Below are 57671 nucleotides of genomic sequence, written 5' to 3'. Positions count from 1 at the left end.
CAACATCCCGATAATCACCGCACCGAATACCACCTGACGGAACGTATCTGCAGGAATATCGACACCGAGCTGGGCGAAGTACCTTTGTGGCTGAACCACTGAAAGCATCGACTGCAAGATGGTGATCAAGATGACCCCTGCGATCGTTCCGACATATTTTCCGCGGCCGCCAAGGACGTTTGTTCCACCAAGAATGATCGCAGCGATGGTTGGCAACAAATAAGGATCACCCATTGCCTGATATGAACGGTTTGCCCATCCTGCCAACAGAACACCCGTCAAAGCCGCGCATGCCCCCGAAAAGATAAAGCAGGCCAGAATAACCTTGCGTGTATCCACCCCGCTCAGAAAGACGGATCTTTCCTGATTACCAACGGCATAGATCCGACGGCCAAGAACGGTCCGATTAAGCATAAACACAATCGCCGAACCCAAAATGATCCAGATAAGAAGTGGGTTGGGAATGCCAGGAATGAGATGGCCGACCGCCAGTTCACGCATGAACTCGGTTGCCCGGTCTTGCGGGGCAAAACCGCCCGTATGATAAACCATAAGGCCCTGTGCGACCGCGTTCATTCCAAGGGTGAATATCATGGCCGGCGCACGCAGATACGCCACACCCAACCCATTCACCGTGCCGATCAATGCACCACAGAAAACCCCGAACGGCACCGCAAGCGTGACACCCCATTCTGGCCCGAGGAATCCGGTTGCACCCGTTGCCATCATGCCGCCAACGCCAATGGTCCACGGGATGGAAAGGTCGATATGCCCCAACAGAATGACAAGCATCACGCCACTGGCAACGACCCCCAGGAAGGATGCGGTGTGGAGCTGCTGTATCAGATATTTTGGTGACAGAAATGCTGGCTCGACCATTGCGCCGATCAGTAGCAGAACAATTACACATGCAAATGCAATAAGGGTCGCCCGATCAAATTGCCTTGCGATTACGCCTGAAACACTCATTTTTCCGCCTTACCGATAAATATCTAGTCTGTTCTTAATTCGCAGAACACGTAATGAACCGAGACTGACCGCAACAAGCAGCACGACGCCGACAAACAGCGGCTGCAAAACAGGGTTGATGTCAAACACGATCAACAGATCCCCAACTGTCCGCATGACGAAGGCTCCGAAAATCGAGCCGACAGCACTTCCGACGCCACCAAACAAAGATGTTCCGCCAATCACCACGGCGCCGATTGAATTCAGCGTATATTCATTGGCAATCGACATCTTCGCCGCGCCGGAATAGGTCAATGCTGTTAAAAGGATACCGCCAATGGACGCCAGTAAACCGCTCAGGGTATATGCCAGCATCTTTGCGCGATTGATCGGAATACCGGACATATAAGCCGCTTGTTCCGATGAACCGATGGCAAATGCAGCTCTTCCCAGAACCGATCGGCGATACGGGATCCAGATGAACACGACCACTGCCAGCAACAGCAATACAGTATGCGGAACCGCAAATGACGAACGGGTCATGAAATCAGCAAGTTCGAAATTCACAGACCCACCTGGTTGGGGACGAATGGCAAGCGCAACACCGAAATAGACGGCACTTGTCGCCAGCGTCGCAATCAGGGGCTGCAGGCGGCCATACACAATTATGACGCCATTTATCGCGCCACAGGCCAGACCAAGCAGTAACACGCCAAAGATCCCGAAAGTTGTTGCGACGGGTCCACCGACAACAATCGAAGATGCAAGGCAGTTCGACAGCACAAATGTCGCACCAACAGAAAGATCAAGACCGCGCGTGATAATCGGCAAAGTCTGTGCCATTGCCACCAGCGCAAGCAACGCACCTTTGTTTGCCGCCGTGTTGATCATGTTCGGAGACAGGCCGACTGCCTGCTTCCAGCCATAGACAAGGAACATTGTCGTAAAGATCAGCATGGCGATCAGAACCCCACGCTGGGCCGCTGACAGACGTCCGATCCACGCGAAATATTTTGGTCGAGAAACCAGATCTGCTGGTTCAGATCCCACACTCATGACGACACTCCCTGTTTCTTATTTTGCTCAGGTTGGGCCGCAACTTGGTCGGGAAGATTAAGCGCAGCTGACACCAGATTTGTTTCGTTAAGATCATCGCCCGCAAGGGTGCGAACGATCCGGCCGTCATACATGACAAGAACGCGATCACAGCAACCGATCAATTCGTCATAGTCGGTTGAATACAAAAGGATTGCGCATCCCTGTGCGGCGAGCTTCTGCAGAAGTTGATAAATTTCCTGCTTGGTACCGACATCGATGCCGCGGGTTGGATCGTTCAATAGGATAATTCGTGGCTTGGTCATCAACCATTTACCAATGACGACTTTTTGCTGGTTGCCGCCAGACAACGCCCCGACCGGCCCGTCAATGCCATCAGCCTTGATCTTGAGAAGCTTGACCATCTCATCAATCGCTTCTTCTTCCGCATGGCTATCGACAACGCCCAGTCGGCTCATTTTTTCGACCGCTGCAAATGACAGGTTTTCACGCACCGTCATTGAAAGCATCAACCCCTCGTATTTGCGGTCCTCTGGCACAAGAGCAATGCCGATATCATCAGACTTGGCCATCTTCGGGCTATTTAACTTAACCGGGGTTCCGTTGACCTTTACCGAACCAGTCGACCCGATCAGGGTGCCAAACAGGCCAAGTTGCAACTGTCGCTGTCCCTGCCCGTCGAGACCACCCAGTCCAACGATTTCACCCGGTCGCATCTCAAGATTGATGTTGTTGAGCTCGTTATTCCACGAAAGGTTCTCGACTTCGAGGATTGGCTCGGATGCCACGGAACTGGTGCTTTTCGCAGGATAAACACTGCTGTATTCGCGACCGATCATCATCTCGACAACAGCACTGTCGGACTTCGTACCATTGGTAAAAGTTTCGACCTTGCTGCCATTGCGATAAACGGTGCATGTATCTGCCAGTTCCGCAATTTCGGGCATCCGGTGCGAAATATAGATGATCGCCATGCCCTCATCGCGAAGCCGGTGAAGCATCGAGAAAACCTTCTCTACGTCGGCCGCCGTCAATGCAGAGGTTGCCTCGTCGAGGATCAGGATTTTTGGATTGCGTGCCAAAGCCTTGGCAATTTCCACCATCTGGCGTCGGGACAGCGAAAGACTACTCACCGTAGCCATCGGATCGATGTTTTCACCTCCAACCCGCGCAAGGGCTTCTTCCGCAATCTGGCGTTGCGCACGATAGTCGATAAGGCCCAGCTTGTTGCGTGGTGGACGGGTGATACCGATATTGTCGGCAACCGTCAGGTCCGGCAACAGGGAGAGTTCCTGAAAAATGCACGAAACGCCCAGATCATTTGCTTCCTGCGGATTTGCGAAATTGACGACATCTCCATCGATCTTGATGGTGCCACTATCAGGCTGCACAACGCCCGACAGAATTTTAATTAATGTCGACTTTCCTGCACCATTCTCACCAAGCAGTGCGTGAATAGATCCACGTTTGGTGTCAAAGCTGACGTCTTCAAGCGCGCGAACCCCGCCATAGCGCTTGGTAATGCCCGACATTGACAGTAAATAAGGAGAGTTGCTCTCTGACACGGCAGTATTCCTAATCAGACTTGAGTACCGCCGACCCAAAAAGGGTCGACGGTATTTGGATGCTTGTTATTATTAGTTATTTTCGCCGGTCTGCGAGGCGATTTCCTCTGCCGTGAAGCCGATATTGCAGGATTCAAAATTGTTGCCCGCAAAGAAGCTACCCGGCAGTTTCGGGAACATCTCGACGCCTTCCTCAAACGGCGCATAAGAAATCGAAGTCGGGAGTGCAATTTCCGACGGAACAACTTCGCCCTTCAACGCCGCAATCGCGGTTTTGATGGTTACAGAGGACTGCGCGGGGCCCGTTCCACCGGACTGACAGCTCAACCCAGCCTTATTGCAAAGCTGTCGGAACGCATTTTCGGTTTCGCCGGAAATCGGGGCCTTGAATACGCCAGCATCCAGCATTGCCGTGGCAACACCTTGCGAGCCACCCTGTACATAAATCCCGTCAAACACACCACCGGCTGCGATGGCATCTGCGGTTACTTTCTGCCCGTCACCCGGGGCCCAGTTTCCGACAACATCGACGACTTCGATATCGCGACCAGATGCCTTGATGACCTCAAGGAAGCCTTCGTTTCGTGCAATATCGACCGGCTGCCCTGCCGGACCACGCACATGGAGGAACTTGGCCGGACCATCACCACTTTCCTTAAGCAGGAATTCCCCGGCTGATTTACCCAGGCCCTTTTGGTCGACATTGATCGCAATTTGGTTGGGATCATCAATAACGTTGTCAAACGACAGAACCACCACATCGGCTTCATTGGCCTTGCGCACCACTGACCCAAATGCCGCCGTGTTGTTGGCGTTGATGATGATGGCGTCAAAGCCCTGGTCGATAAAGTTGTTCGCAGCAGCAATCTGTGCGGCAATGTCTTCGCCCACGGACACAACCTTGAACTCTTCGATGTCGGCTGCGACAGCCGGTTGGGCAGCATACGCTTTCGCAACCGCGATCATTTGAACACGCCAGTCATTGGCAATAAAACCGTTTACCAGTGCGATTTTGTATGGGCCCTCACGCGCAGGCCACTGGAAATAGTTGGTGTTTTCCGATACCGGCGTGAAACAGGACGGATCGGCACCGGGACCAGCAACGGTTTGCGGTCCAGCCATCGCCACATGCGCGGTCATCATCAACGCGACAGTAGCTGTCGTCATAGTCAGTAGTTTTTTCATGGTATTCCTCCCGTTGGATGCATTGTTCTTTATGTCATCCGCTGCAGGTCAGCGCCGCAGCCCGCATTGTGAAATTATCTTGGTCGCCCTTTTGCCAATTGCTTTCATCAACACTTCTGATTGGTGATCAGAAATGGCGGTATCGTCAGTTACCTGTAAGGAAGTTTCGTCATCACGCAGATATTGCGTAACCCGAACATTTCCCCTGATGTCAGCTTGTGACTTATTGTTTTTTTGTTTTGACCCTTGCCGTTGATCGGCAAGATTGGGTTTGCGCCAGCAAAGCCACGCGAAAACCGTTGCGCAACCTTCTTTGCTTTCAATTAAATCGTAAAGAGCAGTTTCCGCACAACGCATACGGTGTTACGCATCCAAGTTGCGGGTTCCCGCAAGACAAGGGAAATGCCTGCGAATATTATTCAAAGGGCGGAGGAAACAACCATGTCGGATCTTGCTCATTACCTTCGAATATCCAATTTGCTTGCAGGCAACCTTGATATTCATTCGGCCCTAAGTTCGGTAAAAACCGAGATCGAAAAGATCATTGAGTTTGATCATCTGGATGTCTGCCTGATTGACACAGACAAAATGTGGGCGACGGCATACGAGGTTGGCGTTGAAACCGCCTGGAGCAAAATGCGCTCGAACGTTCACAAGGCTCCCATCCGCGATATCCTTCTGGGCAACACAGATCATCTTCTGACGGGCAATGCCCTTAAAGACCCTCGTTTCGTTTTCCCCGGCGCGGTAAGTGCGCCGATCATCGATCACGAATTACGCAGCCGTGTCAGCGTCGGAATGAAGGTTCTTGGTGAAGTCGTTGGCTCATTGAATTGCTCTTCAACGAAAGAAGATTTTTATGACCACAGCCACCTTGAGCAAATGCGCATCTTGGCCGATATGCTAGCGCCCTATTTTCACGCCTTGCGGGCCAACGAAAAGGCAAACAAGGAAGCGATTATGCGCGCAGAAATACTTGCGCGCGAAGAAGGATTGCGCCTCGGTGCGCTAAGCCTGACAGACGCGCTTGAGGCAGAACGTCAGCGTATCGGCATGGATTTGCACGATCAAACCCTGGCCGACCTGACCCGCATCGCCAGGGACCTGCGCCCCGGCCTAAGCGAGGCCCAGTATCTGAGATTGCAACGACAAGTCCAAAACATGATTCAGGGGCTTCGGGACATCATCGACACTTCCATCCCCTCAATCCTTGACCTGTTCGGTTTCCACCATGCTGTTCAAACGCACCTTGAACGTGCTGTAAGCTATGACAGCAAGATGCAATTCAAGGTCAATGACGCGACAGATGGCGCCATTGACTTGTTACCTGAAACAACCCGCATCGCGATTTTCCGCATTTGTCAGGAAGCAATCAACAACGCCGTGCTGCACTCGAATGCTTCGCTTGTGTCTGTGCAGGTTACGGCGTCCCCGGATAATGTCTTGACCATCCAGATTTCAGACAATGGAAAATTCCGACCGCAACCCATGAAACCCTCTAGTGGGCTTGAACATATGAAAACGCGCGCCAGACTGATTGGGGCGCATTACGATCTTGCCACGTCGGACGGAACAACTGTGACAATCAAGTTGCATCAAAAAACCAGACAACAAGGAGAAAACGTCAATGAAAATATTGCTGGTTGAAGATGACAACATGCATGCCGATTTTCTGCTGGAAATCGTCGAGCAAACATTGCCGGAATTTGATGAAATTCTCGTCGCCAATAACGGCAAGGAAGCCGAAACCCTTGCGCATCGGCATCAAATCACTGCGATCGTGATGGATCTTCGGATGAAAGAACATAACGGGATTGAGGCAGCCAGAACAATCTGGGCGGGTCGACCCAATACAAGGATCCTGTTTTGGTCGAACTATTCAGATGAGGCCTATTTGCGCGGAATCACGCGCATTGTGCCCGACCAGGCGGCATATGGTTACGTTCTCAAAACAGCGACACAGGATAAAATGCGGCTGGCACTGCGCGCTGTTCTGATCGAAGCCCAGATCGTGGTTGATCGTGAAGTCCATCAAATCCAGGCTCAGCAGATGCGTTCACGCAGTGCGCTCACGGAATTCGAATATCTGATCTTGCTTGATCTGGCGCTGGGCCTTCCCGACAAGGCAATCGCAATGCGACGAAAGCTGTCATTACGCACCGTACAAAACCGGTTGTTGTCGCTCTATGACAAACTTGATGTCGAAGCACATGATCAAAATGAAATGGGCGTCGTCCTTAACAAGCGCACGCGTGCGGTATCCAGCGCCATTGCCCGCAAGATCATTAACCGGGAAGGTTTGATTACGGCAAACAAAGAACTAAGCGTCTGGCTTGAGCGCTCCTCTGTTTCTCAGGATTAGAGATCCTTCTAAGACAACTTCCATGCTCTCTGAACGTCCTGATCGCGAGCATCGAACCTTGGCGCCTTTCAACCTTTGGGCCGACGCATTTGCGGTGCGGCTCCGTGGTTGTTGCCGCTAGTCACGTTTTTCAACAATAACGTTGTGATCAAGAACCGGCGCGACATCGATGTCGCTGGCGTCCATCATGCCTGAAACACGTTGAAGGGCTGCGATCAGAAAAGTCTGTTCCCATTCTTCAAGACTGTTGAAATTATCAGAAAACCGGTCGTGAAGTGCCATCGGTGCGCGATCAAGGATTGCCCTGCCCTGGTCGGTCAGCCGGACAAACACCTTGCGCTTGTCGGTATCGCCACGCTCGCGGGTAACAAGCTGCATTGCCTGCAATTTGTCGACCAGAGCTGTGGTCGACGCTTGGGCCAAATTGACTTTGGCCGCAATCTGGCCAACCGTCATCTCGCCGAATTCCTCAAGAGACTGCAGAACAAGAAGCTGTGACGTTTTAAGCCCGGTTACCTTACCAAGCCTTTTTGCGTGGATATCACTCGCGCGCAGGATACGGCGGATGGAGATCAACGCTTCATGCAATTTATCCATTGTTATTTTCCGGGCATCTTCGGTTTTCTGTAGAAGACGCTGTTTTAGCCCTACAGCCGCAATTCCGCAATGGTTTAAGACATTTTTGCATCGAATTTCGATCATTTTTTACATCGAAACCCGCTCTTTTCATGAAATAATATTTCATCGAAAGAATATAATCACTATCGGACGTCGATACATTTATATTTCATTGATTTTCAATGACTTATGCATTTTCACAGGAAAGTCACAACAATAGGGTTGATCAATTTGCATCGCTATTCTATATATCTCTCGCGGCATAAATGATCGCATATCGAAATAACAGAGCAGGCAGACCGATGAAAATTGCCAACACAAACGGCAATACCGGCCAGAAAGCCAACCTGATTATCCGTAAACCCAAAGCCACAGACGGCTCTGCGGTGAACAACCTGATCGCCGACTGCAAGCCGTTGGATGAAAACTCGGTGTACTGCAATCTGCTGCAGTGTTCGCACTTTGCTGACACATGCGCGATTGCCGAACTGAATGGCGAAGCCGTAGGCTTCGTTTCGGGCTACATTGTCCCGGATACACCTGAACAGCTTTTCATCTGGCAGGTCGCCGTTTCCCCGAAGGCCCGTGGCCTGCGTTTGGCGAAACGCCTGATCCTTGACATCCTGGACCGTCCGTCCTGCCACGGTGTCTCGCAGCTGAACACGACGATCACGTCAACCAACGCTCCTTCGCAGGGTGTTTTCCGCTCCGTTGCACGCGAACTGGGCGCCGAGGTCAAACGCAAGGTTCAGTTTGAACGTGAAACGCACTTTGAAGGTGCCGCTGCCAGCGAAATCTTGTGGCAGATCGGACCGTTCGAGCGCGAAGACGTCGAACGCGTCGCTGCCTAATTCGGCAGACCAATTTTTCCCCACCTTTCATGCACGAAATGGCTCGATCATTTCTGGAACATCCGGCAAGCCGGAACGTTTGGCATGACAGGTGGACTTGATTTTTCCCAATCTGAAAGAGGGAACTATGACTGTATTTGATCGCCTTGAATCGGAAGTTCAGAGCTACGCACGCTCCTTCCCCGTAACCTTTGAATCGGCAGAAGGCGCATGGCTGACCGACGAAAATGGCAACCGCTACCTTGATTTCCTTGCCGGTGCAGGCAGCCTTAACTATGGCCACAACCATCCTGTTCTTCAGGAAAAGCTGATTGATTATATCAAATCAAACGGTGTGACCCATGGTCTGGACATGCACACCAAGGCCAAAGCCGCTTTCCTCGAAGCCCTTGAAGAGAAGATCTTCAAGCCGCGCGACATGGAATACAAGGTTCAGTTTACCGGCCCGACCGGCACCAACGCCGTCGAAGCTGCCCTGAAACTGGCGCGCCGCGTCAAAGGCCGCGAAACCGTGATTTCATTCACCAATGGCTTCCACGGTTGTACCTTGGGTTCGCTTGCCATCACCGGTAACGAACATCACCGTGGCGCTGCCGGCGTATCGCTTGATAACGCTGTTGCTGTTCCGTTTGACGGTTACATGGGTGACGGCGCGGACACCACCGAATATCTGGACCGTGTCCTGTCGGACAACTCCAGTGGTATCGCCCTGCCCGCAGCCGTTATCGTTGAAACGCTTCAGGGTGAAGGCGGTCTGAATGCAGCTGACTTCGGCTGGCTCAAGAACCTGGAGAAAGTTTGCCGCAAGCATGACATCCTTCTGATTGTCGATGACATTCAGGCAGGTTGTGGCCGTACCGGCACGTTCTTTAGCTTCGAACCTGCGGGTATCAAGCCGGACATGATCACCCTGTCGAAGTCGCTTTCGGCTTATGGTCTTCCGCTTGCTGTGCTGCTGATGAAACCGGAATTTGATGTCTGGCATCCGGGCGAGCACAACGGTACCTTCCGTGGTAACAACCACGCGTTTGTGACCGCTGCTGCTGCACTCGAGCACTTCTGGTCTAACGACCAGTTCGCCGCTGACGTTCGCGACAAGGCTGCGTTTCTTGAAACGCGCCTGACCGAGATCGCTGATCGTTATGGTGATGGCAAAATTTATCGCAAGGGCCGTGGCCTGATGCAGGGTATCTGCTTTGAAAGCGGTGAGCTCGCATCACAGGTGACCAAGGAATGTTTCAAACATAACCTTGTAATTGAAACCAGTGGCCCGGAAGATGAAGTTGTCAAATGCCTTGTGCCTTTGATCATCTCCAAGCAGGATTTGGCACATGGTCTGGAAATCCTTGAACTGGCAACTGCCAAAGCCATGGGCAAGGACGTCACCCCGGCCAAAGCTGCCGCTGAGTAAAAAAAAGTTGGGGCGACGCCTTGATGCGTCGCCCTGCCCCACAACTTAATTATATCAAAGAGTTAAAAATGATTGTTCGTACTCTGAAAGAATGTGAAGCATCCGGTCGCCGCGTGGTTTCAGACAATTGGGAAAGCACCCGTCTGTCACTCGCTGAAGATGGCATGGGCTTCTCGTTCCACATCACCACCATCTATGCCGGTACTGAAACCGAAATCTGCTACGCCAACCACTTCGAGACTGTTTATTGCATCTCGGGTAATGGCGAAGTGGAAACCATTGCTGACGGCAAGAAATACAAAATCGAGCCGGGCACTGTTTACATCCTCGACAAACATGACCGCCACTATCTGCGCGGTGGCACCGAAGACATGGTTGTGGCTTGTGCCTTCAACCCGCCGCTCAATGGTCGTGAAGTTCATGACGAGAACGGTGTCTACCCGCTCGATGGCGAAGCCCTCGCCAGCTAAAAGCTTTTGCGCGGGGCAGCGACAATCTGCCCCGTGCGCTCTTGAGCATATTTTTTTAAGGATACGCCCCCAAAGGAGGCAACATGCTTTCAGCCCAGAAAAACAAGGACGCTGGGCATAGCGTTCACAAGATCGGTGGTACGTCGATGACCCAGGTTGATGCGGTCATGGACAACATTCTGGTCGGCAATCGTAGCGAAGACGAACTTTACAATCGTGTCTTTGTCGTTTCGGCATATGGCGGCTTTACCGACCTTCTGCTCGAAAACAAAAAGACGGGCGAAGCAGGCGTCTATCAGCTTTACGCCGGTTCGGAGACCGATTGGGCCTGGGGCGATGCCTTGACCAAGGTTTCCGAAAAAATGTGCGCCATCAACGAGGAAATCTTTGGCGACGCTCCGGAACTGAAGCTGGCCAATGCCTTTGTGCAGGAACGCATCGAAGGCACGCGCAGCTGCCTGATGGATCTTCATCGCCTGTGCAGCTTCGGTCATTTCAAGCTTGAAAAGCATCTTCTGACCGTGCGTGAAATGCTTTCTGCGATTGGCGAGGCACACAGTGCGCACAACACCATGTTGCTCCTGCGCGCCAAGGGCGTTAATGCCGTGTTCGCCGACCTTTCGGGCTGGCGCGAACCAGAGGCATCCACCCTTGATGGCCGCATAAACAAGGTATTTGAAGACATTGATCTGTCAAACCAGCTTGCGATCGCCACAGGTTACGCTCAGTGCAGCGAAGGCCTGATGAGCATCTATGGCCGTGGCTACAGTGAAGTGACCTTCTCGCGCATTGCCTGCCTGACTCAGGCCCGTGAAGCGATCATTCACAAGGAATTCCATCTCTCGAGCGCTGACCCGCGCATCGTTGGTGAAGATGCCGTACGCCCGATTGGCCGGACCAGCTATGACGTGGCCGATCAACTGTCGAACATGGGCATGGAAGCCATCCACCCACGTGCCGCCAAGGGCCTGCGTCAGAATGACATTCCGCTGCGGATCGCCAATACCTTTGAACCGGAACATCCGGGCACGGTTATTGATGATCATTGGGAACCGGAAAATAGCCGCGTTGAAATCGTGACCGGCGTTCCGACCGCGTTCGAAATTGAAGTCTTCAATCAGGACATGGTTGGTGTTCCGGGTGGCGAAGAGTCCATTCTGAACGTTCTGAAACGTTACAAGGTGCCGACTGTCACCAAGAACCTGAATGCCAACACGATTACGCATTATGTCTCAGCACCGCTGAAACAAATCCGTCGCTGTGTTGACGAGATCGAGGCAAACCAGCCCGAAGCAACCGTTCAAACCCGCAAGGTTGCGATTGTTTCGGTCATCGGCGCCAATATCGAACAGCCGGGTCTGTTTGCCCGTGCGGTTACGATACTGGATGAAGCCGGTGTTGAACTGGTGGCCTCCCACTATCCGAGCCGCCGCGTTGATCTGCAGTTTGTTGTTGCAGAAGGTGACTTTAACAAGGCTATCGTCGCCCTGCATCGCGGTCTGGTCGAAGGTAAAAAAGAAGAAAGTGCATCATCCACGCAATCCAAGGATGACAGCACCGAAAAACAGGAAAAGCTCAAGGCTGCATAAGCCAAAAGGGCATCCAAACATCACAGCAAAACCCGCAAGTGCCAGACCGGCCTTGCGGGTTTTGTTTTGCTCTCATCATCTACTTGTCAGTTCTGGTGCGGCGCGATAGGACTTAACAATCATACGGGGCACACCGGCAAAGCAAACAGGACATTCACCATGACCACGCATAATAGCAAAGCCATAAACGACCTTCTTGACGTCATGGCAAAGCTGCGCAACCCGGATGACGGTTGCCCGTGGGACCTGGAACAGGATTTCTCGACCATTGCCCCCTACACCATCGAAGAGGCCTACGAAGTCGCTGACGCGATTGCCGACAACGACATGCCCGAACTGTGCAACGAGTTGGGTGATCTGCTTTTGCAAGTTGTCTTCCATGCCCAGATGGCAAAGGAAGCTGGTCATTTCGAGTTCGAAGACGTCGCCAACAGCATCGTTTCAAAAATGATCAGCCGTCACCCGCATGTCTTTGGCGACGGGGATGCCACAACAACCGATGGCGTTAATCAGACCTGGGAAAAGATCAAGGCGGCCGAACGCGCTCAAAAGGCTGAAGTCAAAGGACATGAACGCCACAGCGCCCTTGATGGGGTGGCAAGTGCCCTGCCCGCATTGATGCGCGCTGAAAAACTGACCAAGCGTGCCGCCCGCGTTGGCTTTGACTGGCCCAGCACCGATGAAGTCTTTGACAAACTTCACGAGGAAATTGACGAACTTAAAGCCGAAATGACCGAAAACCCCGACCAGGCGCGATTGCAGGACGAGTTAGGGGATATGCTGTTTGTCATGGCCAATTTGGCACGAAAGATCGGGGTGGATCCGGAAGTCGCACTCCGCGGTGCCAATCACAAATTCACCAAACGCTTCCATTTCATTGAAGACGAGCTCGCCCGTGACGGACGAACCGCAGCAGATTCCGACCTGACTGAAATGGATGGGCTATGGAACCTCGCAAAGAAGGTAGAGCGAGGCGAAGTTTAACACTGCGCATGCACAACCCCCGAAGACATCTTCAAATGGGGCGCTGACTACCCGGAATTTTTGCGGTGGTTTGGATACTCCTGTCATGGAAACTGATCAATCAGAGTTCCGGTCTTCTGCCTCGGTTTTTCTTGACCCCCTCCTCAGCCCCACACAGCCACCCGTTAGGCGTGAACAAAACATGCTTGTCAGTATTTGTAAGAGTATTAGGTCACCATCCAAAATACAATTTCCACGGAATATAGAACTCACAACCGCGATATCTGACTTTAAATAACAACAACTAAATGACTGCTATATTTTCATGGCGCATGATTAAACCAAATTCTACAGTTTATCTTCGTATTTCTCGATTTTATTTCACGTATTTCTGTCTAAATATCACATTATAGGGCCACTCTGGCCTGAATTAATGCATCTTATTTAGTTATATATTAGTCTCTGATTTTGCTGAAATTCGACATTGCAGCTTAAATGCGTTATGGTTCGCCCCATGCTGACAAACATAACCACGTCGTTCATGCACATCTTGCGCGCACATGCCGCATCCGAAGCTGATGAATCAAGCAGGGGAAAATCACCCCGTTCAGCACATCAAGCCAATATGACCGTAGCCTCCTAAACCGTTGTTGAACAACGGTCGTGGTTTCAGTACGCGTGGCGTGCTGATCCGGTTTTCGGCCGTGTTCATCAAAGCCGTCATATTTCATACCGCGACCAAGACATAACCGTCGAAGGGAACGAATAACTATGACTACTGAGCTAGCATCAAACCAAGAGAACCCCAAAGACCCTAACAAGGGCTACATCGCCATTATTGGCTGGAGCCTCAAGGCCATTGACGCCATTGACCGCTTCGACCGACGTTACATCGTGGTTGCCCCGGATTGGGCTGAGCCGTACGCCAAGGAACACGGTATTCCATTCCTCAAATGGAATTTTGACCGCTTGAACGAGCGATCGTACGAACTCGCCCAGACGCTTCAAGAAATGGGCGTCGACGTTGCGATCCCGTTGTTCGAAGAAGTTGTGGAATGGGCCGGTGCCATCAACGCGGTCCTGTTGGACAATCCCCGTCTGCTCAACCAGTCAATGCTGTTTCGTGACAAATCGTTGATGAAGCGCCGTGCACAGCTTGGCGGTATCCGCGTGGGTATTTTTGAAGAAGCCCGCGAGAGGAGCGACGTTATTCATTTCCTCAAACGCGTCAATCAAGCCTTGATGAAGCTCGACGGTGACCCCAACGATCCCATTCATCTCAAGGCTTTTGACATGGCAGGATGCTTGGGCCACCGGGTGGTACATACGCCGGACGACGTGGAAAACATCCCCGATGATGAGTTTCCGTGCTTGATGGAAAGTCACCTCGATGGCTTTGAGTTTGCCTGCGAGGCGTTTATTTGGAACCGCAAAATCCAGTTTCTCAACATTTCCGAATACGTCACCTTAGGCTATTCGGTGTTCGTCCCGGCGTCACCCGAAATGGAAAAATGGCGTCCACAAGTAGAAGACGAAATCAACAAACTGATCGAGACCTTCAACATTGATTTCGGTTTCATCCACCCTGAATACTTTGTCACGTCCGACGGCAAGATGCACTTCGGCGAAGTTGCATACCGCCCGCCTGGCTTCAATGTATTTGAACTGATGGAACGTACTTATGGTTTCAACGCCTATCACGGGCTGGTATTAATGTTCGATCCAAAATCGACAGCCGAAGAGGTCGAGGCTTTCTTCCCTCGCGAAGTCGTGGACGCAACAGGTTATGCCGGGTGTTTTGGTGTCTATCCGCGCCGCCGGGTGGTCAGCGAACTGCAAATCCCAGAAGAGACGGAAAACCATGAATATTTCGAGTTTCACGAGCTGTCCTCGCCGGCAGAAGCCAAGGTCCCGAAGCGCACAGCTTTTGGCACACACTGGGGGCTGGCATACTTCTTCGGCGACAATGCAGAACGCATGCGTGAGCTGCTCAATCGCCAAGAAGAACTCGATTACTACGTCTGACGTCCATCCGACGCACATAGCGCTACACTGGAGTGCAAATGGCCTTGAATTCTGATTACACGCCCGACACCTCCGGCTTGGAGCACCGGCACAAGCTGGAGGGTTTGCTTGATGCTGCCATCGAGCGACTGGAGCGTGCTCGCCACTTCGCCAAGGCGAGCCATCAGACGGCTGCATTGGACATTACACGTCGCCTGGGCGCTCAGCCCGGTGGCGTGGAGGCCATCTATGCCCGCATCGGCCGGCTCGACACTGCTGGCATCTTCCATGGCGGCGACTGGGAGCATCCCAAGTCGCTACAGCCGGGCCTTGCTGCCAACACCCTCTGGCAAGGTGACAAAATAACTGCGACGCTGGAATACCTCAATGAACTGCGCTTCCTCGCGGTGACCAACGGGGATTTGATACGCGACGACCTGACCGACGAACAGGCGCGCCATTTTCTGTCGCAAGTTCTGGCTCTCAACCTCAACATCTTGTTCGAAGGTTCGAGCGAGGCCGAGCGTGCACAGGAATCGGTGCTCGGGACATCGGTGCGCACGCTGTATGAATTTCTGGCCGAGCGCATTGGCCTTGAAGGTATCCTCGACGAATTGATTGCTGAAATTTGGCGTATTCTGGCGCAGAGACCAATCCAGGTCGACAGCGTCAAGGCCATGATCAGTCAAATTGCCGCGTGTATTTACAGTGAAACCGCAGAGTTGAGCGGCAAGAGCATCGGCAATGCCGGCATGGGGGCGGACCGCCTGATCAGCGCCCTGTTCGGCCCCACCCAGGGGTGTCGCGAAGATCCCGGTCTTGATGCCTATTACGAGCGTCTTTCCACCATGGACGCCAATGCCCTTGCACAAGAAGCAAGCGGTTTTGCGCGCGCCATGCACGACACAGGACTGGTCTCTCCCTATCATCCGGTGTTTTTGCGCTTTATCGCGCAAGACAATATGGATCTGATGCCCCATGCTCTTGGCCTGAGCTCCACCGGGCAAGACGCTCTGAACTGCTACCGCGATTTGGTGAAAAACCTTGTCTTGGAGGCGATCTACCCCGAAACCAGTCAAGCAGCCTACGGGCTGGCGCTATTGCTGGAGCGTGGCATTTTGTTCATGCCGCCGATTGCGCCCGGGTTCTGGCACTTTATCAGCATCCCACTGGCACCCAGCGTAGAGGAATTGGTCTCATCCGTTTACGGTACTGCACGTCCGGCCCAGGTTTTTCTGTTGGCTGGATTGCTAAACGTTATCGGCCAACCGTTCGGCGTGGGTCAAGGCAACAACCCGACCTGCCAAGCCGCGCGAGCGCTATCGATGTGGGCGCAAGACGAACCTGCGTATTTGATGCAAACGGTTGTTTGGGCCGCACGTGACGACGAAGTCGTTGTGCACTTTGAAGGGCAAGCCATATCATCGCAGAATGTGCAGGCGTTGCCCCCGCACTTGCCCCCGCGAGATGTTGACCCGGTATCGCTGATTGTCGTGCCGCATCTGGACCGGATTTATTGTGAAATGGGACGCATGTGCGCAGATCGGCCCGGTGACCCGCACCAATGGATCAACCGCGAGTTCCACGGCTGGTGGGTTGGACGCGGTTGCCGTCTCGCCGTTGACGTTCCGACCGGAAAGCTGTTTGACTACGAGGGATTCGTTCGTGACTTCGTCGCAATTTACCACCCGACCTACAACCGTAACCGCCCCCTGATCCATCCCCAACCCGCTGGCATTGCCGTAACGGACGTACGCGGTCGTTTTGTTGGCTGGCATGCGATCACAATCACTCGTGTGACGCTGGACCTGGAGCATGTCATGCGCGTCTATTTTTTCAATCCCAACAACGATAGCGGCCAAAACTGGGGCCATGACACGGTGGTGTCGACGCAAGGCAACGGCGAGCAATACGGTGAGGCATCCCTCCCTCTCGAGCAGTTTGCCTCTCGACTATATCTGTTTCACTTCGATCCCCAGGATCAATGGACACCCCAAGCGGTTAGCTCTGAACTGGTTGATGAAATAACCCGGCGCGCCCGCGAAAGCTGGGCTGAGCATCGCTGAATTTCGTGGCGTTCCTGCAATCAGAAGTGTCTTGGATGTGGAAAGCGCAAGCAACGACAATCCGCACGACATCGCCCTGGATGGCCTCGCAGAAACTCTGCCTTCCCGGAAGCTGGCGGAAAGCTATTTTGAGCTCCGATCCGCGGACCTGCCCCTAGCTAAAAAGAGGCATCAGGATTGCGTTGATTTCGGCCCAAAGTTCCTCTGAACTTGCACAAAGAAGGCCGGGTGCAGTCGCATTGGCATTGTATTCGTTATCGGCATCTGCGGTGATATAGCGCGCATACCCGCCCGCTTCACGCACCAATAGCGTGCCCGGCGCGTGGTCCCAGGGCTTGAGGATGCGATACGCACAGAAATCAAACGCCCCACGCGCCATTTCTTCATACTCAGCACCGCAGCACGAGTAATGCGCGACATCAGCAAAGAAATCGAGATGGCCGTAATGCTTGCGGATACGATCCCGCGCATAGGAAATCAAAAAACCCCTGGCATCAGATGCGTTGGTAATGTTGGAACGCACCGAAACCGGCTGATCCTTATAGCGCGTACCTGACCCCAGCTCCGCGACAGTTGCTGCCCCTTCAATCGGGTCGACAATCCATGCCGCAACGGTTTCCCCGCCCGAATAGAGGCCGACCATACAGCGAAATGGCTGTCTGTGATGGGCGAAGTTTTTGGTGCCATCAACCGGATCAATGATCCAGAAAGGATCAGCGGCCGCAAACATACGATCCTGTAAGGTCGGATCCGCATGGGCCGCTTCTTCGCCCAAGGCCCGGCTTCCCGGCAACAGGTCGGTTAGACGCCGGGTCAGAACCCGCTCGGCTTCCGTATCGGCGATGGTGACAAGATCCATTGCATGGCTCTTGGTATCGATATCTGCGTCCTCAAGCTGGCCGAAACGCGGGGCAATCTCAACAGCCGACACTTCCCGAATGATCTCGGTCACCTTGTCCATATCGACTTTGATCGCCACGCGCTTACTCCCTATCACACCAGATGAATATCAAGCCCAACCTTGGCACACCAATCCTCGAACCGGCCAACACGGGTTGTATCGACACGTACCTGAACAGAAATGCCATCCGCGCCTTCACTGCGCTTCAGTACCTCACCCTGTTCGTAAAGTCGGGCGAGTGACTTTCCGTCCGCATACGGCACGCAAAGCTCAAAAATCGGCATATCTTCGGTCAGGCGATCTTCGATCAGATCAAGCAACGAACCACAATTCGTGCCCTTATAGGCCGATATCGCGATCGTATTGTCATGGCGCGTCGCATATTCCAAGACAGCCTGCAGGTCATCGCCTTCCAGCTGATCAATCTTGTTAAGTGCCTCGACCAGTTCTTCACCGTCAATCGCCTTCTGAAGCCCAAGCTCCTTAAGGACTTCAAGTACATCCAGCTTTTGCTCTTCGGTTTCAGGCGAAGAGGCATCGCGTACATGCACAATCAGGTCGGCTTCCAGCACTTCTTCAAGCGTTGCACGGAAAGCCGCGACAAGATCATGCGGCAGATCAGACACAAACCCCACGGTATCGGACAGGATCACCTTGCGACCACTTGGCAGGATCAGCCCCCGCATGGTCGGATCAAGCGTCGCGAACAGCATGTCTTCGGCAAACACCTCGGACACGGTCAACTGGTTAAACAGCGTCGATTTTCCGGCGTTGGTGTAACCGACAAGCGCGACAATCGGATAAGGCACCCGACGGCGGGCTTCACGATGAAGCTCACGCGTACGTTTGACTTCCTCAAGCTCACGACGGAGCTTGGCCAGCTTGTCACCGATAAGACGCCGGTCAATCTCGATTTGGCGTTCACCAGGACCGGCAAGGAAGCCTCGACCACCACGCTGACGCTCAAGGTGCGTCCACGTCCGTACAAGGCGGGATCGCTGATAGCTCAGCAGTGCCAGTTGCACCTGCAAGCGGCCTTCACGGGTCCGAGCACGATCGGCAAAGATTTCAAGGATCAGGCCGGTTCGGTCGATGACCTTGCATTTCCATTCACGTTCCAGGTTACGTTGCTGGATCGGGGTGAGAATGCCGTTGATCATCACAATGTCGGCGTCTTCTGCCTTGATTTGCAAACCAAGACGTTCAGTAACGCCCTTGCCAAACAAGGTGGAAGGACGCAACTTTGCGATGGGCACAATTTCTGCGCCCACCACTTCAAAATCAAGAGCACCCGTCAAACTGATCGCTTCTTCCAAACGTGATGAAGCGTCGCGCCAAGTCCCGGTCGGGTCTGCGCGTTTTAGTTCCGGGTGGAAAACCAGGACCCGGGGAGACTCTGGCGTATCGCCGCCCCCCGAAGTCAGAGACTCGTCAGCTATTTTCTTCTTCCGTCGCAGGCTGGCTCGGATCAAACAGCTTGATTGGTGTCGTCGGCATTACCGTCGAAATCGCGTGTTTGTAAACGAGCTGGGTATGAGCATCGCGCCGCAGCAAAACAGAGAAATTGTCAAACCAGGTAATGATGCCCTGCAATTTGACTCCGTTGACCAGAAACACGGTAACCGGCGTTTTGTTTTTACGGCAATAGTTCAGAAAGACGTCCTGAACATTTTGTGATTTTTCCGCCATTGGTTAGACCTAGCCTTCTTTTATGAGCGTTTTTTTGGTTTCGGGCGGCCAAGGAAAATGTGGAACCGTCGACTTTCAGGTCTGTCACGATTCCGGCCCCATTTTTAATGACCTGAGTGAACTATAAGACGTTCGAGAAGCTTTTTACAACCCTTACAAGCGCCCCGCAATCCGCGAAATGCCAATCAGGGCTAAGAGTCGCGGAATTCTGCGTGTCACTGTGACCGGTTATTTCATCGCCAATCAGAATTGCAGTCGCTCCGACATTGCGTGCGCACTCAATATCGACCGCGCTGTCCCCCACAAACCACAGATTCTCATATTGCGGTGCCGAAGAGTCGCCCATTGCCATATGGACCGGATCGGGTGCAGGCTTATCCTTTTCGGCATCGGTTGCGCCGACAATCTGACCAAACAACGACGTCCATCCAAGGTGATCGACCTCCTTACGCAGGAAGTCGCCATTCTTGTTGCTGACCACCCCGATATAAGTTCCGTTATCACGCAGCGCACACAACAGGTCGTGCGCCCCGGCAAGTGGTTGCAGGGTTTGGAGATGAATGGATTGGAAGTGGCCATAGAAACTGTCTTTGGCATCCAGCCAGCGATCCTCACCAAACAGAACAGGAAAACTGTCGCGCATCGAGCGCGCGACACGCTGTTTGGTCTCTGCAATCGACCAACGCTCCAGACCAAATTCCTCAAAGGTCATGTTAAGCGCCGTCTGAATAGTCCCCCAGCTGTCCACAAGGGTGTTATCCCAGTCAAAGAGGACGGCTTTGGGCGGATCGGGCAATTGATCAGACATTTGAACTTCCGGTGGCTGGCTGCATGACGATTTGTATGAGGAATAAGCTAACCGCCTGCCCGATCAGAAGTATTCCAGTCGGACAGCGAACATCTTTTCAACCTTTTTGATCTGCTCGGACCCTGCAAATACCACGATACGGTCATTGGCTTCGATCACAGTATTGGCGCGCGGCATCACAACCTCGCCATCCCGCAGGATTGCACCAAACACAACACTGGCGGGCATAGAGATGTCCTTGATTGCCTTGCCGACGATCGGTGCCGTTTCCAGTGCTTCTGCCTCAAGCACCTCGCCAAATCCCTCTGACAGACTGTGAACAGCCCGAATGCGACCACGACGCACATGGTGCAGAATGGTCGACACCGTTGTCATACGCGGACTGATCACGACATCCACGCCGAGCTCGGAAACCAGCGAGTTATAGGTGCTTTTGTTAATCAGCGTTAGTGCGCGCGGGCAACCATAACGCTTGGCCAGAAGAGATGCCAAAATATTGGTTTCATCGTCATTGGTCAGGGCAACAACAGCCTCGGCATTGCCGACATTGGCTTCTTCGAGAAGTTCCGGATCAAGAACATCACCACGCAGAACAACGCTTTTCTTTGGCAGTTTCTGTGCGACAAAGCGCGCACGCTCCGGATCGGCCTCGACCAGCCGGGTCGTGACGCCGGGGAAGTTTTTATTGATTTCCTCTGCGAGGAACAGTGCAATATTGCCGCCACCGAAAATCACAATACGGCGGGCTTCGGGGTCTTCATGCCCGAAAGCAGACATGGCGCGATCCACCTGATCACCCGAGACCGCCAGATATACAAGGTCACCTGCCAACATCTGGTCATCACCCTTGGGATAGACCGCTTTGTCACCACGGATCATACCAAGGATCGAGATATTCAGATCCGGGAACAGTTGATGAAGCTGACGCAGGGGGGTGTTGATCACCGGGCAGTCGTCGCTGCACCGAATACCAAGGATTTTGACCTTGTCATCGGCAAACGGGATCATATCAAACGCACCGGGGGCCTGCAGGCGGCGCGCAACCGCGCGTGCAACTTCCATTTCCGGCGAAATCACCACATCAATCGGCAGCTTTTCCCGGCCAAACAGGCTGGCCCATTCCGGCTGGAGATAGGTCTGGCTTCTGATACGCGCAATCTTGGTCGGGACGTTAAACAGCGAATGCGCGACCTGACAGGCTGTCATGTTGACTTCATCGGCAAAGGTCACGGCGATGAGCATGTCGGCCTCTTCGGCGCCGGCCTGCTGAAGCACATCCGGGTGCGACCCGAACCCGATAATGCCCTTGACTTCGAGCGTATCGGAAATCTTGCGTACCAGTTCTTCGGACTGGTCGATCACGGTTACATCATTGTTTTCCGCAGCCAGATATTTGGCAATGTGGAAGCCCACCTGCCCGGCGCCACAAATGATGACCTTCATTTCGAATTCTCCCGTTCACAACAGTCCCGGGTGATCGTGAGCCTATTGCCCACTTACACCAAGGCTTTTCAGCTTGCGATGCAAGGCTGAACGTTCCATGCCGACAAAGCTTGCCGTTTTGGAAATATTCCCGCCAAAACGATCAATCTGTGTCTGGAGATATTCTTTTTCAAACATCTCACGCGCTTCGCGCAGCGGCAATGCCATGATTTCACTGGTCTTGTCAAAACTTAGCGACGTCGGCACGTCAGAAAACAGCTCGGATGGCAACATCTTGCCACTGATCAGGTCCACCTTGTCTTCGTCGTCCGGTGCCATGATCATCAGTCTTTCAATCACGTTCCGCAACTGACGAACGTTTCCTGGCCAGTCATAGGCATGAAGGGTTGCCATTGCTTCGGGAGAAAGCTTTCTTTTCGGAAGGCCCGTCGCGTCAGCATAACGATCCAGGAACATTTCCGCCAGAACCGGAATATCGTCGCGGCGCTGCTGCAAGGACGGCACTTCGAGCGGCACAACATTCAGGCGGTAATAAAGGTCCTGTCTGAATTTTTGCTCTTCTATCCGTTGTTCAAGATCGCGCGCGGTTGTTGCAACAACACGCACATCCACATTGACCGGCACCGAGCCACCAACACGTTCAAATGTCTGATCCTGCAAAACGCGGACGATTTTACCTTGGGTTTCAAGCGGCATGTCCGCGACTTCGTCCAGCAACAAAGTCCCGCCATGGGCCAGTTCAAGTACCCCGGTGCGCGCTTCGCGATCGGCTGTCGCGACCGCCCCAAACAGCGATTCTTCCATGGTATCGGGAGAAATATTTGCGCAATTCAAAACCACAAACGGGGCTTCGGCGCGTGCAGATTTCTGATGAATCAGGCGCGCGACCACTTCCTTGCCCGAGCCCGCAGGCCCATGGATCAAAACCCGGCTACCCGTTCGCGCCACACGGTCGACCGATTGGCGCAAATTATTCAAAACTGATGATTTACCGACAAGTTCTGTATCCCCGCCTGCACGTAGCGTGAGTTCGCGGTTTTCGCGGCGCAGTCGTGCATCATCAATGGCGCGTTCCACCACCATCAACAAACGGTCAGTATTAAATGGCTTTTCGATGAAGTCATACGCCCCGATACGCGACGCCTCGAGCGCAGTTTCAATGTTGCCGTGCCCGGAAATCATGACCACCGGAACTTCGCTGTGCTCACGCTTGATCAGTTTCAGGGTCTCAATGCCGTCATGGTCACTCTCATCCATCCAGATATCAAGAACCACAAGGCTCGGCCTGCGCGCTGCAACCTCGGACAGCGCGCCCTGACTTGATCCTGCCTGGCGGGTTGTATAGCCCTCGTCTTCGAGGATGCCGGAGATCAGAGCCCGGATATCTTCTTCATCGTCGACAATAAGAATGTCGTGCGCCATGTCGTGACCAAATCAATCTTTTTATTGTTGCGATTTTGACAATCAAATCAATTGTCTAAGGAATTTTCGTCCGGCGACGTGTCATCGCCTCCGGCGCTGACAACTTTTGGGAAAGATAGCGTAATCGTTGCTCCGTTTTCAACGCCGTCAGAGAGTATAAGCTCTCCGCCATGGTCTTCCATGATTTTCTTTACGATGGCCAGACCAAGCCCGGTACCCTTCGACCGAGTGGTCACGTAGGGCTCGGTCAAACGTTCCCGATGCTCAACCGGAAGCCCCTTGCCATTATCCGAAACAGCCACAAAAACGCGCTGATTGTCGGGCGATGTCGCCACCGAAATTTCGATCTTGCCGCGCGGCAGCTCGCCGTTTTCCGGCTTTTGCCGGCCTTCGATGGCTTCCGCAGCGTTTTTTAGGGTGTTGATCAAGCACTGGTTAACCTGATGCGCATCACAGGAAATTTGCACGTTTTCAATTCCACTGCGATCAAAGTCGTAAGTGATGTTGCTATGCGCCTGTTTTTGCAGGAACACAGCACTGTTCACCAGTTCACCAAGGTTTTCCAGTCGCATCTTCGGTGATGGCATGCGCGCGAAGCTGGAAAACTCATCAACCATCCGCCCAATGTCAGACACTTGTCTGATGATGGTGTCGGTGCATGTCTTGAAGACTTCCTGATCATCATTGATCTGCTTTAGATAGCGGCGTTTCAAGCGCTCGGCCGAAAGCTGGATCGGTGTCAGCGGGTTCTTGATTTCGTGCGCAATACGCCGCGCGACATCTGCCCATGCCGCCATTCGCTGGGCTGTTTGCAGTTCGGTAACATCGTCGAATGTAACGACATAGCCGAAAACAGTTCCGTCATCAGCCCATTCTGCCGTTACGCGCGCCATCAGCGTCAGAATAACGCCATCACGGCGAATTTCGATCTGACGTGGCTTGCTGCGATCGCCATCCCGGCCAAGATCATCAAACAACGGCAGGAATTCAGGTATGACTTCTGTCAGTTCCTGTGCCAGGAAGCCTTCAAGATCAATCCCCAGAAGATCAGATGCACTGCGATTGGGAAGATCAATCCGGCGTTCGGGATCAAGGCCGATCACCCCTGCTGTAACACCGCCAAGAATGGCCTCTGTAAAGCGACGTCGTTCATCATTAAGGCGATTGGCCGCAATCAGTTCATTTCGCTGCGTTTCAAGCTGTGCCGTCATTCGGTTAAAGGCACGGCCCAAGGCTTCAAGCTCATCACCCTGCCCGTCCAGCGGCACTCGGAATGACAAGTCACCATCGCGAACGCGTTCTGCACCGGTTATCAGTTGGGAAACAGGCTGAACAAGTCGGGTGGCAACCATCAGGCCCAGCGTTACAGCCGCCAGAAGCAACACCACCGAAATCAGAACGAAGATCATCACAAAGGTGATCACGATCCCGGACCGCTCACCCTCCAGACTTTCATAGGCATCAACCGCACGCCGTGCCTTGTCGATACGATCCAGAACGTTGGGATCGACAAATCGTCCGACAAGCAGATATGCATCAATAAAACTGGGAACCTTTGCAATCGCACGGATACGATTGTCGCTAGACCCGATCATCAAAACGACGTCTTTCTCGCGCGCATCGTCCAGGACTTCGGGCGGCACGGAAGCCTGATTGGTATCATAGGAAAAACTGTATTCCGACTGGGCGATGATCCGACCGGTTCCGTCGATCAACATGACTTCCGGCAAGCCACGCGCAAGCGCCTGGTCGGTCAAAAGATTGGCAATTCGATCCGTACTGGTCGAGAAATTCACCCCAAAACGCTGCAAATCGCTTGTTGTCGCCAGGGCGTCGGCACGGATCAGTTCCTGATGCTCGCGCAAATAGGCATCAGCAATCACCATGCTTTCTTCAACCGCCGTTCTGATGCGGTCACTAAACCAACCCTGAATACCAAAATGCAGAAAGAGTGCAGAAAAAATGGCCACGACAATCGCCGGTGTTACCGCCACCAGCGAGAACATCAACACCATCCGGGTGTGCAGCTTTGCGCCCGCGACACCGCGTCGACGCTCCATCCATATCTGGACAAGCTTGCGCGCCACCAATGTTGCCAGAAGCAAGACCAACACAAGGTCAATATTCAGCAACAGCAAGATAAGACGTGGATCCGGGCGGAATGGCGCCGTCCCCGTCATGGCCAGATAGGTCGCAGTAACCGAAATCAGGGCCGCTGTTACCAATCCGACCGCAAAGCGTCGTGACTGGCCCAGCCGCCCCAGAAACCGTACAAAGCCCGACCGCAAGAACCGGTTGGAGATCGAACGGTCGGTATTGTTCATTTCGTGCCCCTGACGACTTCCAATCCAAGATCGCGGATTTTCTTGCGCAATGTATTGCGGTTCAAACCAAGTACTTCTGCTGCCTTGACCTGATTTCCACGCGTTGCTTCAAGTGTCACATTCAAAAGCGGACGTTCCATTTCACGCAAGATACGATCATACAGCCCGTTGGCCGGCAGATCGTCATCATGGGCGTCAAAATACTCGCGCACATGGCGTTCTATGGACTCCGAAAGCGACTGTGGCTCTGCACTTGGGGCAGCTTCGCTGACATTGTTCTCGGAAAACTCGGTTTCGATGACATCCACACCGATCACATCATGCGAATAAAGCGCTGTCAGACGCCGCACCATGTTTTCAAGTTCACGGATGTTACCCGGCCAGCGATGGGCTTTCAGGCGCGCCATGGCTTCGGCGGACAAGGTTTTACGTGGCAAACCTTCTTCGCTTGCCTGCATCAGGAAGTGATTGACCAGTTCCGGAATGTCTTCCAGCCGTTCACGCAGCGACGGCAGACGGATTGGCACGACATTGAGGCGATAGAATAAATCTTCGCGGAATGTGCCTTCACGGATCAGTTTACGCAGGTCACGGTGGGTTGCGGCAACAATGCGCACATTCACCCGGATTGGCGTTCGCCCACCAACGCGGGTATATTCACCTTCCTGCAAGACACGCAGCAAACGTGTTTGCGCCTCAAGCGGCATGTCGCCGATTTCATCAAGGAACAGGGTGCCGCCTTCGGCCTGCTCAAACCGTCCGACCTTGCGCTCATTTGCACCGGTAAAGGCGCCCTTTTCGTGGCCGAAAAGCTCGCTTTCAATCAGTTCGCGCGGGATGGCAGCCATGTTGATCGCAACGAAAGGTCCATGGCGACGACCGCCATATTCATGCAGTGCGCGCGCAACAAGTTCCTTGCCCGTTCCGCTTTCACCCGTGACCATCACGGTCAGGTCGGTATTCATCAGCCGGGCAAGCGCACGATAGATTTCCTGCATTGCCGGCGAACGACCGATCAATGGCAGGCGATCATCGCCCTCTTCGTCCTCTTCCTCGCCCTTCTCGCTTTCTTGCGGCGTCTCAAGTGCCCGATCAACAATCCCCATCAACTCATTGAGGTCAAATGGTTTTGGCAGGTATTCAAATGCGCCGCGCTGGGCTGCTTTTACCGCGGTCATCAAGGTGTTCTGGGCGCTCATGACGATCACGCGAAGATCTGGGCGCAGCTTGCGAATACGCGGCACCATATCAAGGCCGTTCTCGTCGGGCATCATGACATCGGTAATCACAAGGTCGCCGTCCCCGTCGGCGATCCAGTCCCAAAGGGTACGGCCATGGCCGGTACTGCGGACTTCATGCCCCTGACGCGACAATGCCTGCGTCAGGACAGTGCGAATGGCCCGATCATCGTCGGCAACCAGAATTCTCGCAGGGCTGGTACTCATGCGGTTTCTTCCCTGTTTTTGATTATGACCGGGTCAGATGCCCCTTCGGCCAGTGCCCGATTGTATATCGGCAGCATGATTTGAAACTCTGCGCCTCCCCCAGGCACATCTTTCACTTCAATCACACCACCATGGTCATTGATAATTTTCGCAACCAGCGCAAGGCCAAGCCCCGAACCGGTCGGCTTTGTTGTGACAAACGGGTCAAACAGACTTTCACGCATGTCTTGCGGAATGCCCGGGCCGTTGTCACGCACCGATACCACAAGTGGCAAATGAACACGTGCATCACCGCCAGCAACGGCAAGTCGGACGCCATGCTGATAACGTGTCGAAATGGTGATTTTGCCATCCTTGGGATCAACCGCCTCGCCGGCGTTCTTAATCAGGTTAAGGAACACCTGAACAAGCTGATCGCGATTGCCAAATACCGGCGGCAAGGACGGATCGTAAATTTCCTCGAAGGTCAGGTTCTTGCCAAACCCGTTTTCTGCCAAACGACGCACATGTTCGAGCACAGTATGGATATTAACTGCCCCACGCTCCAGCGGCTTGTCGGAGAAAATCTCCATCCGGTCAACCAGCTCAACAATCCTGTCCGCCTCATCGCAAATCAGACGTGTCAAGACGCGGTCATCTTCGTTGCTGGTTTGCTCAAGCAACTGGGCTGCACCACGAATACCCGAAAGCGGGTTTTTGATTTCGTGGGCCAGAATCGCCGCCATTGCGCTGACAGACCGGGCCGAATTCCGGCTCAGCAACTGGTTGTCGATTTTTTGGGCGATGGATCGCGGCTCAAAGGTCAAAACTGCACATTCGCTGTCGTCGGGCATCGACCCCACAGTTAGGTTGACCGTGTGTTTGCCAATCTTGGGGCTTTCGATCAGCAGATTGTGGTCGGCAACCAGGGTTGCCTCATCAACGGCCTGCTTGATCAAGGAGAATACCGGGCTGTCCTGCGGGATAAAGTCCGTCAGATTACTGCGGCACAACACGCTTGAGCTCGTGTTGAACAGCTGCTCAGTCGCCTGATTGACGAACTTGATCTTGCCATCCCTGTTGGCGACGACAACAGCACTGGCAATGGCGTTTAGAACGCCGGTCGGGTCAACCCCATTGCCTTTTCCAAATCCCAGTCTCATGCATATCTTCCCCGACGACGTGTTTTGACCGTCGCCATATTATTGTTATGAAGCGATCAGGCTGCTTCCTGATCCAGTTTGATTTTGGTTTCGATCAAAGGTTCGTAAAATGCCCGAACCTGATCTTTAACTTCTGCCGGATCATCCAACACATTGACAACACGACGGAATTCCGTCGCGTTCCGCAAGCTGTTGCAATACCATGCCAGATGCTTGCGGGCGATCCGAACACCCTGACGTCCATGATGCTCAATCATCGCGTCATAGTGACGCAGGATGGTTTCAAGCTGAACCTCAAGCCCAGGTGACGGAAGTTTTTGACCGGTTTTGAGATAATTAGAAACCTGTGCAAGGAACCACGGGCGCCCTTGCGCACCACGGCCAATCATAACGCCGTCGGCGCCAGACCGATCCAGAAGTTCCTTGGCATCTTCCTCGCTGTTGACATCCCCATTGCCCAGAACAGGGATTGATACCGCATCTTTCACCAGTGCGATCGCATCCCAGTCAGCTTCACCCTTATAGAACTGGCAACGCGTGCGACCATGGATGGTCAGCATCGCAATCCCGAGATCCTCGGCAATGCGGGCCAATGCCGGGGCATTACGGTTGTCATCATCCCAGCCCAGACGCATTTTAAGCGTCACTGGCACTGAAACCGCGTCAACAGTCGCCTTGATAATGTCTGCGGCCAACTTTTCATCGCGCATCAGGGCCGACCCGGCATACCCCTTGGTCACCTTTTTGGCCGGACACCCCATATTGATGTCAATGATCATGGCGCCGCGGGCCTCGTTCATCCTGGCCGTTTCAGCCATTTCTTCGGGCTCGGTGCCAGCAAGTTGAACAGAAAGCGGGCTTTCGGCCGCGCAATCGCCATTCATTTTGCGGACTTCCTTCTCATGTCGCTGTATGCGGGTCATGGCATCGGACGCAATCATTTCGGACACAACAAGATGTCCGCCAAAATGGCGCACCTGCTGCCGAAACGGAAGGTCAGTCACACCTGACATGGGTGCCAGCACAACATTCTCTGGCACATGTACAGAACCGATCTGCAATGACATGAAGGAATTCCAATTGCCTAAAACTTGGGCAGATTAATAAAACTGGGCACGACATGCAACAACTCTCGGCGCATCCGCGCAAATTCGTAGCGTCAAACCTGATAATTCGAAGAAAAACCGTGGAAAATTCAACCGAGTTAAACGCGTCCGGCCCCCGGAGACCGATCAGCGACCCTGATTTATGACTAGCAATTATGCATACATAACCAAAGTGATCGCAAAAATTGGGCAACAGAACTACAAACCAACGGTTTGCGGACTAGCCTACGATATAGCCGGTCACCAATCGAACACCCGGAAATGCCAAGGTGAGAAGCAGCCAGGCACCAAGCACGAAACGCACTGCCATTCTGCCGCGCAAGGTTGATCGTTCGTGGATAAAGATCAGAATGCAGATGGTCGCAAAGCCAAGCAAGGTTAGCAGCATCTTGTGGTCAATCTCCCACAGGCTGTGGCCTTCGACGTACCGTAATGCAAAACCTGATATAATCCCGATGATCAGCACCCATGCCGACCATTTCAAAAAGCCGACCAACATGTATTCACTGTCACGCAATGGCGGCAAACGTCGGCTCCAGCGGGTTGGTTTGCGCTTTTTAAGGGCATATTCCTGAACCACATAGGCCATCGCGGCAATGGCTGCCAAAGTAACCAGCGCATAGGTGATCAGTGAACTGCCGATATGGGCCCAAAGCCAACCGGAATAGAGTGCAGGCCCATTCACTGTTTTAGGGTCGTTATCGCCAATAAGGCGGAAGATTGCGGCTAAAATAGCGAAAAGAAGCAGGTAACCGCCAATGTAGCCTGCCAGCCGCCATACTTGATGGGGGCCCTTGCAAATTACCAGCCCGCCAAAAATCATGATCACGGTCAGTTCCGACCAATGCAACGCCGCTGCGAAACCGCGCGACTGGACTTCCTCGCCGGTAACGCCCAACAAAACCATTGTGCCCAATGCCGCCAGACAAATCGATGCGTATAGCCAAACGTCCCGACGTGGTTCAGCACGCATGATCTGCCCGGTCAGGGGCAACAGGGCAAGGATATGGATATATGCAGCAAGCATCTTGGAACCCATCTTGGTCTTAGGGGCACGAAACGCCCCCGATATTGCATTTGCCGACTTGGCAAAACCCTCGCAGAAAGATAGCCTGCGGCGCAATTCAGACAAGCCATGGCATTATGTTTATGACCCAAAAAACAGGCGTTGTCATCGTTGCTGCCGGCAGCGGTAGCAGATTTGGCGACCCAATACCAAAACAATATCACATGCTTGGCGGCAAAAGCATTCTTGCGCACTGCATTGAATGTTTTGCACGACATACCGATCCCGACCTTATTCAGGTGGTCTACAATCCGGCGCATCAAAGCTGGTATGAAAGCGCAACCGCGTCTTTGGGCGAGACAATTTCACTGCCCGCGCCGGTGGCGGGTGGCGACACAAGACAGCAATCGGTCCTCAACGGATTGCGCGCACTCGCGATCAAGGCGCCCGATAGTGTGTTGATCCATGATGCAGCACGCCCGGGCATTTCCGATGACGTCATTGATCGGGTCACGACGGCACTTAAGACCCATTCCGGTGCGATACCGACCCTGCCTGTGGCAGACACCATCAAGCAGACCGACACAAACGGAGTGATTACCCGCACCATTCCCCGTGATAGCCTTAAGCGGGCGCAAACACCGCAAGGGTTTGAATTCAATATCATATTGGCGGCCCACGAGAAATTCGAAGGTCAGGAATTTACCGATGACGCTGCCCTGCTTGAAGCTATGGAGCTGGATGTAATCTGCGTCGCGGGCACCACCAACAATGACAAAATCACCCATCGTGATGATTTTGGTCGCGCGCAAAGCTGGGCGGATTTTGATAACAAGGAAACAGCGCACATGTCGCAAGAAGAATACCGGGCTGGCACTGGATTTGATGTTCACCGCTTTGCCCCGGGTGATCATTGTATCCTGTGCGGCGTTAAAGTCCCCCACACCGCCCGCCTGGAGGGCCACTCCGACGCAGATGTCGGCTTGCACACACTGACCGATGCCATTCTTGGTGCGATCGGCGAAGGCGACATTGGCCAGCACTTCCCGCCAAGTGACATGCAATGGAAAGGTGCTGCGTCCGACATCTTCCTCAAACATGCGGCGGACCTTGTGCGCAAGCGTGACGGACGGATTGTGAATGTCGACGTGACACTGATTTGCGAACGCCCGAAAATCGGGCCGTACACGCCAGCAATGCGTCAAAAGGTTGCCGAAATCCTCGAGATTGATGTCGACCGGGTCAATGTCAAAGCCACCACGACCGAACGGCTCGGCTTTACCGGACGCGAAGAAGGCATTGCGGCACAGGCCGCCGTCAGCATCGCCCTTCCGATCAGCTAGTCAGACCGACCATCAACAAATAACAAGGGCAGGATCATCATCCTGCCCTTTGTTTTTTCAACGTTATCTGGACACCACCGAGGTCCTACGACGCCGCCTCGCCGCCTTCTTCTTCAGGCAGCTGGTGCTTCATCAAAACCGGCACCTGTGCCATGCCAAACACCATGGTGATCGGCATGATCCCCCAGACCTTGAATGCCACCCACGTATCGGTCGAGAAATTCCGCCAGACGATTTCATTGACGACGGCCAGAAACACAAAGAAGAACGCCCAGCGCCAGGTCAGGATGCGCCACCCTTCGTCGGTCGCCTTGAATGCGCTTTCCAGAACCAGCTTCAGGAACAATTTCCCTGCTGCAAGGCCGACAAACAGGATGCTGGCGAACAAAAGGTTCACAATGGTCGGCTTGATCTTGATAAACAGTTCGTCATCAAGATACAGCGTCAAGCCGCCAAACACGATGACAAACACCCCGCCAATCAACGGCATGACCGGAATGGTACGCGCCAGCGCATAAGATGTTGCAAGGGCAACAACCGTCGCAACAACAAAAACAGCGGTTGCCGTCATCAGATTGGTCGTCGCGTTGACGCCGAAAAACAGGATCAACGGCCCCATCTCGAGGGCCATTTTGGTTAGGTGATTCATTAACTCGTATCATCCAAGGACTAAATTTGCGCCATCCTAGGCGCCATGTCTTCCAGATGCAATCACATCAGCCGTGATCTTGATCCCAGCTGGGTTTGCAACCACGAAACATAGTCATGATTCCCCCTTCCCAAAGGCAGCTCCAGGATGCAGGGAACTTCATAGGGATGATGATCCTCGACCCATTGTGCCAGTTCAAAGGCCGTCGTTTTTGATGTTTTCAGAATGACGACGACTTCGCTTTCTTCCTCGACATCGCCATCCCACTCATAGATCGCTGTCATTTGCGGCAATACATTCGCACAGGCCGCCAGCTTCTCGCGGATCGCCCCACCTGCAATCACCCGCGCGATCTCCATGTCAGGCACCGTGATATACAGAAATGACATCTCGCTTGGTTGGAACTCTTCTGGCGTCATTGCGATTGCTCCATGGTTGATTATCCGTCACACTGACCAACATCTAATGTTTGTATCACCAATCATATCATAACGGTGCGGGGAGTACCGATGGCGGGGAAAAAACATTCGAAACCGACAGACGTGCAACTTGAATGGCTACGTCGCGGGCTAAGCCAGCCCGGCGGCAAATTGCCGTTGTTCGATGGCAACGGCAAACAGATCAGCGAGAAAACAGTTCGAAGCTGCATTGATCATGGTTGGGCAGCACCCTGGTTTGACAATCCGGTCAAGCCGGACTGGCTGATCTGCAAATTGACAGATGAAGGGCGTCGTGTCGCCAGCGCGGGCGCCTAATACCGCCATGAACTCCTGCTTTTCGCACACATTGGGATCAAAATCCGCCCCTTTTTGATCCGAAACCCCTGATTTCAGGTATCAGACTCATCTTCCTTCGTACGCGAGATGGGTAAGGATTATGTCGATTTTGCTTCCAAACATACTTCGGATCGCCAGCTTTCTGGCTTTATTGATCCTTTCCACCCTCCCTGTTTCTGCTGCGGAAGACGCATGGCAAATATGGAAGTCTGACGGCGTACATGCCCTGATGCGTCATGCCATCGCGCCCGGGACTGGCGATCCGGCGAATTTTACGCTTGGTGATTGCTCAACCCAACGCAACCTTAATGAAACCGGCCGGGAACAGGCCCGCAACACTGGAAATGTCATACGCAGTAAAGGGATTCTAATCAGCTCTGTAATGACCAGCCAGTGGTGCCGCTGTGTTGATACAGCAAGATTACTTGATGTTGGACCGGTCGCCGAAGAACCCGCACTTAATTCGTTCTTCCGGGACCGAAGCACCGAACCGACGCAAACCCGTAAAATCAAACAGCTACTGGCCGGTCTGGCCGACGGCGAAAAACGATTACTGGTCACCCATCAGGTCAATATTACGGCGCTGACTGGAATTTTTCCGCGATCGGGCGAAATTATTCTGATTCGATTGGCTGACGAAACCGCAGACATAGAAGTTCTCGCCCGGTTGATGCCCTAGCACCGCAGGAAGCGAACAATCAACTAATCATGGAAGAGAGATAATTGGTCGGAGCGAGAGGATTCGAACCTCCGACCCCCTGCACCCCATGCAGGTGCGCTACCAGGCTGCGCCACGCTCCGACCGTAAAGATGCGCCGTTTGGCGCGGCTCGATAAATAGCGGCGCCACGCCAAAGACGCAAATGGTTTTTAAGGATTTTTTTTGGTGTCCTGCAGGCCTGTCCGCAAGATCACCTGAAGTTCTTCAAGTTCGCCCAAAACAGCTTTCAGTGCGGCTTTATCTGAAGCTGAAACACCCGTCTTCATTGGTGCGACATCACTTAGCACCCCGTCCGAAGGACGCGTGTCAGCCTCTTGTCCCGCAACAGCGATCTCGGAAGGCAACTTGCCCTTATTCTGATCCAGAAGCTTTTGAACGCCTTTGATCGTGAAACCCTGATCGTGCAGAAGGGTTCGAATATGAGCAAGGAAATCAATATCTTCGGGCCGATAGTAACGTCGCCCCCCTGCTCGCTTCATCGGCTGGATCTGCGGGAATTTGGATTCCCAGAACCGCAAAACGTGCTGCTGAAGACCAAGCTCCTTTGCAGCCTCGCTAATTGTACGAAAAGCAGAGTCGGACTTTGCTGTCCGGCGGGAATTCCCCGCCGCAGCCCCCAAGTTCGTTTTCATGAGTCTTTTTCTTAAGCGTTAATGCGGGCTTTCAGGACCTGTGACGGTCGGAAGACAAGCACCTTACGCGGAAGGATCGGCACTTCCTCACCCGTTTTCGGGTTCCGACCGATGCGTTGTCCTTTCTGACGAACCGAGAAACTTCCGAACGAGGAAATTTTCACGACTTCATCCTTGATCAAGGCAGACGAAATTTCATCAAGAACAGTTTCCAGCAGCTGGGCGGACTCGTTCCGCGACAGACCTACTTCTTGGTAAACGGCTTCAGCGAGATCCGCACGGGTAATCGTTGTTTCCGACATGACAGGCCGCCTCCTAATTACGGGACTTAATTTACAAGGCTATATCTGGTAGCGAAATCAGTCAATATCAACAGGATACACTGCTTTTTGACGGAATGTTGTGAAAATTAAGAATTTCACGTGTTTTTGAGCCATTCCGCGCAAGTACGTGCGTGCTTACCAGCGCACCAGCGATGCACCCCATGTGAACCCGCCGCCCATGGCTTCAAGCACGACGATATCACCGCGCTTAACGCGTCCGTCATGAACCGCTTCAGCCAGTGCCAACGGAATTGATGCCGCAGACGTATTGGCATGACGATCGACCGTCACGACCACCTTGTCTTTGGAAATACCAAACTTGCGCGCGGTGCTGTCAAGGATACGCTGGTTGGCCTGATGCGGCACAAGCCAATCAATGTCATTTGGCTCAAGCCCCGTGTCGGCCAGAACCTCGCGGATCACACTGGCGAGGTTGGTCACAGCATGGCGGAAGACTTCCTGACCTTCCATGCGAAGATGACCTACCGTTTGCGTGGCAGACGGCCCACCATCGACATACAGAAGTTCGTATTTGCTGCCATCGGAATGCAGGCGATTGGCAAGAATGCCGACATCTTCCATCGTGCCTTTGCCTTCAACGCCCTGAACAACAACCGCACCGGCACCGTCACCAAACAGCACACAAGTCCGGCGGTCTTCCCAGTCAAGAATACGCGAAAAGGTCTCTGCACCGATGACAAGGGCAGTTTTGGCCTGACCGTTGCGGATATACATATCCGCGGTCGTCAGCGCGTAAATAAAACCGGAACATACGGCCTGTACATCAAAGGCAAAACCTTTGACCCCAAGGCGGTTTTGCACCTTGGTAGCGGTTGCGGGAAACGTATTGTCGGGCGTTGCGGTTGCCACGATGATCAGGTCGATGTCTTCTGACGTGACACCGGCATGCTCCATCGCCTTGTTCGCTGCGGCAAAGGCCAGATCGCTGGTAGTTTCCCCCTCGGCAGCAATATGGCGCTGACGGATACCGGTCCGCGCAACGATCCATTCATCTGACGTGTCGACGCGCTTGGCCAGATCATCATTGGTTACAACGTTTGCAGGTAGATATGAACCGCAACCAATAATGCGAGAACGAATTGTCATGATATGGGAACCGCCGGCTTTCTGTTTTCTGGTGGGTTAATCAGTTGGTTTGACCAACAGGAACGGCAACATCTTCTTGCTCCGCATCTTCAAGGCCGCTCATGGCCTCTTCAAATACGGAAAGTTCATGCTTGATGCTGTCATTGAGGTTATTGACGATCAGGTCGTGACAAACCCCGATGGCATTGGAGAACCCGAGTGCGTCGGTGCCCCCATGGCTTTTGACCGCAATACCGTTCAGCCCAAGCAACATCGCGCCGTTGTAACGGCGCGGATCCATCCGGTCACGGAAACGCTGCAACGAGCGACGGGCAAGAAGATAACCGATCTTGGCAAAGAAAGAACTTTTGAAGGTTTCACGCAGGAAATGCACCAGCAGGCGCGCAGTGCCTTCCGCGGTTTTCAGTGCGACGTTGCCGGTAAAACCGTCGGTCACAATGACATCAACGGTCCCCTTGGCAAGGTCATCCCCCTCGACAAACCCCTCAAATCGGATCGGCAAATCAATTTCGCGCAGGATTGCTGCGGCTTTCTTGACCGATTCATTGCCCTTGAGCTCTTCGATACCAACATTGAGCAACCCGACAGACGGTTTTTCAAGACCGAACAGAATGCGGGTAAATACCTCGCCCATCAGGGCAAACTGCACAAGGTTGTGCTCGTCGCATTCGATATTCGCGCCAAGATCAAGCATGACTGTTTCGCCACGCTGCGTTGGCATATAAGTCGCAATTGCCGGGCGGTCGATCCCGCGAACGGTCTTAAGGACAAACTTGGCCATGGCCATCAATGCACCGGTATTCCCGGCAGAGATCACACCTTGTGCGTCTCCCTCTTTCACAGCATTGATGGCAAGACGCATGCTGGAATCCCGGCGCTGGCGTAGCGCGACGGAAGGTTTGTCTTCCATCGAGACTTCCTGGGACGCATGGCGGATTTCGCTGACAGCCTCCAGCGTTGGATACTTGGCCAGCAGCGGTTTGAGCCGCGCTTCATCACCAAACATCAGAAACTTGAGATGGGGCAGCCGCTTGAGCGCAATTTCGGCACCAGCCAAAACCATCTCAGGCGCGTGGTCTCCTCCCATCGCGTCAAGTGATATGCAAACCTGTTCAGGCAACGTATTCTCTTATGGTTGTTCTAAAATCTCTGAACCGGATACCCGGCAGACAAGCCAATTGGGACAAGCCCGTCATCCATAGGCCGGAACGCCCGTAATTACCGGAATTCTCCACCAGATACAAGGTAAAGCCGAGTCAGGCGACCAACAGTACAACAGCTGAAACACAGTCATAATGCCGTTCAAAAGTGAAATGCCGGTAAATACCGGCATATTCATCACGCCTAATCATCAGACGTTCCGGTCCCAATGACCACTATTTTTTCTTTTCAAGCTGCTCTTTAAGACCTGCCAGCTGGGCAAACGGATTAGGTTTGTCGGCGTCAGCCTCTTCTTCGGACTGGATCGATTCCGGCAACTCGGCATCGTCCTTGCGCGGATACGGGTCCATCGCAACGGCCAGAAACTGTGCGACCACTTCACCAAGATCAATCTTGCCATCTACCAGCGGCTCTGGCTGTTCGAGCAACGCCATCAGTTCTTCTTCGGACAGGTTTTCAAGATCATCCGGGTTTGACGGCATGTCATCTTCGGACACATGCGGGGAAAACAGGACTTCCACCGTATCCTCGACCGTTTCCGGCACTGGCTCGAGGGTCGCGACACAGTTTTGGACGATTTCGGCACTCATCGGGCCACGTACTGTGACTTCGCCATTTGACGCTGTCTTGACTTCAAGTTCGGCCCGAAGGCTATTGATGGACACCAGCTCGAACCGTTCAGCAAGGGCGGCGCGCTCTTTTTCATTGGCTTCAACGACAAGTTTCTCTTTGCCACTGACCATCTCTTCGGTTTTGACAATTCGGGAAAACTCGGGAGTAAATTTATCAGACATCAGGTCTTTCTTTCTATTGCGGTTCAGACACGGCGACATCGGGCACTTCGGGGAAATGCACCGCGCCGTTCTGCATTTGCAAAATGGTTTGATTTTCAAGCTTGGCCAGTGCGTCATGCACATAACCAACCATCGCCATCAGTTGTGCGTCACTGGCATCACAATCAGCATAAAGGTTGCGGTTCAGAGCGGCGGCAAGCTCGGCTGCGCCCGACTGAACACCCTCTTCATAGGCAACAATGCGACCATGATAGGATTCAGACATTTTTCGGATCCGTTTAAGGATGCCGACATCTCCAACCCCCATTTCGCGCATATTCTGGTCAAGGTCGGCAAACATCACATCAAAGATGTGCTGGGCAAGATCACGGTCGCCATCGTCGGCCTTAAGACGGCGAAACAGAATGAAGGCATGAACAAGGATAAGGTCAAAACGACCTTCCAACGTGTCGGGCACACCCAGCTTTGCATAAAAGTCTGGCTGACGCGCTTGGGTTACCATTGCCGTGTAAAGTTCGAACGCAGCAGTTTGCTTGCGGTCCTTTTTCTTTAGCCATCCAAACAACAGTAACACTCCTTCGTTGACATTCCTGTCATGGCACGCAGAATGCCGTAAATCTCATTGGGGCATGTCTGCCCCATTCATTGCCCGGCAATATCATGCGCCTCGCGCAGAAACTCAAGGCAATTCCGGTTTGGCTTCAACAAGAGGGTCGCTCAGGTGAGCTTCATGCATAACAAAACTACCCGCATTCCCCTGATCATGCTGGCAGGACTGGCCATTGCCTTTGTCGCTGCCTGCAGCCCCAGAATTGCGACCCGCGGTAACGCGCCGGAACCAGAACAGCTTGAACAGATCTCTGTCGGAGAATCGACCAAGGGTGATGTCACCAACATTCTGGGTTCGCCGTCCTCGGTTGCGGCCTTTGACGAAAATGTCTGGCTTTACATCTCAAGCGTGACCGAAACCGTCGCCTTTTTCGAACCTGAAACAGTCGAACAAAAGGTTATCCTGATCAGTTTTGATGCGGCCAACCGCGTCGAAATCCTCAGCGAATATGACCTTGAGGACGGCAAACCGGTCATCCCGACAGACCGTGTGACGCCGACCGCCGGTCGTGAAATCACGATTCTGCAACAGCTGTTTGGCAACCTGGGCCGGTTCAGCGAAGGGCAATAAGCCCGTTGAACCCGCGAACATCCTTGCCGTTATTTAAAATGGTCGAACCCGCTATCTGCGAGTTCGGCCATTTTGCCATCTACCCCGACCAGTGACACAGTGCCGACCTCGTCGGTCACGCCACCGATGACGGTTACCATATCGCCAAGTGCGGCAATATCGTCCGGCGATCCGGCAATCAGCAGCTCATAATCGTCACCACCAGCAAGAACGCGCTCCCACTGACTTTCATCAACATCCACGATGCTCTTTGCTGCATCAGAAAGCGGGATTGCATCGCGATTGATGACAAGCCCGACATTTGACGCAGCACAGATTTTGCGGCAATCACCCGCCAATCCATCAGAGACATCCATTGCTGCCAAGCGGATATTTGCCGCAGAACAAACCGCACTTTCATCAAGACGCGGCTTTGGCAACAAGTATCGGTCTTGCAGATACGCTGCCAAGTCCTTGTCCAGCTCAGGGAATTCATCATTCAAAACCGCCAGCCCCAGGGCCGCGTCCCCCAGGGTGCCGGTCACAGCCAGAACATCCCCCGGCTTTGCCATATCACGTCTCAGCGCACGTCCCGCCGGGACATAGCCAAACGCGGTCAGGCTGAAAAATGTCGGACCCGGGGTCACAACGGTATCGCCACCCCAAAGCGATACGCCAAACGATTTGCAATCTTGGCCAAAGCCCTTGGCAAACTGTTCGACCCATTCATCGGACAGATCACGATTGTAGCCCGCACTCAGAACCACGCCGCCCGGTTTGGCGCCCATTGCGGCCAAATCAGACAGGTTCACGCGCAGAACCTTTTTTGCGATCAGATCGGGATCATCAATGCTTCGGAAATGGACGTCCGCCACCAGCGCATCAGTTGTCACAACAACCTCATGCCCGGCAGGCGGAGAAAACACAGCCGCATCATCCTTCAAGGACAATGCGGCTGGATCACTTTGCGCGATGGGCGCAAAATGGCGCGCGATCAGTTCAAATTCGCCGGATCGCGCTGCCATATCAATGTTGTCCGGCTTCACCGGGACGCAGGGTCTTCCCGATCCGGTCAAGTACGGCATTGACCAACTTTGGCTCGTTCTCATCAAAGAACGAATGTGCCGCATCGACATATTCCGTAATCACGACCCGCATCGGCACGTCTTCGCGCGCGATCAGCTCATAAGTGCCCGCACGCAAAATGCTGCGCAGAACCGTTTCAAGACGCTGCGTGGTCCAGCCTTTTTCAAGGGCACCATTAATCATCGCGTCAATATCAACCATCCGCGCGGCAACACCTTGCACCAGATCGGCAAAGAAACCGCGATCCGGATCAATCAGGTCTTCGTTGGGGACTTCGATATCGCGACCACCCGTCCCATCAAGGCGGAAATCGGAATATTCGCGCACAATATCAGCAGCCGACAGTTGCGACAGCTCTGCCTGATAAAGCGCCTGAATAGCGGCAAAACGCGCCGCGCTGCGCCGCTGTGCGGCTGATGCCTTTGGTTTATCGGTCATTACTTGTGATGTATTCCAAAATGGTTTTGAACTTCAATCTGACGCAGAACAGCCTTGGCAGCCTCGCCACCCTTGTTCTTTTCGTCAGCTTTGGCGCGTGCAAGTGCCTGTGCTTCATTCTCGACGGTCAGGATGCCATTGCCGATCGCCAATTTATATTCAAGGCAAAGCTGCATCAGTGCCCGATTGGCTTCTTCGCAAATGTGATCATAGTGCGTGGTTTCGCCGCGAATTACGCAGCCCAACGCAAGATAACCATCATAGCGCGGACCGGTTGCCAGCTCTTCCATCGACTGTACAGCATACCGGATGGTGATTGGCACCTCAAACGCACCCGAAACCGAAATACGGTCCCACGTTGCGCCACCAGCTTCAAGCGTCGATGCGGCCCCTTTAACAAGGTCTTCGACGATATGTGTGTAATAAGGCGCATCCACAATCAGAATGTGGGGGGCGTTGCTCATGATTTTATTCCTCCGAGACGACAAGCGGACGCTGATCAACCAGATTTAGACCGAAGCCGTCAAGTCCTACAATGTGGCGTTTGGTATTTGAAAGCAGAATCATGTCGCGAATGCCAAGATCGTGCAAGATTTGCGCACCGACGCCGTAATCACGCAAATCGCCATCGCCGTTCTCGTCTGCCAGTTCCTGACGCAGGGCATCGCCATCGCCGCCATTCAGTTCAATCAGTTTGGCAATTGACGATGACAGGGTATTGGGACGGGGTTCGCGAATAAGAACGACGACGCCACGGCCCTCCTCGCCAATCTGACGCATGGCAGCCGCAAGCTGCCCCTGATGTTCGGTTTGAGTATCACCCAGAACATCTTCGATGACATTCAGCGCATGCACCCGCGTCAGCACAGGTGCGTCATCGGAAATGTCACCTTTGACCAGCGCGATGTGTTCTGCATACGTGACGTTATTGACATAAAGATGCATGTCAAACTCGCCACCATTCACACTTTTGATCTTGGTTGTCGCTTTACGCTGAACGACCTTTTCATGCTTGCGACGATAGCGGATCAAATCGGCAATCTGCGCGATTTTAAGATCATGCTTCTTGGCAAATTCAACGAGCTCCGGCAGGCGCGCCATTTCACCCGAATCACTCATGATCTCGCAAATAACGCCAGACGGGTTCAACCCGGCAAGACGTGCGATATCCACCGACGCTTCAGTATGGCCGGCACGGACAAGCACCCCGCCCGGACGGGCACGCAGCGGAAAGACATGACCCGGTGTTACGATGTCGTGGCGTCCGGCATTGGGATCAATCGCAACCGCCACCGTGCGCGCACGATCCGGCGCCGAAATCCCGGTGGTAACGCCGGTCTTGGCTTCGATCGAGACGGTAAAGGCCGTTTCATGGCGGGTGCCGTTATGGGCGCTCATCATTGTCAGGCCAAGTTCGTCGCAGCGCGCAGACTCAAGCGTCAGGCAAATCAGGCCGCGGCCATGGGTCGCCATGAAATTGATCGCATCCGGGGTTGCCATCTGGCCCGGAATGACCAGATCGCCCTCGTTTTCGCGGTCCTCGTCATCAACCAGAATAAACATCCGGCCATTGCGGGCTTCTTCAATGACATCTTCGATTGGCGAAAGGTAATTGTGCGGCATTATTTATCAATCCTTGCCCAGCATACGCGCGACATAGCGTGCCAGCATGTCGATTTCGAAGTTGATCCGGTCGCCCGGCTGTTTCGAACCCAATGTGGTTTCGGTTTGGGTATGAGGTATCAGATTGATACCAAACGTGTTCCCGTCAACCTCATTGACGGTCAATGAGACACCTTCAAGCGTGACCGATCCTTTGGATGCGATATATTTCGCGAATTCATCCGGCACTTCGAATGTCAGGCGCAAAGAGTCCCCCTCGGGCACACGCTTGGTCAGGATAGCGACACCATCGACATGTCCCGAAACGATATGCCCACCCAGCTCATCACCCACGCGGGTTGCTTGCTCAAGATTGGCCTTGGACCCGACAGAAAGATCACCAAGCGTCGTGCGTGACAGGCTTTCTGCCGACGCTTCGATCGCAAACCAGTCATCGCCTGTTTCAACCACGGTCATGCAGGCACCGTTGCATGCGATTGACGCCCCCAGAACAATCTTCGACGTATCAAAGGATGTCGTGAACTCGAACCGGGTGTCGCCTGTCTTCTTAATTGCACGAACCGTTGCAATGTCGGTGATGATGCCAGTAAACATTCATTTATTCCGTTATTTTTTCGTAAGTTACCGCAATATCCTGACCCAGCTTCTGAGTCGAAGTGCGTTCGAAATGCGGTGCCTCAGCAAGCTTGTTCAGGCCAAGTTCTGCTATCACTGCCTTGCCATCGCCACCGATCAAAGATGGCGCGACGAAATGAATAATGCGGTCAACAAGACCGGCCTTGATCAAACCAGCAGCAAGGTTGCCGCCGCTTTCAACAAGGACACGTGTCAGACCTTTGTCTGCCAACTTGCGCATGACGTCATGTAGGTCCAGATGATCGTCTGCGCACCCCGCAGCAATCACTTTTAGCGAAGTTTTTGCAAATTTTTCCGATAGTTCGGCGAAATTCCGCTCTGTCGTTACCAACCATGTCGGCACATCAATTGCGGTCTGAACAAGATTTGCTGCAACCGGCACGTCGCCTGTCCGGTCCAGAATGACACGCACCGGGGAATGATACTCCCGCCCGGCAAGGCGACAGGTCAAACTCGGATCATCAGCAATAACGGTTTTGGCCCCAACCAGAATGGCATCATGGTTGGCACGCAGAACATGGCCAGCTTCGCGTGCCGCCGGGCCGGTAATCCACTGGCTTTCACCATTCACGGTAGCGGACCGCGCATCAAGGGTTGATGCCAGTTTAAGGGTGACAAACGGACGGGAACGCTCAGCCTTCGACAGAAAACCTTCATTCACACGCCGGGCCTCGTCGGTATAAAGCCCGACATCAACCTGAATACCCGCATCACGCAGCATTTTGTGCCCTCTGCCCGATACACGCGGATCAGGGTCAGTCAGTGCGCTGACAACGCGCGACACCCCGGCTTCAATAAGACCGGTTGCACAGGGCGGCGTTTTGCCAACATGGCTGCAGGGTTCAAGGGTGACATAGGCGGTGGCCCCACGGGCCCGATCACCGGCGATATCAAGGGCAACGCGTTCGGCATGCGGGCGACCGCCAGGTTGCGTGTGACCGCGCCCGACGATGATCCCATCGGAAGAAACAAGGACACAGCCAACCGACGGGTTCGGCCAGACATTTCCCAAACCGCGTTTTGACAGGCTCAATGCGACCCGCATGAAATGCCGGTCGTCTTCGCTAAACGCGGGGGCTGTCATTACTCTGCGTCCGCCTCTTCTTCCCCATCATGCATTTTTTCGACGAATTGTTCAAAATCGCGTGCTTCACGGAAATTCTTGTACACCGAAGCGTAACGTACATACGCCACCTGATCGAGGGCGTTAAGCGCCTCCATCACCATTTCGCCAATGGTATCGGTGGAAATGTCGCTTTCGCCACTGCTTTCAAGACGGCGTTGAATACCGTTCAGGGCCTTTTCAACACGTTCGTCTTCGATCGGGCGCTTGCGACAGGCAAGGAAGATTGACCGCGCCAGCTTGTCGCGGTCGAACAATTCGCGTTGCCCGTCTGTTTTCACAACCATCAACTCACGCAGCTGGACACGTTCGAATGTCGTGAAGCGTGAACCACAGGCAGGACAGAACCGGCGACGGCGAATGGCATGATGCTCTTCGGTCGGACGGGAGTCCTTAACCTGGGTATCGGTATGTCCGCAAAACGGGCAACGCATATTTTTATCTAAGCCTCAAATCGATCAGGAATAGATCGGGAAACGCTTGCAGAGGTCTTCAACCTTCGCACGGACGGCGGCTTCGACTTCGGCATTGCCTTCCGGGCTATCGACCATGGCATCCAGAACGTCACCGATCAGTTCACCAATCTGCTGGAATTCGGCAACACCGAAACCACGCGTGGTACCAGCCGGCGTACCAAGACGCACACCAGACGTAATGGTCGGCTTTTCGGTGTCAAACGGAATACCGTTTTTGTTACACGTGATGCCTGCGCGTTCCAGTGCGACTTCTGCCGTGTTGCCTTTAAGGCCCTTCGGACGCAGGTCAACCAGCATAAGGTGCGTATCGGTACCGCCGGTCACGATATCAAAGCCGCGTTTGACGAGGACTTCGGCCAGCGCCTTGGCGTTATCAACGACCTGCTGTGCGTATTCCTTGAATTCCGGACGCAGTGCTTCACCAAAGGCAACTGCCTTTGCTGCAATCACATGCATCAGCGGACCACCCTGCAAACCCGGGAACACGGCGGAATTGATCTTCTTGCCGATATCAAGGTTGTTCGACAGGATCATGCCGCCGCGCGGACCGCGAAGGGTTTTATGCGTGGTGGTGGTAACAACATCGGCATAAGGAAGCGGGCTCGGATGAACGCCACCGGCAACCAGGCCAGCGAAGTGCGCCATATCAACCATCAACAGCGCGCCCACCTTATCAGCGATTTCACGGAAACGCTTGAAATCGATCTGACGCGGAATGGCCGAACCACCGGCAATGATAAGCGCCGGCTTGTGTTCAACAGCAAGGGCTTCGACCTGATCGTAATCAAGGGTCAGGTCATCTTCACGAACGCCATACTGAACCGCGTTGAACCACTTGCCCGACAGGGCCGGACGCGCACCGTGCGTCAGATGACCACCAGCATCAAGCGACATACCCAGAATGGTATCGCCCGGCTTGCAAAGGGCCAGCATTACCGCACCGTTTGCCTGGGCGCCGGAATGAGGCTGAACGTTGACAAATTCGCAGCCGAAGATTTCCTTGGCGCGGTCAATTGCCAGCTGTTCAGCAACGTCAACATACTCGCAACCACCGTAATAACGGCGCGAAGGATACCCTTCGGCGTATTTGTTGGTCAGGACAGTGCCCTGTGCGTCGATAACTGCTTTGGAAACGATGTTTTCCGAGGCAATCATTTCGATCTGGTTCTGCTGACGATCAAGTTCGTCGGTAACAGATTTGAACAGTGCCGGATCAGCTTCGGACAAGCTGGTGGTGAAAAAGCCTTTGAACGACATGCGGGGGCCTCTTTCGATGAGATGTGACGGGGAGCGACCCTTGGGGCCGCCTGCCCGTTCCGGTTGATGCCAGATGGCGATAAAATCAGACGGAGCAGGACATTTTTGCGACGCGACCTTCGTGACGACCGCCTTCAAATTCGGTCGACAAGAACGCATCCACGCAATCCATTGCCGTGGCTTCGCCAATAAGGCGCGCACCAAGGCACAGGACATTTGCGTTATTATGTTGACGGCAAAGTTCAGTCGAAAGACGATCATGAACCAGTGCCGCCCGGATTTCCGGATAACGGTTGGCAGCCATGCTCATGCCGATGCCCGACCCGCAGACAAGAATGCCTGCCTCGGCCTTGCCATCGATAATGGTTTTGGCAACCGCTTGTGCGAAGTCCGGATAATCCACGGACGCCGTTCCGTCTGTACCAAGATCAAGCACGTCAATTCCGCGCTTTTTCAGGGCATCAGAGATTGCTGATTTCAACTCAACACCACCGTGATCGGAAGCAATGGCAAGGGTCTTGACGGTCATAGGTGTGCCTTCATCCCAAAGCAGAAGATTAAAATTGAGCGCCTTGTAGCATATAGCGTCGAACCTGCCAACGCGCAGCTCACCCAAATCAGCAAGTTTTCCAAACAGAACGGGCGCAGTAAAACCGCCTTGATTCAGACGCTCCACTTACTGAACACATATGTCGGTTTTATCGCCGTCAACAAGGTCAACTGGGGTATCAGAATGGTAATATCGCCGTACAGAACGATCCTGCCATTTAAACAGTAGCATTGCGCAATCGGACAGGTTGCATTTACATGCGGACCTAAAATCAATGAGCGTGAAATGACGAAGTATAAAATTTTCTCTTAATACAGCCCATAGTTATTTGAATACAGGTATTGAACAACAATTCTTCTTGTGTTTTTCTGTTGTTTGACTATATCGGAAGAATACAGAATTAAGTTTAATCTGATTTACCGAATGAAGGATTACTTCAATTATGGCTGAAACTGAGAACAGCGTGCTTGACCGCGACGAACTTTTACAGATGACCGTCGACATTGTGTCTGCGTATGTCAGCAACAATGCGCTTGCTGCGGCACAGATTCCGGAACTGATTTCAACCGTCTTTGCTTCTCTTGATGAAATACACGAAGTGGACAAAGAACCGGAACAGGAACCGTTGAAACCGGCTGTCCCGATCAAGAAATCCATTGGTGACGACTTTATCGTCTGCCTTGAAGATGGCAAAAAGCTGAAAATGCTCAAACGCCATCTGCGGACGACCTACAACCTTACGCCGGACGAATATCGCGCGAAATGGGGGCTGCCATCCGATTACCCGATGGTTGCACCGAACTACGCCAAACAGCGTTCGCAGTTCGCCAAGAAAATCGGTCTGGGTCGCAAGGCGAAATAACGCCCTGCCCAAGCAAAACCGATTACAGAAAACGCCGCCCAATTCCCGGGCGGCGTTTTTGTTTACCTAATCCAAATCAGGCCAGATCGCGCAATACATGATGACTGCAAACGGCACTGAACGGAAAAGGTCACTTCTTGTTGAGGACATATTCAAGTTTTTGGGCCGCAACACGCTTTAGCTGTTCGGGATTGCGGCTGATTGGCCCGGCCACCGTCACTTCGACACCGGTCTTTCCATCAATCGCTGTGCACCGCAAATAGGTACCCACCTTGCGCAGTTCAAAATAGATTTCGTTCGACGTGTTATAGCGTGTGGCCATTGCTGCACTGATCTTGTCAAAATACGGATGATGCTATTGTGCCGCCATTTTCCAACAACGCAACATATAACAAAACGGGCCCGGCAAACCGGACCCGCTTCCTTGACCTGCACTGAGGATTGATTATTTCTCGCCATCCAGCATTTTTACAATGGCCGAGAAATCCATGCCGCCGTTTCCGCCATTGGAATAAAGCGCATAAAGGCTTTCGGCGAGGGCCCCCATCGGCGTGGTCGCACCCGCAGATGCCGATGCCTGCTGTGCCAGCTTCAGGTCCTTGAGCATCATATCAACCGCAAAGCCCGGCTGGTAATCCCGATTGGCCGGTGATGCCGGGACAGGACCGGGAACCGGGCAATAGCTTGTCAGCGCCCAACACTGTCCCGATGCCTTGGATGAAACCTCAAACAGCTTCTGCGCATCAAGACCAAGACGCTTGGCAAGCATGAAGGCCTCCGAAACAGCAATCATGCTGACACCGAGCACCATGTTATTGCAAATCTTTGCCGCCTGCCCGGCACCGCTGTCACCTGCATGAATGATGTTACTGCCCATACCAGCCAGAATGGGTTCGGCGCTGGCAAAATCGGCTTCCGCGCCACCAACCATGAATGTCAGGGTTCCAGCGGCCGCACCGGCTGTTCCACCCGAAATCGGAGCATCGACAACGCCAAGGCCGGCAGCGCGGGCCAGATCAGATGCCTTGCGCGCCGAGTCCACATCAATTGTCGAACTGTCGATCAGAACAGTACCTTGCTTGGCATGCGCGATGACACCATCGGGTCCGTCATAAACAGCAAGGACATGTTTACCCGCTGGCAGAACCGTAACAACATACTCAACATTGCTGGCGGCATCGGCGACCGATGCCGCCTTGGTTGCGCCGGCATCCTCTGCTTTTGCCACCGCATCCGCCGAAAGATCGAAAACCTTCACCGCGTGCCCCGCCTTGACCAGGTTGGCCGCCATCGGGCCACCCATATTGCCCAGACCAATAAAACCGATATTTGCCATTTGAAGTCTCCTCTGACACCCGAAACGGGCGTTTTGTTCTGATTTTGTATTCATCTGACGGAATGATTTTCCCGTCGTTTCTGTTTTAAAGATTCAGTTCTTTGTCTTCTGGCAGCATTTCAAAGTATTCCGCCACTTCTCTCGGATCGACCTGACCAACATCACCATGTTGCCATTTCGGCGCGTGATCCTTGTCAATAATCACTGCCCTGACCCCTTCAAACAGGTCCGGCTTGCAAACCATGCGCTGCGCCAAGCGGTATTCCATGTTCAAGACCTCTGCCAGCGACATGTCTGCACCTTGAAGGATCTGCTCGAAACTGACGCAAAGTGCTGTGGGCGACTTGCCACTTAATGTCTCAAGGGTTTCCGTCCCAAACGCGCTATTGGCACCTTGCAGGGATTCGAAAATCGCCGCGACACTGTCGCCAGCAAAGCAATGGTCGATCTCGCTGCGAATTTCTGAAAGTGGCGCTGAACCTAACGGCGTTTCATGCTTGTTAAGGATGTCCTCGACGATGGCGAAATCATCTCCGTCCCACGTCGCGTTGGCCAGCGCATTCTTGATCGCATCAAGCTTTGCGCTTTCCGCGCCATGCGTCGCCAGCCCGGCATAAAGGCAATCGGCAGCCTTGACCCTTGCACCTGTCAGGCCAAGATACATCCCGATTTTGCCGGGACAACGCGGCAGGAAATACCCCCCGCCAACATCTGGGAAGAAGCCAATGCCGGTCTCGGGCATGGCAAACAAGGTACGCTCGGTCACGACGCGGAACCGGCCGTGGACCGAAACCCCGACACCACCACCCATCGTGATCCCGTCCATCAGCGCAATGTATGGCTTTGGATAGGTCGCGATATAGTGGTTCAGGTGATATTCACGACGATAAAACGCATCCAGCATCTCGTCGTTGTCAACCTGACGGGCATCATAAAGGCCACGGATATCTCCACCGGCACAAAATGCCTTTTCACCTGCCCCCTCAACAACGACGACCTTGACCGTTTCATCCTGTTCCCAGGATTTAAGCTGCGCCATCATCATATCGACCATCACAAGATCAAGCGCATTCAGCGCCTTGGGACGGTTCAGAACGATGCGCGCGACCGGGCCATCCTGGGAAAACAGAATGGGTGTTTCGGCGGTATTGTCGGATGTATTTGAAACAGTACTCATAACCTAGTCTTTCAGGGCAGCGCGCGCGATGATCAGGCGCATGATTTCGTTGGTACCTTCAAGGATCTGGTGCACCCGCAGATCACGCAAAAGCCGCTCGATGGGATATTCACGAATATAACCATATCCGCCATGCAGCTGCAGCGCCTCGTTACAGACATTAAAGCCGGTATCAGTCGCAAAGCGTTTGGCCATAGCACAGAACTGTGTGGCATCGTCTGTCTTGTGATCCAGCTTCCATGCGCCTTTATGCAGCATCAGCCTTGCCGCCTCGAGCTCGGTCACCATATCGGCAAACTTGAATTGCAGCGCCTGAAACTGATCCAGACTTTTGCCAAACTGCTTGCGCACCTTCATATGGTCGCGTGCATGTTCCATTGCTGCGCGTGCACCACCGATCGAACAGGCCGCGATATTCAAGCGCCCACCATCAAGGCCCTTCATGGCGAACTTAAACCCTTCGCCCTCTTCACCCAGACGGCTCTCGACCGGCACCTTGCAATTGCTAAAGATAACGGCTGCGGTCGGCTGACTGTTCCAGCCCATTTTTTCTTCAAGTTTGCCAAATGACAGTCCCTCGGCATCCTTTGGCACGATAAAGGTGGAAATGCCTTTTGGGCTGTCATCGCCAGTACGCGCCATCACGACATAGATATCGCTGCGCGATCCACCGGAAATAAACGCCTTCTCACCATTGAGGATATAGTGATCGCCGTCGCGTTCGGCACGAGTGCGAAGAGATCCGGCATCCGATCCGGCGCCCGGCTCGGTCAGGCAGTAGCTCGCGAAATGCTCCATCGTGACGAGTTTCGGCAGATATTTCGCGCGCTGTGCGTCATTGCCGAACGTGTCAATCATCCAGCAAGCCATATTATGGATCGAAATATACGCGGCTGTGGATGGGCATGCTGAGGCAAGTTCTTCGAAAATGACCGCTGCATCAAGCCGTCCAAGGCCTGTGCCACCATATTCCTCGCCGGTATAAATCGCGGCGAACCCAAGTTCGGCTGCCTTGCGCAAGGTTTCCTCGGGGAAGATATGATTTGCATCCCAGTCACCTGCATGTGGTGCCATTTCATTCTGAGCAAAATCACGCGCAGCCTGGGCAAATGCCTGCTGATCTTCAGACAGGTTGAATTCCATTGGATCGCCGCCTCTTTTACTTTTGTATTTTCCCTTTACGTAAACGTGAAACCCGCCACTTGTCAATTCATTCGGTATAATCGTACCGAATTATCACAATTACGCATATCCTCGCCCCGTGCGTTCCCGGATATGATCCATTTCGCCAAATGTTCCTTGCAGATACCGGGCCGCTGCGCATACCCTCCTCCCATCAGGAACAACGAAAAATCAGGGAAACATTCATCATGTCTTCGACCAAACCGGAAACCATTGTCCTTCATGCAGGCTATCGGGCTGAACCGACAACCGGGTCCGTTGCCGTTCCGCTGTATCAGACAACCAGCTATCAGTTCCGTGACACCCAGCATGCTGCAGACCTGTTTGCGCTTAAGGAACTTGGCAACATCTATACCCGCCTGATGAACCCGACCAATGATGTGCTTGAACAACGGGTAGCTGCCCTTGATGGGGGTGCTGCGGCTGTCGCACTGGCATCGGGTCAGGCAGCGTCGACCTTTGCGGTTCTTAACATCGCACAGGCAGGCGACAATATTGTCAGTTCCACCGACCTTTATGGTGGCACCTGGAACCTGTTTGCCAACACTTTCAAACAGATGGGCATCGAAGTCCGCTTTGCCGATCCATCGGATCCGGAGAACTTCCGTCGCCTTGCCGATGACAAAACGCGTGCTTTCTATGCCGAAACCCTGCCCAACCCGAAACTTCAGGTCTTCCCGATCCGCGAAGTTGCCGATATTGGCGATGACCTTGGCATTCCGTTGATTGTGGACAACACCGCAGCACCGGTGATCTGCAAACCGATCGAGCATGGCGCCAGCATCGTCATGTACTCGACCACCAAATTCATTGCCGGTCACGGCACCTCGGTTGGCGGGATCGTGGTTGATTCGGGCAAGTTTGATTGGGAAAAACACGCCAAGCGCTTCCCGCTTCTCAATGAACCGGACCCCAGCTATCACGGGGCTGTCTGGACCGAGGCCGTCAAACCGATTGGCCCGGTCGCATACGCGATTAAACTGCGCTGCACCCTTCTGCGCGACGTTGGCGCGGCCGCATCGCCATTCAATTCGTTCCAGACCATTCAGGGCATGGAAACCTTGCCGCTTCGCATGGAACGCCATTGCGAAAACGCGCTCAAGGTTGCCGACTTCCTGGCATCCCACCCGAAAGTCACCAAGGTCATCCACCCGAGCAAACAGGATGGCGAGGCCCGCCGTCGTGCGGACAAATACCTTAAGGGTGGCTTGGGTTCCTTGATGGGATTTGAGCTGGCTGGCGGCAAGGATGCAGGCGAGAAATTCATCAATTCGCTGGAACTGCTCTATCACGTGGCCAATATCGGGGATACACGGTCCCTTGCCATTCACCCGGCCACGACGACTCACAGCCAGCTGTCGGAAGAAGATCGTCTGTCATCCGGTGTTACTGACGGCTATGTGCGCTTGTCCATTGGCATCGAACATATCGACGACATCCTGGCGGATTTGACCCAGGCGCTTGATAAAGCCTGATCAAGCGCCTCATCGTTAGAAGATCTTGGAACCGGCCAGACCATCATCTGGCCGGTTTTTCTATTGACGCTTTTGCATGTCCGGGCTAACCAATATCGGCAATACATGCACAACATGCAAAACAGGCACACCGATGTCGAGCGTTTCAAGCCGTCAGGACGAAATCCAGAAACTTCTGCGCAGCCAGGGTACGGTTCATATCCACGATCTGGCCGCCCTGTTTCACGCATCCCTTGATACCATCCGCCGCGATCTGCGCCAGATGGAAGAAGAGGGTTATTTGCGCCGCATTCATGGTGGGGCGGTCCTGCCCAATTCGGCACAGGAAAGCTACGTCGAACGGGCGCAGGAACTGCAACCCGAACGGACTGCCATCGCCCAAAAGGCCGCACGCGAACTGATCCCCGATGATTGCGTGGCGTTTTTCGATAGTGGCACCACCGTTTGTGAAGTTGCGCGCAACCTCAAACCATCCTTTCGCGGCACGGTGATTACAGTCAATCCGATGATCGCGGTCGAACTTGCCAATCATCCAAATGCCGAAGTCATCATGCTCGGCGGCACGCTTCGCAAAGCAGATATGGCGGTGTGCGGCCCGACGACCCTTGATCAACTCGGAAACTTTAATGCCGATATCGCACTGCTTGGCACCTGCGCGCTTCACCCCGAGGCGGGGCTTTCGACCAGCAGCACCGAAGAACGCGCCATCAAGGCGGCCATGATCGCCCAATCGGCCGAAGTCATTGCCATCACCACCGCCGACAAACTTGAAACCAGCCTGCCGCACCGGGTCTGCGACATTGATGCGATTTCCCATCTGGTCACCGGGCGCAAACTGTCAAACGGCTATCTTGCCAATTACACCCGGCGTGGTTTGAACGTCATTCAGGCCTGATTGCCTGCCCTCGCCTTGCGGAGAAACATGTTAAATGCAAACCCACGCCACTGCCCATAACCGGGTGCGCGCCATCTTCTTTTTACATGGTGCCGCTTTTTCAAGCTGGGTGCCGCATATCCCGTTGGTGCAGGAACGCCTTGGCCTTGGCCATGACGAACTTGGCGGCATTTTGCTGGCGGCGGCCATCGGGGTGCTTGCCGTAATGCCGATCGCCGGAAGACTGGCCGACCGGTTCGGCAGCGAACGCGTGGTGCGCTATTCGGGGCTGTTTTATTTCATCGCGGTCGGCGTGCCCGCCTTCATGCCCGATTATCTCAGCATTTCGATCGCGATGTTCGCACTGGGCTTTTCCGGTGCCTTTCTGGATGTCGCGATGAATGCCAATGGCCTGCAGGTTGAACGCGTCAAGGGCCGCAGCATCATGTCCGGGTTACATGGTTTCTGGAGTCTCGGTGGTTTTGTCGGCGCGGGGATTGCCGCCGCATGGTTCGCCCTGCCCGTTGGCAATGAATTCCATCTGCCAATCGTGCTTTCGCTGTTTCTGATCGCGCACATCATCGCACAAGCGGGCCTTCTGTCCGATCACGCGGCATCGGAACAGCTGTCTGACCCAAAGGATGCAAGCCAAACCGCGACCGCAACGCCCAAGGATCGCAATCTGTTCCTGATGCTGTTGCCCTTCGGAGTCTGCGCCTTTATCGGCCAGTTCGGCGAAGGTGTCCTGACCGACTGGGCGACGGTGTTCATGAATTCCGAATTGTCATCGGGCCCGACACTGGCTGCCGTCGGCTTTGCCATCTATTCCTTTGCCATGGCCGCCACCCGCCTGTCTGGTGATGCACTGGTCACCCGGTATGGTCGCGTGCCGGTATTGCTGACAAGTTCGGTACTGGCATCCCTTGGCACCCTTGTTTTGACCCTGTCTCCCAATATCGTTTTCGCCTGGATCGGCTGCGGGATTGCTGGTATGGGACTTGCGGTGATCCTGCCGCTGTTGCTGTCTGCGGCGTCCCAGACAACGGGCAAAGGTGGCGGTGCGGTTGTTTCGATCATTGCCGCAACCGGTTATTCCGCGATCATGGCCGGGCCACCGGTGATCGGTGCCATTGGTGAAGCCCTCGGACTGGTCACGGCCTTTGCCCTGACATCCGCATTCCTGGCCATGATTATCCCGGTTTACCTGTTAACCATGCGCAGGCGTTTGCAAATTGCGGCCAATGGTTGATCAACGGCGCAATCTGTCCCATAAATTGCCCAGCCTCACAGTATAGAGAACAGATCATGGTCAACAAATTCGCCTATGGCACCTTCCCCAGCACCCGGCAGCGCCGCAACCGCATGACCGACTGGTCGCGCCGCATGGTCGCGGAAACGCGGTTGACCTCCCATGATCTGATCCTGCCGGTGTTTGTCATTGATGGCAAAAACGAACGCACGCCGATCCCGTCCATGCCCGGCGTTGAACGCCAGTCGGTCGATATCTTGGTCGAAACCGCCAAACATGCCGAGAAGCTCGGCATACCGGCCCTTGCCCTGTTTCCCTATATCGATGCCAGCCTGAAAACCAAGGACGCCCGCGAAGCCTATAACCCCGACAACGTCGTCTGCCGCGCGGTCAAGGCGATCAAGGATGCCTGCCCCAATCTTGGTGTGATCACCGATGTCGCGCTGGATCCCTTCAACGCCGACGGACAGGACGGCATTGTGGTCGACGGTCAGATCCTCAATGACGAAACGACCGAGGCCCTTGTGCGTCAGGCCCTTGTTCAGGCGCAGGCAGGCTGTGACGTGGTTGCCCCGTCGGACATGATGGACGGTCGCATTGGCGCGATCCGCAAAGTCCTTGAAGAATCAAGCCTCAAGAACGTTCAGATCATGGCCTATTCGGCGAAATACGCGTCTTCCTTCTATGGCCCGTTCCGAGATGCGATCGGTTCGGCCAGTGCGCTCGGCAAGGCTGACAAGAAAACCTATCAGCTGGATCCGGCAAACAGCGATGAGGCGATGCGCGAAGTCGCCTATGACCTTGATGAAGGTGCAGACTCGGTCATCGTCAAACCGGGCCTGCCCTATCTTGATGTGCTTTATCGCGTCAAACAGGAATTCGGCGTGCCGGTCTTTGCCTATCAGGTATCGGGCGAATACGCGATGATGCGTGCGGCTGGTCAGAATGGCTGGCTTGATTATATCGGCTGTGCGATTGAAACCCTGTCGTGTTTCAAGCGCGCCGGGGCATCTGGTGTTCTGACCTATAGCGCGATTGAAGTCGCCGAGGCACTGGAAGGCTGATCTCCCCGCCGCCACGACAAGCGATAAAAAAGGGCCTCAATCGAGGCCCTTTTGCTTTGGGATGCGAACATCAAATCATGCGGACTTTGCCGCAATGCCATCCGCATCATCTTCAATGCCATGGCCAATCGCCCGCGCGCAGAAATGCGGACGCAGGCCGGACCGGGCAAATACGCCTTCGATATCCTGCCCATCAAGGAACCCGCCCTGATGGACCAAAAGGGTTTTGATGCCTGACGCCAGTCCACCCAGCACATCGGTATGCACCGTATCGCCAACCATCAACACACGGCTGCGATCAACATCGGGATGGCGTTTCAGGACTTCCTCGAACACGTGGTGATACGGTTTGCCGACGCATTGCGGCATGACACCGGATGCATCGCCCGCCAGATGCGCGAAATAGCCCGACTCAACTGACAGAAAATCACCCATCGGCGCACAAATGTCGGGGTTGCCGACCAGAACCGGCCGCGGATTATGCTTAAGGCTCTGTTCCAGAAGGGCTTGCTGGGTATCGGTCCAACTATCTGAATCGATCAACAGGAACCCGCCAACGACATCATAAAGCGCGCTGTCACTGCCAAGCGGCTCGACCCGACCGGGCAGAATATCAAACGGCCAGTCGGTCGGCGCCATTGCGCCCCAATGAGTGATGTCTACATATTCGCCCATCAGCGGGGCGACAAACTGCTGGCTGCTGATCAGGCTGTTATTGTCGAAATCAAAACCGCGCTTGCGATGACGCGCCAGAATGGCCTCGCCGGAGCTTGAGGCATCATTGGTGACAACCGCGATCTTCTTGCCCATTTTCTGCAAGGTCGCGACCGTCTTCACCGCACCGGGAATGGCACTTTGCCCGCTATTTAGCACGCCAAAGGCATCAAACACGATCAGATCAAACTGATCGGCAATCGCCAGAAGGTTGTCGACATAATCGGTTGCTTTGGGCACGGCATCGGGTGCGACCTGTGGCAGACGCGGTGCATAGCGCAAATAGGCCTCCAGGGCCTGCGCAAAATCCAGTTGCAACCGATTGGCACTCATCGTCATTTCTCCCACACGAACGGCACGTTATTAAAATTCCGGCGTATTCAAACCGATTAGCGCGTTAATTACACCCAAAATTATTCGCACCACCACAAATGCGGATAATCAACCAGAACACATCACGCAACTTCATTACCCATGCACCATACGCATAGCAATAAAAAGTATTAAATCTGCGTCAGCCATCCACTTTAGAACAGTTAATGAGATATTTCAGGCATTTCTGCGCTTTTCAATCCGCAGACATGCAAAAAACGCATTGGATTATATCCGTAATCACCCTTAGATTGCCCTCACGAAATGAATAGGACGTATCGACTGATGAATGCGCCACCAAGCAGTTGATCATTCGATACATCCCATGCAAACCGACACGTCAAACCAGCTAACTATTCCGATGCGGAATATCTCGGTGAGAACATGCCGGTTAACTGAATAGACGCCGAATAATCGGCCGGTTTGAAATAGGTGATGAAATGATCGTAACCAAGATTTTTGCTTTCCTTCGCGCTCTTCGCGTTCAGTACCAGACCCAGAATGCGCTGCGTAAGCTTGATACGCGCGAACTGGCTGACATCGGTTTGAACCGCGATATGATCGACGATGTAGCACACCGTGTTGCTTTCGGTCGCTAAGCCACGACCGTAGCGTCCACGAAAAAACCCCGACAGAAGCTCTGTCGGGGTTTTTTCTTTGTCTGCATCTTATAATCGGGGTTCAAAAGCCCCGTCTCGTTCGCTATATGTCAGTTGGCAAACAAGGCCTTGTGTTCCTCGCGCAGGACATTCTTTTGCACCTTGCCCATCGCGTTACGTGGCAGTTCATCGACAAAGAAAACCCGCTTGGGCACTTTGAAGTTGGCCAGTTCGGATTTGATCGTGGCAATCACGCCCTCTTCACTTAGACCGCCCTTTTCTTCCGGCACGATCACGGCAACAACCGCCTCGCCAAAATCGGGGTGCTGAACGCCAATCACGGCACTTTCAACAACACCATCCATCTTGTCGATCAGGGTTTCAATTTCCTTGGGATAGACATTAAATCCGCCGGAAATCACCAGATCCTTGGCACGCCCGACAATATGGACATATCCCTTGGCGTCGATCTTGGCGATGTCGCCAGTGATAAAGAATCCGTCTTTGCGGAATTCCTCGGCGGTTTTTTCGGGCATCTGC

General features: G+C 53.7%; 59 protein-coding genes and 1 tRNA gene (1 of these 60 running past the window's edge). 19 read left to right on the top strand and 41 right to left on the bottom strand.

The annotated features are described in order from the left end of the window. The 5 genes from B2R48_RS20020 to B2R48_RS20000 form a co-directional block, all read right to left on the bottom strand. Positions 1-969: the 5' portion of an ABC transporter permease gene (locus B2R48_RS20020; RefSeq protein ID WP_062954867.1), read on the bottom strand. 33 nt of this gene lie to the left of the window's left edge; only the first 969 of its 1002 coding nucleotides appear in the window; its start codon is at positions 967-969; its stop codon lies beyond the left edge, outside the window. Positions 970-978: 9 nt separating this feature from the next. Then, positions 979-2004, bottom strand: a complete 1026-nt coding sequence (locus B2R48_RS20015) for an ABC transporter permease (RefSeq protein WP_297003734.1) — start codon at positions 2002-2004, stop codon at positions 979-981. Continuing rightward, positions 2001-3569, bottom strand: a complete 1569-nt coding sequence (locus B2R48_RS20010; protein WP_297003733.1) for a sugar ABC transporter ATP-binding protein — start codon at positions 3567-3569, stop codon at positions 2001-2003. The genes B2R48_RS20015 and B2R48_RS20010 overlap by 4 nt, the downstream gene beginning before the upstream one ends. A gap of 72 nt (positions 3570-3641) precedes the next feature. After that, on the bottom strand, positions 3642-4754 hold the full coding sequence (locus B2R48_RS20005) for a substrate-binding domain-containing protein (protein WP_297003732.1): 1113 nt from the start codon (positions 4752-4754) through the stop codon (positions 3642-3644). Positions 4755-4802: 48 nt separating this feature from the next. Beyond that, the gene (locus B2R48_RS20000) at positions 4803-5111 is read right to left on the bottom strand and encodes a hypothetical protein (protein ID WP_297003731.1); all 309 of its coding nucleotides are present in this window, start codon (positions 5109-5111) and stop codon (positions 4803-4805) included. A gap of 84 nt (positions 5112-5195) precedes the next feature. On the opposite strand from B2R48_RS20000, the gene B2R48_RS19995 reads away from it, so the two are divergent. After that, positions 5196-6401: a GAF domain-containing sensor histidine kinase gene (locus B2R48_RS19995; RefSeq protein ID WP_297003730.1), complete on the top strand. Its 1206-nt coding sequence runs from the start codon at positions 5196-5198 to the stop codon at positions 6399-6401. After that, complete coding sequence (locus B2R48_RS19990) at positions 6382-7116, top strand: response regulator (RefSeq protein ID WP_297003729.1); 735 nt, start codon at positions 6382-6384, stop codon at positions 7114-7116. The genes B2R48_RS19995 and B2R48_RS19990 overlap by 20 nt, the downstream gene beginning before the upstream one ends. A 117-nt stretch (positions 7117-7233) precedes the next feature. On the opposite strand, the gene B2R48_RS19985 is transcribed toward B2R48_RS19990, so the two are convergent. Next, the gene (locus tag B2R48_RS19985) at positions 7234-7713 is read right to left on the bottom strand and encodes a MarR family winged helix-turn-helix transcriptional regulator (protein WP_062954862.1); all 480 of its coding nucleotides are present in this window, start codon (positions 7711-7713) and stop codon (positions 7234-7236) included. A 323-nt stretch (positions 7714-8036) separates the two neighbouring features. Between B2R48_RS19985 and ectA the strand changes: the two genes are divergently transcribed. From ectA to B2R48_RS19950, 7 genes are all read left to right on the top strand, one after another. Further along, positions 8037-8585 (top strand): diaminobutyrate acetyltransferase, encoded by a 549-nt coding sequence (gene ectA / locus B2R48_RS19980; RefSeq protein ID WP_297003728.1) that lies wholly within the window; start codon positions 8037-8039, stop codon positions 8583-8585. Positions 8586-8712: 127 nt separating this feature from the next. Continuing rightward, a complete protein-coding gene (gene ectB / locus B2R48_RS19975) occupies positions 8713-9996 on the top strand; it encodes a diaminobutyrate--2-oxoglutarate transaminase (RefSeq protein ID WP_297003727.1) in 1284 nt (427 codons plus the stop codon). Positions 9997-10064: 68 nt separating this feature from the next. Next, a complete protein-coding gene (locus tag B2R48_RS19970; RefSeq protein ID WP_008891076.1) occupies positions 10065-10466 on the top strand; it encodes an ectoine synthase in 402 nt (133 codons plus the stop codon). Positions 10467-10549: 83 nt separating this feature from the next. Then, on the top strand, positions 10550-12055 hold the full coding sequence (locus tag B2R48_RS19965; protein WP_213473199.1) for an aspartate kinase: 1506 nt from the start codon (positions 10550-10552) through the stop codon (positions 12053-12055). Between the two features lie 159 nt (positions 12056-12214). Continuing rightward, entirely contained in the window at positions 12215-13039 is an 825-nt protein-coding gene (gene mazG / locus B2R48_RS19960) for a nucleoside triphosphate pyrophosphohydrolase (RefSeq protein ID WP_297003726.1), read from the top strand. A 750-nt stretch (positions 13040-13789) separates the two neighbouring features. Continuing rightward, entirely contained in the window at positions 13790-15043 is a 1254-nt protein-coding gene (locus tag B2R48_RS19955) for an ATP-grasp domain-containing protein (RefSeq protein WP_297003725.1), read from the top strand. A gap of 38 nt (positions 15044-15081) precedes the next feature. Further along, a complete protein-coding gene (locus B2R48_RS19950) occupies positions 15082-17088 on the top strand; it encodes a hypothetical protein (protein ID WP_297003724.1) in 2007 nt (668 codons plus the stop codon). A 154-nt stretch (positions 17089-17242) separates the two neighbouring features. On the opposite strand, the gene B2R48_RS19945 is transcribed toward B2R48_RS19950, so the two are convergent. The 11 genes from B2R48_RS19945 to ccsA form a co-directional block, all read right to left on the bottom strand. Further along, on the bottom strand, positions 17243-18067 hold the full coding sequence (locus B2R48_RS19945; RefSeq protein ID WP_297003723.1) for an inositol monophosphatase family protein: 825 nt from the start codon (positions 18065-18067) through the stop codon (positions 17243-17245). Between the two features lie 14 nt (positions 18068-18081). Continuing rightward, positions 18082-19413: a GTPase HflX gene (hflX, locus tag B2R48_RS19940; RefSeq protein ID WP_414716206.1), complete on the bottom strand. Its 1332-nt coding sequence runs from the start codon at positions 19411-19413 to the stop codon at positions 18082-18084. Between the two features lie 7 nt (positions 19414-19420). After that, positions 19421-19678, bottom strand: coding sequence for an RNA chaperone Hfq (gene hfq, locus B2R48_RS19935; RefSeq protein WP_008891082.1), 258 nt, complete (start codon positions 19676-19678; stop codon positions 19421-19423). A 121-nt stretch (positions 19679-19799) separates the two neighbouring features. Further along, complete coding sequence (locus B2R48_RS19930) at positions 19800-20486, bottom strand: HAD family hydrolase (RefSeq protein WP_297003722.1); 687 nt, start codon at positions 20484-20486, stop codon at positions 19800-19802. Between the two features lie 63 nt (positions 20487-20549). After that, on the bottom strand, positions 20550-21929 hold the full coding sequence (gene trkA / locus B2R48_RS19925; protein WP_062954855.1) for a Trk system potassium transporter TrkA: 1380 nt from the start codon (positions 21927-21929) through the stop codon (positions 20550-20552). Between the two features lie 42 nt (positions 21930-21971). Continuing rightward, positions 21972-23351: a sigma-54-dependent transcriptional regulator gene (locus B2R48_RS19920; RefSeq protein ID WP_062954854.1), complete on the bottom strand. Its 1380-nt coding sequence runs from the start codon at positions 23349-23351 to the stop codon at positions 21972-21974. A 47-nt stretch (positions 23352-23398) separates the two neighbouring features. Then, positions 23399-25675, bottom strand: coding sequence for a sensor histidine kinase NtrY-like (locus B2R48_RS19915; protein ID WP_297003721.1), 2277 nt, complete (start codon positions 25673-25675; stop codon positions 23399-23401). Beyond that, the gene (gene ntrC / locus B2R48_RS19910) at positions 25672-27120 is read right to left on the bottom strand and encodes a nitrogen regulation protein NR(I) (RefSeq protein WP_062954852.1); all 1449 of its coding nucleotides are present in this window, start codon (positions 27118-27120) and stop codon (positions 25672-25674) included. Before ntrC ends, B2R48_RS19915 begins: the two co-directional genes overlap by 4 nt. Continuing rightward, positions 27117-28262: a two-component system sensor histidine kinase NtrB gene (locus B2R48_RS19905; protein ID WP_062954851.1), complete on the bottom strand. Its 1146-nt coding sequence runs from the start codon at positions 28260-28262 to the stop codon at positions 27117-27119. Before B2R48_RS19905 ends, ntrC begins: the two co-directional genes overlap by 4 nt. A 56-nt stretch (positions 28263-28318) precedes the next feature. Further along, complete coding sequence (gene dusB, locus B2R48_RS19900) at positions 28319-29329, bottom strand: tRNA dihydrouridine synthase DusB (RefSeq protein ID WP_297003720.1); 1011 nt, start codon at positions 29327-29329, stop codon at positions 28319-28321. 259 nt (positions 29330-29588) lie between these two features. After that, a complete protein-coding gene (gene ccsA, locus B2R48_RS19895; RefSeq protein WP_297003719.1) occupies positions 29589-30395 on the bottom strand; it encodes a cytochrome c biogenesis protein CcsA in 807 nt (268 codons plus the stop codon). A 116-nt stretch (positions 30396-30511) separates the two neighbouring features. On the opposite strand from ccsA, the gene B2R48_RS19890 reads away from it, so the two are divergent. Next, a complete protein-coding gene (locus B2R48_RS19890; protein WP_297003718.1) occupies positions 30512-31717 on the top strand; it encodes a bifunctional 2-C-methyl-D-erythritol 4-phosphate cytidylyltransferase/2-C-methyl-D-erythritol 2,4-cyclodiphosphate synthase in 1206 nt (401 codons plus the stop codon). An 85-nt stretch (positions 31718-31802) separates the two neighbouring features. Here B2R48_RS19890 and B2R48_RS19885 read toward each other — a convergent pair whose 3' ends face one another. Together B2R48_RS19885 and cutA are read right to left on the bottom strand one after the other, a co-directional pair. Further along, positions 31803-32366, bottom strand: a complete 564-nt coding sequence (locus B2R48_RS19885) for a septation protein A (RefSeq protein WP_062954848.1) — start codon at positions 32364-32366, stop codon at positions 31803-31805. A 62-nt stretch (positions 32367-32428) separates the two neighbouring features. Next, positions 32429-32785, bottom strand: coding sequence for a divalent-cation tolerance protein CutA (gene cutA / locus B2R48_RS19880; protein ID WP_062954847.1), 357 nt, complete (start codon positions 32783-32785; stop codon positions 32429-32431). Between the two features lie 90 nt (positions 32786-32875). Here cutA and B2R48_RS19875 point away from each other — a divergent pair, with 90 nt between their 5' ends. Further along, a complete protein-coding gene (locus tag B2R48_RS19875) occupies positions 32876-33121 on the top strand; it encodes a hypothetical protein (RefSeq protein ID WP_062954846.1) in 246 nt (81 codons plus the stop codon). Positions 33122-33242: 121 nt separating this feature from the next. Continuing rightward, positions 33243-33821 carry a histidine phosphatase family protein gene (locus tag B2R48_RS19870; protein WP_062954845.1) on the top strand — a complete coding sequence of 193 codons (579 nt, stop codon included), beginning with the start codon at positions 33243-33245 and terminating at the stop codon, positions 33819-33821. Positions 33822-33866: 45 nt separating this feature from the next. Here B2R48_RS19870 and B2R48_RS19865 read toward each other — a convergent pair. The 7 genes from B2R48_RS19865 to B2R48_RS19835 all read right to left on the bottom strand — a co-directional run bounded on the left by B2R48_RS19865 (position 33867) and on the right by B2R48_RS19835 (position 38444). Next, positions 33867-33943, bottom strand: a tRNA-Pro gene (locus tag B2R48_RS19865). A 68-nt stretch (positions 33944-34011) separates the two neighbouring features. Beyond that, positions 34012-34482: a MerR family transcriptional regulator gene (locus B2R48_RS19860; protein ID WP_414716205.1), complete on the bottom strand. Its 471-nt coding sequence runs from the start codon at positions 34480-34482 to the stop codon at positions 34012-34014. Between the two features lie 23 nt (positions 34483-34505). Beyond that, positions 34506-34796, bottom strand: coding sequence for an integration host factor subunit alpha (locus B2R48_RS19855; protein WP_008891097.1), 291 nt, complete (start codon positions 34794-34796; stop codon positions 34506-34508). A 156-nt stretch (positions 34797-34952) separates the two neighbouring features. Then, entirely contained in the window at positions 34953-35924 is a 972-nt protein-coding gene (locus tag B2R48_RS19850; RefSeq protein ID WP_062954843.1) for a beta-ketoacyl-ACP synthase III, read from the bottom strand. A gap of 40 nt (positions 35925-35964) precedes the next feature. Then, a complete protein-coding gene (gene plsX / locus B2R48_RS19845) occupies positions 35965-37044 on the bottom strand; it encodes a phosphate acyltransferase PlsX (RefSeq protein ID WP_062954842.1) in 1080 nt (359 codons plus the stop codon). Between the two features lie 256 nt (positions 37045-37300). Beyond that, on the bottom strand, positions 37301-37879 hold the full coding sequence (locus B2R48_RS19840; RefSeq protein WP_062955251.1) for a YceD family protein: 579 nt from the start codon (positions 37877-37879) through the stop codon (positions 37301-37303). Between the two features lie 13 nt (positions 37880-37892). Continuing rightward, positions 37893-38444 carry a ubiquinol-cytochrome C chaperone family protein gene (locus tag B2R48_RS19835; protein WP_062955252.1) on the bottom strand — a complete coding sequence of 184 codons (552 nt, stop codon included), beginning with the start codon at positions 38442-38444 and terminating at the stop codon, positions 37893-37895. Between the two features lie 165 nt (positions 38445-38609). Between B2R48_RS19835 and B2R48_RS19830 the strand changes: the two genes are divergently transcribed. Further along, positions 38610-39059, top strand: coding sequence for an outer membrane protein assembly factor BamE (locus tag B2R48_RS19830; protein WP_213473221.1), 450 nt, complete (start codon positions 38610-38612; stop codon positions 39057-39059). A 29-nt stretch (positions 39060-39088) separates the two neighbouring features. Here B2R48_RS19830 and thiL read toward each other — a convergent pair whose 3' ends face one another. The 9 genes from thiL to rpiB all read right to left on the bottom strand — a co-directional run bounded on the left by thiL (position 39089) and on the right by rpiB (position 46206). After that, entirely contained in the window at positions 39089-40063 is a 975-nt protein-coding gene (gene thiL / locus B2R48_RS19825; protein WP_297003715.1) for a thiamine-phosphate kinase, read from the bottom strand. Between the two features lies 1 nt (position 40064). Next, positions 40065-40562, bottom strand: coding sequence for a transcription antitermination factor NusB (gene nusB / locus B2R48_RS19820; RefSeq protein WP_062954840.1), 498 nt, complete (start codon positions 40560-40562; stop codon positions 40065-40067). After that, positions 40562-41026 (bottom strand): 6,7-dimethyl-8-ribityllumazine synthase, encoded by a 465-nt coding sequence (gene ribH / locus B2R48_RS19815; protein WP_062954839.1) that lies wholly within the window; start codon positions 41024-41026, stop codon positions 40562-40564. Before ribH ends, nusB begins: the two co-directional genes overlap by 1 nt. 4 nt (positions 41027-41030) lie before the next feature. Continuing rightward, a complete protein-coding gene (ribB, locus tag B2R48_RS19810) occupies positions 41031-42185 on the bottom strand; it encodes a 3,4-dihydroxy-2-butanone-4-phosphate synthase (protein ID WP_297003712.1) in 1155 nt (384 codons plus the stop codon). A 6-nt stretch (positions 42186-42191) separates the two neighbouring features. Next, positions 42192-42779, bottom strand: coding sequence for a riboflavin synthase (locus B2R48_RS19805; RefSeq protein ID WP_297003711.1), 588 nt, complete (start codon positions 42777-42779; stop codon positions 42192-42194). 4 nt (positions 42780-42783) lie between these two features. Beyond that, positions 42784-43905, bottom strand: a complete 1122-nt coding sequence (gene ribD, locus B2R48_RS19800; protein ID WP_297003709.1) for a bifunctional diaminohydroxyphosphoribosylaminopyrimidine deaminase/5-amino-6-(5-phosphoribosylamino)uracil reductase RibD — start codon at positions 43903-43905, stop codon at positions 42784-42786. After that, complete coding sequence (gene nrdR, locus B2R48_RS19795; protein ID WP_008891109.1) at positions 43905-44378, bottom strand: transcriptional regulator NrdR; 474 nt, start codon at positions 44376-44378, stop codon at positions 43905-43907. Before nrdR ends, ribD begins: the two co-directional genes overlap by 1 nt. Positions 44379-44402: 24 nt before the next feature. Then, positions 44403-45677, bottom strand: a complete 1275-nt coding sequence (glyA, locus tag B2R48_RS19790; protein ID WP_062954835.1) for a serine hydroxymethyltransferase — start codon at positions 45675-45677, stop codon at positions 44403-44405. 85 nt (positions 45678-45762) lie between these two features. Continuing rightward, positions 45763-46206 carry a ribose 5-phosphate isomerase B gene (gene rpiB, locus B2R48_RS19785; RefSeq protein WP_062954834.1) on the bottom strand — a complete coding sequence of 148 codons (444 nt, stop codon included), beginning with the start codon at positions 46204-46206 and terminating at the stop codon, positions 45763-45765. 463 nt (positions 46207-46669) lie between these two features. Between rpiB and B2R48_RS19780 the strand changes: the two genes are divergently transcribed. Beyond that, the gene (locus B2R48_RS19780; RefSeq protein ID WP_062954832.1) at positions 46670-47089 is read left to right on the top strand and encodes a MucR family transcriptional regulator; all 420 of its coding nucleotides are present in this window, start codon (positions 46670-46672) and stop codon (positions 47087-47089) included. Positions 47090-47219: 130 nt separating this feature from the next. Here B2R48_RS19780 and B2R48_RS19775 read toward each other — a convergent pair whose 3' ends face one another. From B2R48_RS19775 to B2R48_RS19760, 4 genes are all read right to left on the bottom strand, one after another. Further along, positions 47220-47411 (bottom strand): DUF6898 family protein, encoded by a 192-nt coding sequence (locus B2R48_RS19775; protein WP_062954831.1) that lies wholly within the window; start codon positions 47409-47411, stop codon positions 47220-47222. A 123-nt stretch (positions 47412-47534) separates the two neighbouring features. Beyond that, entirely contained in the window at positions 47535-48479 is a 945-nt protein-coding gene (gene mmsB, locus B2R48_RS19770) for a 3-hydroxyisobutyrate dehydrogenase (protein ID WP_414716204.1), read from the bottom strand. Between the two features lie 31 nt (positions 48480-48510). Next, entirely contained in the window at positions 48511-49602 is a 1092-nt protein-coding gene (locus B2R48_RS19765) for an enoyl-CoA hydratase/isomerase family protein (protein ID WP_297003703.1), read from the bottom strand. A gap of 3 nt (positions 49603-49605) precedes the next feature. After that, entirely contained in the window at positions 49606-50745 is a 1140-nt protein-coding gene (locus B2R48_RS19760) for an acyl-CoA dehydrogenase family protein (protein WP_297003702.1), read from the bottom strand. A gap of 227 nt (positions 50746-50972) precedes the next feature. On the opposite strand from B2R48_RS19760, the gene B2R48_RS19755 reads away from it, so the two are divergent. The 4 genes from B2R48_RS19755 to hemB all read left to right on the top strand — a co-directional run bounded on the left by B2R48_RS19755 (position 50973) and on the right by hemB (position 55446). Further along, positions 50973-52259, top strand: coding sequence for an O-acetylhomoserine aminocarboxypropyltransferase/cysteine synthase family protein (locus B2R48_RS19755; RefSeq protein ID WP_297003700.1), 1287 nt, complete (start codon positions 50973-50975; stop codon positions 52257-52259). Positions 52260-52392: 133 nt separating this feature from the next. Next, on the top strand, positions 52393-53154 hold the full coding sequence (locus B2R48_RS19750; protein ID WP_297003699.1) for a DeoR/GlpR family DNA-binding transcription regulator: 762 nt from the start codon (positions 52393-52395) through the stop codon (positions 53152-53154). Between the two features lie 34 nt (positions 53155-53188). Then, on the top strand, positions 53189-54382 hold the full coding sequence (locus B2R48_RS19745) for an MFS transporter (protein ID WP_297003697.1): 1194 nt from the start codon (positions 53189-53191) through the stop codon (positions 54380-54382). A gap of 56 nt (positions 54383-54438) precedes the next feature. Continuing rightward, positions 54439-55446, top strand: coding sequence for a porphobilinogen synthase (hemB, locus tag B2R48_RS19740; RefSeq protein WP_297003695.1), 1008 nt, complete (start codon positions 54439-54441; stop codon positions 55444-55446). Positions 55447-55521: 75 nt separating this feature from the next. On the opposite strand, the gene B2R48_RS19735 is transcribed toward hemB, so the two are convergent. Beyond that, complete coding sequence (locus tag B2R48_RS19735) at positions 55522-56493, bottom strand: HAD-IIA family hydrolase (protein ID WP_297003693.1); 972 nt, start codon at positions 56491-56493, stop codon at positions 55522-55524. A gap of 479 nt (positions 56494-56972) precedes the next feature. On the opposite strand from B2R48_RS19735, the gene B2R48_RS19730 reads away from it, so the two are divergent. Next, complete coding sequence (locus B2R48_RS19730) at positions 56973-57131, top strand: DUF1127 domain-containing protein (RefSeq protein WP_082923501.1); 159 nt, start codon at positions 56973-56975, stop codon at positions 57129-57131. 110 nt (positions 57132-57241) lie between these two features. On the opposite strand, the gene B2R48_RS19725 is transcribed toward B2R48_RS19730, so the two are convergent. Next, the coding region (locus B2R48_RS19725) for an AMP-binding enzyme (RefSeq protein ID WP_297003690.1) at positions 57242-57671 on the bottom strand (430 nt) is incomplete at its 5' end.

Source organism: Thalassospira sp. UBA848 (assembly GCF_002295455.1).
Lineage (GTDB): Bacteria > Pseudomonadota > Alphaproteobacteria > Rhodospirillales > Thalassospiraceae > Thalassospira.
The sequence above is the reverse complement of the archived record's forward strand: the minus strand, read 5'-3'. Positions and strand labels throughout refer to the sequence as shown.

Excerpts from the sequence above, each read along its gene's own strand:
- B2R48_RS19995 (WP_297003730.1), top strand. The coding sequence starts at position 5,196 with ATGTCGGATCTTGCTCATTACCTTCGAATATCCAATTTGCTTGCAGGC.
- B2R48_RS19750 (WP_297003699.1), top strand. The coding sequence starts at position 52,393 with ATGTCGAGCGTTTCAAGCCGTCAGGACGAAATCCAGAAACTTCTGCGC.
- ntrC (WP_062954852.1), bottom strand. The coding sequence starts at position 27,120 with ATGAGTACCAGCCCTGCGAGAATTCTGGTTGCCGACGATGATCGGGCC.
- B2R48_RS19735 (WP_297003693.1), bottom strand. The coding sequence starts at position 56,493 with ATGAGTGCCAATCGGTTGCAACTGGATTTTGCGCAGGCCCTGGAGGCC.
- nusB (WP_062954840.1), bottom strand. The coding sequence starts at position 40,562 with ATGACCGATAAACCAAAGGCATCAGCCGCACAGCGGCGCAGCGCGGCG.
- trkA (WP_062954855.1), bottom strand. The coding sequence starts at position 21,929 with ATGAAGGTCATCATTTGTGGCGCCGGGCAGGTGGGCTTCCACATTGCC.
- B2R48_RS19855 (WP_008891097.1), bottom strand. The coding sequence starts at position 34,796 with ATGTCGGAAACAACGATTACCCGTGCGGATCTCGCTGAAGCCGTTTAC.
- hfq (WP_008891082.1), bottom strand. The coding sequence starts at position 19,678 with ATGGCGGAAAAATCACAAAATGTTCAGGACGTCTTTCTGAACTATTGC.
- B2R48_RS19985 (WP_062954862.1), bottom strand. The coding sequence starts at position 7,713 with ATGGATAAATTGCATGAAGCGTTGATCTCCATCCGCCGTATCCTGCGC.
- B2R48_RS19905 (WP_062954851.1), bottom strand. The coding sequence starts at position 28,262 with ATGAGACTGGGATTTGGAAAAGGCAATGGGGTTGACCCGACCGGCGTT.
- ribD (WP_297003709.1), bottom strand. The coding sequence starts at position 43,905 with ATGACAGCCCCCGCGTTTAGCGAAGACGACCGGCATTTCATGCGGGTC.
- B2R48_RS19955 (WP_297003725.1), top strand. The coding sequence starts at position 13,790 with ATGACTACTGAGCTAGCATCAAACCAAGAGAACCCCAAAGACCCTAAC.
- rpiB (WP_062954834.1), bottom strand. The coding sequence starts at position 46,206 with ATGACCGTCAAGACCCTTGCCATTGCTTCCGATCACGGTGGTGTTGAG.
- B2R48_RS19765 (WP_297003703.1), bottom strand. The coding sequence starts at position 49,602 with ATGAGTACTGTTTCAAATACATCCGACAATACCGCCGAAACACCCATT.
- cutA (WP_062954847.1), bottom strand. The coding sequence starts at position 32,785 with ATGACGCCAGAAGAGTTCCAACCAAGCGAGATGTCATTTCTGTATATC.
- ectB (WP_297003727.1), top strand. The coding sequence starts at position 8,713 with ATGACTGTATTTGATCGCCTTGAATCGGAAGTTCAGAGCTACGCACGC.
- B2R48_RS19990 (WP_297003729.1), top strand. The coding sequence starts at position 6,382 with ATGAAAATATTGCTGGTTGAAGATGACAACATGCATGCCGATTTTCTG.
- B2R48_RS19890 (WP_297003718.1), top strand. The coding sequence starts at position 30,512 with ATGTTTATGACCCAAAAAACAGGCGTTGTCATCGTTGCTGCCGGCAGC.
- glyA (WP_062954835.1), bottom strand. The coding sequence starts at position 45,677 with ATGTCGTTCAAAGGCTTTTTCACCACCAGCTTGTCCGAAGCTGATCCG.
- B2R48_RS19850 (WP_062954843.1), bottom strand. The coding sequence starts at position 35,924 with ATGACAATTCGTTCTCGCATTATTGGTTGCGGTTCATATCTACCTGCA.
- ribB (WP_297003712.1), bottom strand. The coding sequence starts at position 42,185 with ATGCCGCACAATTACCTTTCGCCAATCGAAGATGTCATTGAAGAAGCC.
- B2R48_RS19950 (WP_297003724.1), top strand. The coding sequence starts at position 15,082 with ATGGCCTTGAATTCTGATTACACGCCCGACACCTCCGGCTTGGAGCAC.
- mazG (WP_297003726.1), top strand. The coding sequence starts at position 12,215 with ATGACCACGCATAATAGCAAAGCCATAAACGACCTTCTTGACGTCATG.
- B2R48_RS19920 (WP_062954854.1), bottom strand. The coding sequence starts at position 23,351 with ATGGCGCACGACATTCTTATTGTCGACGATGAAGAAGATATCCGGGCT.
- B2R48_RS19755 (WP_297003700.1), top strand. The coding sequence starts at position 50,973 with ATGTCTTCGACCAAACCGGAAACCATTGTCCTTCATGCAGGCTATCGG.
- B2R48_RS20000 (WP_297003731.1), bottom strand. The coding sequence starts at position 5,111 with ATGCGTTGTGCGGAAACTGCTCTTTACGATTTAATTGAAAGCAAAGAA.
- B2R48_RS20015 (WP_297003734.1), bottom strand. The coding sequence starts at position 2,004 with ATGAGTGTGGGATCTGAACCAGCAGATCTGGTTTCTCGACCAAAATAT.
- mmsB (WP_414716204.1), bottom strand. The coding sequence starts at position 48,479 with ATGAATACAAAATCAGAACAAAACGCCCGTTTCGGGTGTCAGAGGAGA.
- nrdR (WP_008891109.1), bottom strand. The coding sequence starts at position 44,378 with ATGCGTTGCCCGTTTTGCGGACATACCGATACCCAGGTTAAGGACTCC.
- ectA (WP_297003728.1), top strand. The coding sequence starts at position 8,037 with ATGAAAATTGCCAACACAAACGGCAATACCGGCCAGAAAGCCAACCTG.
- thiL (WP_297003715.1), bottom strand. The coding sequence starts at position 40,063 with ATGGCAGCGCGATCCGGCGAATTTGAACTGATCGCGCGCCATTTTGCG.
- ccsA (WP_297003719.1), bottom strand. The coding sequence starts at position 30,395 with ATGCTTGCTGCATATATCCATATCCTTGCCCTGTTGCCCCTGACCGGG.
- B2R48_RS19915 (WP_297003721.1), bottom strand. The coding sequence starts at position 25,675 with ATGAACAATACCGACCGTTCGATCTCCAACCGGTTCTTGCGGTCGGGC.
- B2R48_RS19885 (WP_062954848.1), bottom strand. The coding sequence starts at position 32,366 with ATGAATCACCTAACCAAAATGGCCCTCGAGATGGGGCCGTTGATCCTG.
- B2R48_RS19965 (WP_213473199.1), top strand. The coding sequence starts at position 10,550 with ATGCTTTCAGCCCAGAAAAACAAGGACGCTGGGCATAGCGTTCACAAG.
- B2R48_RS19805 (WP_297003711.1), bottom strand. The coding sequence starts at position 42,779 with ATGTTTACTGGCATCATCACCGACATTGCAACGGTTCGTGCAATTAAG.
- dusB (WP_297003720.1), bottom strand. The coding sequence starts at position 29,329 with ATGTCATTGCAGATCGGTTCTGTACATGTGCCAGAGAATGTTGTGCTG.
- B2R48_RS19875 (WP_062954846.1), top strand. The coding sequence starts at position 32,876 with ATGGCGGGGAAAAAACATTCGAAACCGACAGACGTGCAACTTGAATGG.
- B2R48_RS19775 (WP_062954831.1), bottom strand. The coding sequence starts at position 47,411 with ATGGCCACACGCTATAACACGTCGAACGAAATCTATTTTGAACTGCGC.
- B2R48_RS19970 (WP_008891076.1), top strand. The coding sequence starts at position 10,065 with ATGATTGTTCGTACTCTGAAAGAATGTGAAGCATCCGGTCGCCGCGTG.
- B2R48_RS19870 (WP_062954845.1), top strand. The coding sequence starts at position 33,243 with ATGTCGATTTTGCTTCCAAACATACTTCGGATCGCCAGCTTTCTGGCT.
- B2R48_RS19930 (WP_297003722.1), bottom strand. The coding sequence starts at position 20,486 with ATGTCTGATCAATTGCCCGATCCGCCCAAAGCCGTCCTCTTTGACTGG.
- B2R48_RS19840 (WP_062955251.1), bottom strand. The coding sequence starts at position 37,879 with ATGTCTGATAAATTTACTCCCGAGTTTTCCCGAATTGTCAAAACCGAA.
- B2R48_RS19780 (WP_062954832.1), top strand. The coding sequence starts at position 46,670 with ATGGCTGAAACTGAGAACAGCGTGCTTGACCGCGACGAACTTTTACAG.
- ribH (WP_062954839.1), bottom strand. The coding sequence starts at position 41,026 with ATGAGCAACGCCCCCCACATTCTGATTGTGGATGCGCCTTATTACACA.
- B2R48_RS19760 (WP_297003702.1), bottom strand. The coding sequence starts at position 50,745 with ATGGAATTCAACCTGTCTGAAGATCAGCAGGCATTTGCCCAGGCTGCG.
- B2R48_RS19745 (WP_297003697.1), top strand. The coding sequence starts at position 53,189 with ATGCAAACCCACGCCACTGCCCATAACCGGGTGCGCGCCATCTTCTTT.
- B2R48_RS19730 (WP_082923501.1), top strand. The coding sequence starts at position 56,973 with ATGATCGTAACCAAGATTTTTGCTTTCCTTCGCGCTCTTCGCGTTCAG.
- hemB (WP_297003695.1), top strand. The coding sequence starts at position 54,439 with ATGGTCAACAAATTCGCCTATGGCACCTTCCCCAGCACCCGGCAGCGC.
- B2R48_RS20005 (WP_297003732.1), bottom strand. The coding sequence starts at position 4,754 with ATGAAAAAACTACTGACTATGACGACAGCTACTGTCGCGTTGATGATG.
- B2R48_RS19830 (WP_213473221.1), top strand. The coding sequence starts at position 38,610 with ATGCATAACAAAACTACCCGCATTCCCCTGATCATGCTGGCAGGACTG.